Annotated in this window: 51 protein-coding genes and 1 pseudogene (1 of these 52 cut by a window edge); 28 read left to right on the top strand and 24 right to left on the bottom strand. The window is 70.1% G+C overall.

Annotation, left to right across the window (positions count from 1 at the left end):
- The first annotated feature begins 11 nt into the window (after nucleotides 1–11).
- Nucleotides 12–806 (top strand): SDR family NAD(P)-dependent oxidoreductase, encoded by a 795-nt coding sequence (locus tag WDZ95_RS18950; RefSeq protein WP_425780764.1) that lies wholly within the window; start codon nucleotides 12–14, stop codon nucleotides 804–806.
- Between the two features lie 71 nt (nucleotides 807–877).
- On the opposite strand, the gene WDZ95_RS18945 is transcribed toward WDZ95_RS18950, so the two are convergent.
- The 11 genes and pseudogenes from WDZ95_RS18945 to WDZ95_RS18895 all read right to left on the bottom strand — a co-directional run bounded on the left by WDZ95_RS18945 (nucleotide 878) and on the right by WDZ95_RS18895 (nucleotide 10,921).
- Nucleotides 878–1,300 (bottom strand): type II toxin-antitoxin system VapC family toxin, encoded by a 423-nt coding sequence (locus WDZ95_RS18945; RefSeq protein ID WP_425780743.1) that lies wholly within the window; start codon nucleotides 1,298–1,300, stop codon nucleotides 878–880.
- Entirely contained in the window at nucleotides 1,297–1,551 is a 255-nt protein-coding gene (locus tag WDZ95_RS18940; protein ID WP_425780762.1) for a FitA-like ribbon-helix-helix domain-containing protein, read from the bottom strand. Before WDZ95_RS18940 ends, WDZ95_RS18945 begins: the two co-directional genes overlap by 4 nt.
- Before the next feature lie 92 nt (nucleotides 1,552–1,643).
- Nucleotides 1,644–3,080 (bottom strand): HlyD family type I secretion periplasmic adaptor subunit, encoded by a 1,437-nt coding sequence (locus tag WDZ95_RS18935; protein ID WP_425780741.1) that lies wholly within the window; start codon nucleotides 3,078–3,080, stop codon nucleotides 1,644–1,646.
- Between the two features lie 5 nt (nucleotides 3,081–3,085).
- Nucleotides 3,086–4,276, bottom strand: a pseudogene (locus tag WDZ95_RS18930) (ATP-binding cassette domain-containing protein); the annotation flags it as partial.
- 1,101 nt (nucleotides 4,277–5,377) lie between these two features.
- Entirely contained in the window at nucleotides 5,378–6,310 is a 933-nt protein-coding gene (locus WDZ95_RS18925; RefSeq protein WP_425780739.1) for a hypothetical protein, read from the bottom strand.
- Nucleotides 6,311–6,318: 8 nt separating this feature from the next.
- Nucleotides 6,319–6,480: a hypothetical protein gene (locus tag WDZ95_RS18920; RefSeq protein WP_425780737.1), complete on the bottom strand. Its 162-nt coding sequence runs from the start codon at nucleotides 6,478–6,480 to the stop codon at nucleotides 6,319–6,321.
- Nucleotides 6,481–6,604: 124 nt separating this feature from the next.
- Complete coding sequence (locus WDZ95_RS18915; protein WP_166224734.1) at nucleotides 6,605–6,904, bottom strand: hypothetical protein; 300 nt, start codon at nucleotides 6,902–6,904, stop codon at nucleotides 6,605–6,607.
- Between the two features lie 25 nt (nucleotides 6,905–6,929).
- The gene (gene thiS, locus WDZ95_RS18910; RefSeq protein ID WP_166224731.1) at nucleotides 6,930–7,184 is read right to left on the bottom strand and encodes a sulfur carrier protein ThiS; all 255 of its coding nucleotides are present in this window, start codon (nucleotides 7,182–7,184) and stop codon (nucleotides 6,930–6,932) included.
- A 100-nt stretch (nucleotides 7,185–7,284) separates the two neighbouring features.
- Nucleotides 7,285–8,565 carry an NAD(P)/FAD-dependent oxidoreductase gene (locus WDZ95_RS18905; protein WP_287467958.1) on the bottom strand — a complete coding sequence of 427 codons (1,281 nt, stop codon included), beginning with the start codon at nucleotides 8,563–8,565 and terminating at the stop codon, nucleotides 7,285–7,287.
- Between the two features lie 6 nt (nucleotides 8,566–8,571).
- Nucleotides 8,572–10,419, bottom strand: a complete 1,848-nt coding sequence (locus WDZ95_RS18900) for an aldehyde ferredoxin oxidoreductase family protein (RefSeq protein WP_425780734.1) — start codon at nucleotides 10,417–10,419, stop codon at nucleotides 8,572–8,574.
- 25 nt (nucleotides 10,420–10,444) lie between these two features.
- Nucleotides 10,445–10,921 carry a 4Fe-4S dicluster domain-containing protein gene (locus WDZ95_RS18895; RefSeq protein WP_166224722.1) on the bottom strand — a complete coding sequence of 159 codons (477 nt, stop codon included), beginning with the start codon at nucleotides 10,919–10,921 and terminating at the stop codon, nucleotides 10,445–10,447.
- Nucleotides 10,922–11,231: 310 nt separating this feature from the next.
- Between WDZ95_RS18895 and WDZ95_RS18890 the strand changes: the two genes are divergently transcribed.
- From WDZ95_RS18890 to WDZ95_RS18825, 14 genes are all read left to right on the top strand, one after another.
- Nucleotides 11,232–11,696, top strand: coding sequence for a (2Fe-2S)-binding protein (locus WDZ95_RS18890; RefSeq protein ID WP_425780732.1), 465 nt, complete (start codon nucleotides 11,232–11,234; stop codon nucleotides 11,694–11,696).
- 107 nt (nucleotides 11,697–11,803) lie between these two features.
- Nucleotides 11,804–14,185 carry a xanthine dehydrogenase family protein molybdopterin-binding subunit gene (locus tag WDZ95_RS18885; protein WP_425780730.1) on the top strand — a complete coding sequence of 794 codons (2,382 nt, stop codon included), beginning with the start codon at nucleotides 11,804–11,806 and terminating at the stop codon, nucleotides 14,183–14,185.
- Between the two features lie 11 nt (nucleotides 14,186–14,196).
- Nucleotides 14,197–14,988 (top strand): FAD binding domain-containing protein, encoded by a 792-nt coding sequence (locus tag WDZ95_RS18880; RefSeq protein WP_425780728.1) that lies wholly within the window; start codon nucleotides 14,197–14,199, stop codon nucleotides 14,986–14,988.
- Nucleotides 14,988–15,902, top strand: a complete 915-nt coding sequence (locus tag WDZ95_RS18875) for an AAA family ATPase (protein ID WP_425780726.1) — start codon at nucleotides 14,988–14,990, stop codon at nucleotides 15,900–15,902. Before WDZ95_RS18880 ends, WDZ95_RS18875 begins: the two co-directional genes overlap by 1 nt.
- A gap of 34 nt (nucleotides 15,903–15,936) precedes the next feature.
- Nucleotides 15,937–17,112 (top strand): vWA domain-containing protein, encoded by a 1,176-nt coding sequence (locus WDZ95_RS18870; protein WP_425780724.1) that lies wholly within the window; start codon nucleotides 15,937–15,939, stop codon nucleotides 17,110–17,112.
- A gap of 31 nt (nucleotides 17,113–17,143) precedes the next feature.
- The gene (locus WDZ95_RS18865; RefSeq protein WP_425780722.1) at nucleotides 17,144–17,743 is read left to right on the top strand and encodes a CoxG family protein; all 600 of its coding nucleotides are present in this window, start codon (nucleotides 17,144–17,146) and stop codon (nucleotides 17,741–17,743) included.
- Nucleotides 17,744–17,751: 8 nt separating this feature from the next.
- Nucleotides 17,752–18,786: an XdhC family protein gene (locus WDZ95_RS18860; protein WP_425780720.1), complete on the top strand. Its 1,035-nt coding sequence runs from the start codon at nucleotides 17,752–17,754 to the stop codon at nucleotides 18,784–18,786.
- A gap of 64 nt (nucleotides 18,787–18,850) precedes the next feature.
- Complete coding sequence (locus WDZ95_RS18855) at nucleotides 18,851–19,519, top strand: nucleotidyltransferase family protein (protein ID WP_425780718.1); 669 nt, start codon at nucleotides 18,851–18,853, stop codon at nucleotides 19,517–19,519.
- Between the two features lie 23 nt (nucleotides 19,520–19,542).
- Nucleotides 19,543–20,652, top strand: coding sequence for a helix-turn-helix domain-containing protein (locus tag WDZ95_RS18850; RefSeq protein ID WP_425780716.1), 1,110 nt, complete (start codon nucleotides 19,543–19,545; stop codon nucleotides 20,650–20,652).
- A 92-nt stretch (nucleotides 20,653–20,744) separates the two neighbouring features.
- Nucleotides 20,745–21,233, top strand: a complete 489-nt coding sequence (locus WDZ95_RS18845) for a type III secretion system chaperone (protein WP_425780714.1) — start codon at nucleotides 20,745–20,747, stop codon at nucleotides 21,231–21,233.
- A gap of 39 nt (nucleotides 21,234–21,272) precedes the next feature.
- On the top strand, nucleotides 21,273–23,288 hold the full coding sequence (locus WDZ95_RS18840; RefSeq protein WP_425780712.1) for a hypothetical protein: 2,016 nt from the start codon (nucleotides 21,273–21,275) through the stop codon (nucleotides 23,286–23,288).
- 9 nt (nucleotides 23,289–23,297) lie between these two features.
- Nucleotides 23,298–24,812 (top strand): hypothetical protein, encoded by a 1,515-nt coding sequence (locus WDZ95_RS18835; protein WP_425780710.1) that lies wholly within the window; start codon nucleotides 23,298–23,300, stop codon nucleotides 24,810–24,812.
- Nucleotides 24,813–24,880: 68 nt separating this feature from the next.
- Nucleotides 24,881–25,348, top strand: coding sequence for a type III secretion system chaperone (locus WDZ95_RS18830; RefSeq protein WP_425780708.1), 468 nt, complete (start codon nucleotides 24,881–24,883; stop codon nucleotides 25,346–25,348).
- A gap of 54 nt (nucleotides 25,349–25,402) precedes the next feature.
- Complete coding sequence (locus WDZ95_RS18825) at nucleotides 25,403–29,653, top strand: hypothetical protein (RefSeq protein WP_425780706.1); 4,251 nt, start codon at nucleotides 25,403–25,405, stop codon at nucleotides 29,651–29,653.
- Nucleotides 29,654–29,788: 135 nt separating this feature from the next.
- On the opposite strand, the gene WDZ95_RS18820 is transcribed toward WDZ95_RS18825, so the two are convergent.
- Nucleotides 29,789–30,655: a substrate-binding periplasmic protein gene (locus WDZ95_RS18820; protein ID WP_425780704.1), complete on the bottom strand. Its 867-nt coding sequence runs from the start codon at nucleotides 30,653–30,655 to the stop codon at nucleotides 29,789–29,791.
- Complete coding sequence (gene pedF, locus WDZ95_RS18815) at nucleotides 30,645–31,130, bottom strand: cytochrome c-550 PedF (RefSeq protein ID WP_166224693.1); 486 nt, start codon at nucleotides 31,128–31,130, stop codon at nucleotides 30,645–30,647. The genes WDZ95_RS18820 and pedF overlap by 11 nt, the downstream gene beginning before the upstream one ends.
- A 324-nt stretch (nucleotides 31,131–31,454) precedes the next feature.
- Between pedF and WDZ95_RS18810 the strand changes: the two genes are divergently transcribed.
- Nucleotides 31,455–33,458 (top strand): sigma-54-dependent Fis family transcriptional regulator, encoded by a 2,004-nt coding sequence (locus WDZ95_RS18810; RefSeq protein ID WP_425780702.1) that lies wholly within the window; start codon nucleotides 31,455–31,457, stop codon nucleotides 33,456–33,458.
- A gap of 15 nt (nucleotides 33,459–33,473) precedes the next feature.
- Here the strand turns inward: WDZ95_RS18810 and WDZ95_RS18805 are convergent, their stop codons facing one another.
- A complete protein-coding gene (locus tag WDZ95_RS18805; protein ID WP_425780700.1) occupies nucleotides 33,474–34,457 on the bottom strand; it encodes an MBL fold metallo-hydrolase in 984 nt (327 codons plus the stop codon).
- A complete protein-coding gene (locus tag WDZ95_RS18800) occupies nucleotides 34,454–35,509 on the bottom strand; it encodes an alpha/beta fold hydrolase (RefSeq protein ID WP_425780698.1) in 1,056 nt (351 codons plus the stop codon). Before WDZ95_RS18800 ends, WDZ95_RS18805 begins: the two co-directional genes overlap by 4 nt.
- A 96-nt stretch (nucleotides 35,510–35,605) precedes the next feature.
- Here WDZ95_RS18800 and pqqA point away from each other — a divergent pair, with 96 nt between their 5' ends.
- The 11 genes from pqqA (at nucleotide 35,606) to WDZ95_RS18745 (ending at nucleotide 43,973) form a co-directional block, all read left to right on the top strand.
- Complete coding sequence (gene pqqA / locus WDZ95_RS18795) at nucleotides 35,606–35,692, top strand: pyrroloquinoline quinone precursor peptide PqqA (protein WP_166230929.1); 87 nt, start codon at nucleotides 35,606–35,608, stop codon at nucleotides 35,690–35,692.
- Nucleotides 35,693–35,756: 64 nt separating this feature from the next.
- Nucleotides 35,757–36,674: a pyrroloquinoline quinone biosynthesis protein PqqB gene (gene pqqB / locus WDZ95_RS18790; protein ID WP_425780696.1), complete on the top strand. Its 918-nt coding sequence runs from the start codon at nucleotides 35,757–35,759 to the stop codon at nucleotides 36,672–36,674.
- A gap of 8 nt (nucleotides 36,675–36,682) precedes the next feature.
- On the top strand, nucleotides 36,683–37,381 hold the full coding sequence (pqqC, locus tag WDZ95_RS18785) for a pyrroloquinoline-quinone synthase PqqC (RefSeq protein ID WP_425780695.1): 699 nt from the start codon (nucleotides 36,683–36,685) through the stop codon (nucleotides 37,379–37,381).
- A gap of 13 nt (nucleotides 37,382–37,394) precedes the next feature.
- Nucleotides 37,395–37,664 (top strand): pyrroloquinoline quinone biosynthesis peptide chaperone PqqD, encoded by a 270-nt coding sequence (pqqD, locus tag WDZ95_RS18780; RefSeq protein ID WP_287467938.1) that lies wholly within the window; start codon nucleotides 37,395–37,397, stop codon nucleotides 37,662–37,664.
- The gene (gene pqqE / locus WDZ95_RS18775; RefSeq protein WP_425780692.1) at nucleotides 37,648–38,784 is read left to right on the top strand and encodes a pyrroloquinoline quinone biosynthesis protein PqqE; all 1,137 of its coding nucleotides are present in this window, start codon (nucleotides 37,648–37,650) and stop codon (nucleotides 38,782–38,784) included. The genes pqqD and pqqE overlap by 17 nt, the downstream gene beginning before the upstream one ends.
- Entirely contained in the window at nucleotides 38,781–39,533 is a 753-nt protein-coding gene (locus tag WDZ95_RS18770) for a hypothetical protein (protein ID WP_425780690.1), read from the top strand. The genes pqqE and WDZ95_RS18770 overlap by 4 nt, the downstream gene beginning before the upstream one ends.
- A complete protein-coding gene (locus tag WDZ95_RS18765; protein ID WP_166224675.1) occupies nucleotides 39,508–40,119 on the top strand; it encodes a hypothetical protein in 612 nt (203 codons plus the stop codon). Before WDZ95_RS18770 ends, WDZ95_RS18765 begins: the two co-directional genes overlap by 26 nt.
- 26 nt (nucleotides 40,120–40,145) lie before the next feature.
- Entirely contained in the window at nucleotides 40,146–40,670 is a 525-nt protein-coding gene (locus WDZ95_RS18760; protein ID WP_425780688.1) for a hypothetical protein, read from the top strand.
- Nucleotides 40,667–41,347, top strand: coding sequence for a hypothetical protein (locus WDZ95_RS18755; protein ID WP_425780686.1), 681 nt, complete (start codon nucleotides 40,667–40,669; stop codon nucleotides 41,345–41,347). Before WDZ95_RS18760 ends, WDZ95_RS18755 begins: the two co-directional genes overlap by 4 nt.
- Before the next feature lie 89 nt (nucleotides 41,348–41,436).
- Entirely contained in the window at nucleotides 41,437–43,158 is a 1,722-nt protein-coding gene (locus tag WDZ95_RS18750; protein WP_425780685.1) for an AMP-binding protein, read from the top strand.
- Between the two features lie 5 nt (nucleotides 43,159–43,163).
- Complete coding sequence (locus WDZ95_RS18745) at nucleotides 43,164–43,973, top strand: hypothetical protein (protein ID WP_425780683.1); 810 nt, start codon at nucleotides 43,164–43,166, stop codon at nucleotides 43,971–43,973.
- Between the two features lie 27 nt (nucleotides 43,974–44,000).
- Here the strand turns inward: WDZ95_RS18745 and WDZ95_RS18740 are convergent, their stop codons facing one another.
- From WDZ95_RS18740 to WDZ95_RS18700, 9 genes are all read right to left on the bottom strand, one after another.
- On the bottom strand, nucleotides 44,001–44,318 hold the full coding sequence (locus WDZ95_RS18740; RefSeq protein ID WP_287467932.1) for a c-type cytochrome: 318 nt from the start codon (nucleotides 44,316–44,318) through the stop codon (nucleotides 44,001–44,003).
- A gap of 89 nt (nucleotides 44,319–44,407) precedes the next feature.
- Nucleotides 44,408–46,129: a PQQ-dependent methanol/ethanol family dehydrogenase gene (locus tag WDZ95_RS18735; RefSeq protein ID WP_166224658.1), complete on the bottom strand. Its 1,722-nt coding sequence runs from the start codon at nucleotides 46,127–46,129 to the stop codon at nucleotides 44,408–44,410.
- Between the two features lie 267 nt (nucleotides 46,130–46,396).
- Entirely contained in the window at nucleotides 46,397–46,561 is a 165-nt protein-coding gene (locus tag WDZ95_RS18730; RefSeq protein ID WP_166224655.1) for a hypothetical protein, read from the bottom strand.
- Nucleotides 46,562–46,612: 51 nt separating this feature from the next.
- Nucleotides 46,613–46,930, bottom strand: a complete 318-nt coding sequence (locus tag WDZ95_RS18725; RefSeq protein ID WP_425780680.1) for a hypothetical protein — start codon at nucleotides 46,928–46,930, stop codon at nucleotides 46,613–46,615.
- A 67-nt stretch (nucleotides 46,931–46,997) separates the two neighbouring features.
- On the bottom strand, nucleotides 46,998–47,939 hold the full coding sequence (locus WDZ95_RS18720) for a quinoprotein relay system zinc metallohydrolase 1 (RefSeq protein ID WP_425780678.1): 942 nt from the start codon (nucleotides 47,937–47,939) through the stop codon (nucleotides 46,998–47,000).
- The gene (locus WDZ95_RS18715) at nucleotides 47,936–48,730 is read right to left on the bottom strand and encodes a quinoprotein dehydrogenase-associated SoxYZ-like carrier (RefSeq protein ID WP_240936505.1); all 795 of its coding nucleotides are present in this window, start codon (nucleotides 48,728–48,730) and stop codon (nucleotides 47,936–47,938) included. The genes WDZ95_RS18720 and WDZ95_RS18715 overlap by 4 nt, the downstream gene beginning before the upstream one ends.
- Nucleotides 48,731–48,732: 2 nt before the next feature.
- Nucleotides 48,733–49,593: an ABC transporter permease gene (locus WDZ95_RS18710; protein WP_425780676.1), complete on the bottom strand. Its 861-nt coding sequence runs from the start codon at nucleotides 49,591–49,593 to the stop codon at nucleotides 48,733–48,735.
- On the bottom strand, nucleotides 49,578–50,774 hold the full coding sequence (locus WDZ95_RS18705; RefSeq protein WP_425780674.1) for a branched-chain amino acid ABC transporter substrate-binding protein: 1,197 nt from the start codon (nucleotides 50,772–50,774) through the stop codon (nucleotides 49,578–49,580). Before WDZ95_RS18705 ends, WDZ95_RS18710 begins: the two co-directional genes overlap by 16 nt.
- A 1-nt stretch (nucleotide 50,775) precedes the next feature.
- Complete coding sequence (locus tag WDZ95_RS18700; protein WP_425780672.1) at nucleotides 50,776–51,732, bottom strand: PQQ-dependent catabolism-associated beta-propeller protein; 957 nt, start codon at nucleotides 51,730–51,732, stop codon at nucleotides 50,776–50,778.
- Between the two features lie 207 nt (nucleotides 51,733–51,939).
- Between WDZ95_RS18700 and WDZ95_RS18695 the strand changes: the two genes are divergently transcribed.
- On the top strand, nucleotides 51,940–52,758 hold the 5' portion of the coding sequence (locus WDZ95_RS18695) for a tripartite tricarboxylate transporter substrate binding protein (RefSeq protein ID WP_287467927.1). The gene runs 144 nt beyond the window's last position; the window shows 819 of its 963 coding nt (coding positions 1–819); the start codon lies at nucleotides 51,940–51,942; the stop codon falls past the right edge of the window.

The raw sequence follows: 52,758 nt of genomic DNA, 5'->3' as shown, positions 1-52,758 counted from the left end.
TGTCGCAGGCACTGCAGGCCACGCCCGAGCGCGTGGCGATCGTCACCGGCGCCGCGCGCGGCATCGGCCTGGCCAGCGCGCGCTGGTTCCTCGCACGCGGCTGGCGCGTGGCCGTGGTCGACAAGGACGCCCCGGCCCTCACCGCGGCCCACGCCGCGCTGGCGGCTGAAAGCCCGGGCCGCGCCATCGCCGTGCACGCCGACGTGTCCGACCCCGCGCAGGTGGCGGCACTGGTGGCGCAGGTGGACGCCGCGCTGGGTCGCATCGACGCGCTCGTGAACAACGCGGGCGTGGCCGTGTTCAAGCCGCTGGTGCAGACCAGCTTCGAAGAGTGGCGCCACGTGATGGCGACCAACCTCGACGGCGTGTTCCTGCTGAGCCAGGCCTGCGTGCCGGTGATGAGGCGAAACGGCGGCGGCGCGATCGTGAACATCGCGTCCATCTCGGGCCTGCGCGCGAGCACCTTGCGCGTGGCGTACGGCACGAGCAAGGCCGCGCTGATCCACCTCACCAAGCAACAGGCGGTGGAACTCGCGGGCCTGGGCATCCGCTGCAACGCGATCGCGCCCGGCCCGGTGGAAACCGCCATGGCCAAGCAGGTGCACACGCCCGCCATCCGCGCCGACTACCACGACACCGTGCCGCTCGCGCGCTACGGCACCGAAGAAGAGATCGCCAACGGCATCGGCTTTCTGTGCTCACCCGAGGCGAGCTACGTGACCGGCCAGGTGCTCGCGGTCGACGGCGGCTTCGACGCCGCGGGCGTGGGCTTGCCCACGCTGCGGCGGGACTTCGGGCACGTGTGAGGGCGGTGGGCGAGGCGCCAACGCCGATGAAAGCGCCGTCGTCGCAAACCGTGCTGCAGGCCGCGGGTGGATCAGTGCGCTTGCCAGGGGTCGATCACCGAGACACCCGCGGCCCTGAACGGGCTCGTGTCACGCGTCGCCACCGCGAAGCCGTTGGCCGCGGCGATGGCGGCGATGTAACCGTCGGCCGAGGCGATCGCCAGACCGCTGCTCCGCGCCTTGGTCATCAAATCGGCATAAGCCTGGGTACAAGCCAGGTCGAAGGGCAGTATCCGCCCCGCAAACAGAGGCAACACCCGCGTCTCCAGGTTGTCGCGCAAACCAGTGCGGCGTTTGCCCGCTGGCAGAAAGGCCACACCAGCACGCAGCTCGGCAACGGTGATGGCCGCGAGAAACAAGGTTTCCAGAGGCTGCGCGTCGATCCAGGCCACCACACCCGCATCGGGCGTCTGGCGCAAGGGCTCCGAAACCACATTGGTGTCCAGCAGGATCATTCGAAGCTCGGCGGTTGCGCAGGCGTCTTCTCGCGCACCTGATCGAAGACCGCGAACTCGTCGTCGGTCAAACGCGCCCGTCGACCGATATCGGCCAGCAAGCTGCCCAGTTTGACCCGTCCCTGCGGGCTGACAGCCGATTCCAGAATGTCCCGCACCTCAGCCTCCATGCTGTGCCCATGGCGCGCCGCGCGAGCACGCAAAGCCCGGTGTACCGCTTCCGGCAGATTTCGAACGGTCAACATTGCCATCGTGACCTCCATGTCAGATTGCATGCATTCTATTCTCATGCATGCGAATCAACGCTTTTCCGGCAAAAGGCACTGGATACCAATCCGCGCTCTCAGCGCTCGCGCAGGCTCTCCTGGCCGTGCTGCAGCAGCGGCGCCAGGAAATACTCGATCACGCGGCGCTGTCCCGTGCGGGCTTCCACGGTCACGGCCATGCCGGGCGAGAGCGTCACGCTGGCGCCGTCCACGTTCATGTCGCTGCGCGACAGGCGCACGCGCGCCGTGTAGATCAGGCCGCGGCGCTCGTCGCTGATCGCGTCGTGCGACACGCTCACGAGCTCGGCGCGCAGCGTGCCGTACTTCGTGAACGGGAAAGTCTCCACCTTCACCTCGGCCGGCTGGCCCGCGCGCAGGAAGCCGATGTCCTTGTTCTCGAACAGGGCCTCGACCTCCAGCGGCTGATCGATCGGCACCACCACCATGAGCGCCTGCGCGGGCGTGACCACCCCGCCCTCGGTGTGCATGGCCAGTTGCTGCACCGTGCCGTCCACGGGCGAGCGCAGGCGCGTGAGCCGCTCGCGCGCCTCGGCCTTGATGCGCTCCTGCGCCAGCGCGTCCAGCCGCTGCTGCGCCTGCTCGACGCTGTCGAGCGCGGTGCGGCGGGTCTGCGCGGTGAGCGCGTGCTGCTGGGCACGGGCTTCGTCGAGCGAGGCGTCGATTTCCTGCAGCCGCTGGCGCTGGGCCTCGAGATCGGCCGCCATCTCGACGCGCGCCTGCTCGTGTTCGAGGTAGCCGTGCTGCGACACGAAGGCCTCGTCCACCAGGCGGCGGTAGTCCTGCGCCCGCTGCGTGGCCATGGGCAGGGTCTGTTCGAGCTTGTGCACCAGCGCCTGCGTGGTGCGGCGTTCGGCCTCGCGCCGCGCCACATCGGCCGCGATGCGCTCGCGCTGGCTCTGGTACTCGGCGTATTCGCCCTGCAGCAGCCGTTCGGCTTCCCGCTGCCGCGCACCATCGACACCGGGCTGGCGCGGCAGGGCCGGGGCGCGGCCCGCCGCGAGCGCGGCCAGCAGCGCCTGGCCGCGGGCCCGCTGCAGCAGCGCGGCCGTGTGCTCCACCGCCACGCGAGCGGCATCGGCCTCGGGCGCGGTCGGGTCGAGCTCCATGAGCAGGTCGCCCGCGCGCACGAATTGGCCGTCGCGCACGTGGATGGACTTCACCGTGGCCGCCTCCAGCGGCTGGATGGTTTTGCTGCGTCCGCCCGGCACCACCTTGCCCTGCCCCACGGCCACCACGTCGATGCGCCCGAAGCCGGCCCAGAGCAACGCCAGCAGCAGGAACAGCACGAGCAGGCCCATGGCCACGCGGGGCGCGGGCGACACCGGCGTTTCCTGCAAGGCCAGCGCCGCGGGCAGGAATGCGGCTTCGTGCGCCTCGCGGTGGGGCGCGTCGAACAGCGCGCGCTGGGCCCAGGCCCGCTGCCACACGCGGCGGTGGTGGCCCAGCAACTGGCACAGCGCCTGCCAGCGCCACTTCAGGTGGGCGGCGAACATGCGGCTCAGGCCTGCTGCAGCCGCCACAGCTGCGCATAGGCGCCGCCGCTGCCTTCGAGCAGCTGCTGGTGCGCGCCCGACTCCACGATGCGGCCGCGCTCCATCACCACGATGCGGTCGGCGTCGCGCACCGCGCTGAGCCGGTGGGCCACGATGATCACCGTGCGGCCGCGGGCGATGCGCTTCATGTTCTGCTGCACCATGCGTTCGCTTTCGTAGTCGAGCGCGCTGGTGGCTTCGTCGAGGATGAGGATGCGCGGATCGCCCATGAGCGCGCGCGCGATGGCGATGCGCTGGCGCTGCCCGCCCGAGAGCGAGGCGCCGTGCTCACCCACCAGCGTGTCGTAGCCCTCGGGCAGCTCGCAGATGAAGCCGTGCGCGCCAGCCATGTGCGCCGCGCCCATCACCCGTTCGAGCGAGGCGCCCGGGTCGGCCAGCGCGATGTTGTCGCGCACGCTGCGCGCGAAAAGCACGTTGTCTTGCAGCACCACGCCGATCTGGCGGCGCAGCGAGCCAGGCTCTACCGTGGCCAGGTCCACGCCGTCCACCAGCACGCGGCCGCGCTGCGGGGCTTGCAGGCGCTGCACCAGCTGGGTCAGTGTGCTCTTGCCCGAACCCGACCGGCCCACCACGCCGATGACCTGGCCCGCGGGAATCTCGAGCGTGAGGCCCTGCAGCACCTCGGGGCCTTCGGGCCGGTAGCGGAAGTGAACGCCTTCGAACGCGATGCGCCCGGACAAGGGCGGCAAGGCCGCCTTGCGCCCCGCGGCTTCGGGGGGCGTGTTCAGGATGTCGCCGAGCCGCTGCACGGAGATGCCGGTCTGCTGGAAATCGGTCCAGAGGTTGGCCAGCCGCATCACGGGCTGGGCCACCTGGCCCGCGAGCATGTTGAACGCGATCAGTTGCCCGACAGACAGATCACCTTCAATGACGAAGCGCGCGCCAAAGTACAAGGTGAACACCGTGACGAGCTTGGACACCAGCGTGACCGCGCTGTTGGCCATCGTGCCCACGGTGGCGGTCTTGAAACCCGCGGCCACGTAGCCCGCGAGCTGCTGGTCCCACTGGCGGCGCCACTGCGGCTCCACCGCCATGGCCTTGACGGTGTGGATGGCTGATGCCGTCCTGGTTCGCATCGCGCCAGACCTGCAACTGCGCCCAGGCCGCGTCGGCGCTGGTGATCTGGCCGTCGCCGTTGACATCGAGATCGGCCAGGGCCTCGAAGCCCTGGCTGGCGAACTGGCCGTTGCGCTTGAGGGTGTCCACGCCAAAGAGCTCGCGGCCCGAATCAATACGGCCATTGCCGTTCAGATCGCGCACAAGAAAACCGTCGTCGGCGCGCGCCCAGCCGGTGCCGGTCCTGATGCCGTCGGCGTTGTGGTCGAAGAGGACGTTGCCGGAGGCGCCGGTCAATTCGAGGCCGTCGCCATCGAGGTCGAGGACCAAGGGGTCGCGTTGCAGGATGAAGGCGCGGGCGGCGTTGAAGGATATGTTGGTGAGGGGATTGGCCAGGAAGAACGGATCGCTGTCGATCACCCGGTGGATGGCGTTCAACATGCGCCCCGCTTCCGTGTGCTGCAGCCATTCCATCAAGGTCTTGGCGCTGCGTCCAATGGCGTCCCAGTTCGCGAAGCCGGGAACTTGCTCAATCCAATCCAGCGCCGCATCGCGAATGGCAGGGTCTTCAGAAAAACTCAGCCGGCCAACCGTGTTGTAAAGCTTGACGCTCGCCAAGGTGCCATCCAGGCCATCTCCGCCGGTGTCGCGAATTTCTCGCCAGAGGGCTTCGACGGCCTCATCGCCTTGGGTCTGGCGCACCAATTCCATCGGGGTGTTGAGCGTCCAGTTGTCGAGGGAGAGGTTGTTGTTGGTGAAGACAGTTTGGTGGAATCGACGTACTTCTTCGTAGTTGACGTCCTCGGAAATCTGACCACCTTGTCGGGTGCTGCGAACCCGAAGAGCCTCAACGTAGCGTCGAGCCATATCCATCCGGATGTTATCGAGGGAGGCCTCAGAAAGGTTTCGACACTGCGATCCACCCCAGCCCATCATGGCAGTGCCGGTCAGAAAGTTCACCGCCGACACGCCGGCAATCGTGCTTTCACTGGCAACACCACCTGCCCAGCCGGCATAGTTGTAGCCCTGTTCATACAACTCGGCATACACCTGTTCTGCATCGGCCACAGTTCCGCTGGCCAACCGATCGGAATAGGCTTTCAATTGGGCGGTCGTGAGTACTTGTGCTTGAGACATGCATTTCTTCCTAAAGGCTGATAGGTGAAGTGACAGGTGATCGTTCAGCGCGGAATGATTGGTCCGGCTTCAGGTTGACTGGGGTTGTGCCGAAACCCCAGCACGATGTGAGTGACCATGAGTTGGATCTCTCCCCAGTGCTGCAGCAGAGGACGGCGGTACTGCGCTGTGAGTTGAATGCGAAGCGCTTTGTCTTCCAAAGACCAGACCTGATCGCAGGTAGATCGATTGATATCAACCCGTACTGACGTGCATCGAATCGTGACTAGCAATTGACCCGACGCATCGCGACCGAAATACTCGTCGTCAATGATCAGCTTCATCGGGTCAGGCCCTTCGGGCGGGGGGGCCAGCTTGTAGACCTCAAGCCCAAATTCCTTTTCGGGCTGGCGGCGGTACCGAAACAGCGCAGACTTGTGATTCATGTCGTTGTAAATCGATTGCTCGTAACGACTTAGAAATCCGTCGCCAGGGTAGTGCTTGCTGCTCGCAACGCCGACATCAATCCACCGATCCTCCCAAGGCGGCGTCAGCCGTTTCTCCTCCCGCCGCGCCCACGAATCGAGCGTCTGGCCATCCGGGTAACGCACGTAAAACCCGAAGCTGTTGATCTTCGATTCGAAGGTCCGCACCGGCGGCCGCCAATTGGGCGCAGGGGCCCACCCGGGGTCGCCGTCGTACTCCAGCAGCTCGGCCATGTATCGCGGCACCTTCACCGGCATGCCGCCGAGGTCGCCAATGGCAAACCCCGGATACGGCTGCGAAGCCACGTGGGCCTCGATGCGTTCGGTGATGCGCCTTGCCTTGTGCAGCCACACGGCCCCCACGGCCGCCACCACGAGCAGGCCGATGAGCAGCAGCCCGAGCAGCCAGCGGCGCCAGGGCCGGCGCGGCTGGGGGGCGGGCACGAGTTCAAGGCTGTAGCACTCGCCTTCGGCCCAGCCGGACCGGGGCTTGTTCGGGTTGGGTGTGCTCACGGGTGTGCTCACAGGCGGGCCCCCTGGAAGCCCAGGCCCCAGAGCACGATCGCCAGACCGATGCCGAGCAGCACGCACAGGCGGCGCAACCAGCGCTTGCGCCGCATCTTGGCGGCGTACACCGGGTTGCTGAATTCGCTGTCGTGCTCGATGTTGCGTTTCGCGCTCACGGGGCGCCCTCCTTGGAAACGCCCGCGAGGTTAGGAGGGGCCTGTCTCTGCGGCACTACCGCGAGCGCACTAATTGGCGCCCGCGTCACCGTTTGCAAAGCGCCGCGATACGCCTGTGCAAGCCTCAGCCGCCGCCGCGCTGCATGTACAGGTCGAAGCGACGCATGAAGGCCAGGCGCTGCGCGTCGTTCAGGCCTTCGAAGCGGAAGGCCACGCGCAGCACGGGCAGGCGCACCAGCGCGATGGTGCGCGGCGGCATGAGCTGCCAGCGCAGTTCGAGGCGGCCCGGAGGCAGCTCGACCTGCGCGCGATCCGGCCCGAGCTGCCACGCCGCGGCACCGATGGCATCGGGCAGCCAACGCAGCCAGTCGGCCTCGGTGCAGCCCATGTCGCGCTCGAAGCGCTCGGGGTAGTGGCTTTGCACGGTGCGGGCGGCGCAGGTCGCCGCTTCAGCCGCCCGCGATGGGCGGCCACACGGCGAGCACGTCGCCGTCGGCGAGCGCCGTGCCCGCGCGCTGCTCGGGCGGCACGAAGCGCCCGTTCACCAGCACCAGGTGGACGAGCTTGGGCGGCATGCCGTAGGGGTCGATCACCTGCTGCACGGTGGTGCCGGGCGCCACGTCGAGATCGACCTGGTTGGCGCGGCGCGCCTCGTGCGGCAGGTAGTCGGTGAGGGTGGCGAAGAGCTTGAAGGTGATCTTCATGGAGGTCCGTGAGGGCGCCCCGCCGCCGGGCCGCCCCAAGGCGGGGCAGCCCCCTCGGGGGGCAGCGACCCGCGCAGCGGCGGAGCGTGGGGGCTCATGTTCAGCGTCGGCGCGTGTCGCCGGCACCGGCCCAGTGGCCTTGCGCCTGCGCGGACGCCAGGTAGGCGTCCATCAGGCGCGTCGGGTCGGCCTTGAGCTTGTCCTTCCACTCGCCCAGCTTCACCTGGCCTTCGACCAGGCCGCGCATCACGCCCACGTGTTCGGTCCAGCCCACCGAGTTGCAGCCCACGAGCTGATCGCCCTTGAACTGCAGGCTCAGGTGGCGGCCGGCGTTCAGGTCGGTGAGCTCCACGTGTTCACCGCCGGGCACGCCTTCCCAGTTGCCGAAGCTCGCCGAGATCATGCCCAGCGTGTCGAGCACGTTGATCTGCGTGACGCCCTTGAGCTCGGCCACCTGCCCCACCATGTTGAGCGCGGCCACGCGCGCCTGCTCGGCGGCGTTGGGCTGGATCGCGCTCACGATCGTTTTGCCGCTGACCTTGTCGTAGGCCTCCGCGCAGTCGCCCGCGGCGTAGATGCCGGGCACGTTGGTCTGCAGGTGCTCGTCGGTGAGCACGCCCTGCAGGCAGGTGATGCCCGAGTCTTTCAGGAAGCCGATGGCCGGGCGCACGCCGGTGGCGCTGATCACGAGATCGGCCTCCACCGTGTCGCCGCCCGAGAGCTTCACGCGCAGCGCGCCGCCGGCCTGGGGCTCGATGGCTTCCACGCGCGTGCCGGTGTAGACCTTCACGCCCTGGGCTTCGCACCAGCGCTTGATCATGCCGCCCGCGGTGGGGCCCATCATGCGCGGCACCATGCGGTCGCCCATCTCCACCACGCTCAGCGCCACGCCGCGCTGCTTGAGCGCTTCCATGATGATGCAGCCGATGAAGCCGGCGCCCATCTGCAGCACGCGTGCGCCGGGCTTGGCGCGCGCCATGATGGCGCGCGCATCTTCCAGCGTCCAGCACGGGTGCACCCCGGGTGCGTCCATGCCCGGGATGGGCGGACGCACCGGGTGCGAGCCGGTGGCGATCAGCAGCTTGTCGAAGGCCAGGGTCTGGCCGTCATCGAGCGTGACGGTGCGGCGCGCGCTGTCGACCGCCGTGGCGCGCGCGCGCACCTGGCGCACGCGCAGCCCGTCGTAGTGCGACGCGCCCTTGCGCAGGTAGGTGCCGCGCTCGTCGATGTTGCCGATGAGCAGGTAGGGAATGGCCATGCGCGAGTACGGCGGCTCGGCCTCATCGCCCACGAGGGTGATGGTGTCGAGCGGCGCGTGCTTGCGAATGGTCTCGGCCGCGATCACGCCGGACGGGCCGGCGCCGAGGATGACGTGGTGCATGCGTTCTTACAGGCCGAGCCGCGCCTTGGTTTCCGCGGTGGGGCGGCCTTCGCTGTCCCAGCCGCGCACCGCGTAGTACTTGGGCAGCATCTCGGGCAGCTTGCTGACCATGCCCTTGGCGGGGCCGGTCTTGGCGGCCTCGGTGAGCAGGCGCTTGGGCAGCGAGTCGTCGGCCTTGGTGAAGCCCGCGGCGTTGTTGAACTCGCGCTCCATGTTCCAGATGCGCTCGCCGATCTTCTCGAGCTCCTCGGTGGTGTACTGCTCGTCGCAGGCGGCCTGCAGTTGCGGGGCCAGATCGGCCACGCCCCAGGCGAAGGTGGTGAACACGCACAGGCCCGACGAATCGAACGCGGCGGTGGCGTCCTGGAAGGCCTTCACGAGTTCGGGCTTGCCCTCGCTCTCCACCGGGTCGGTCTTGACCGGGATGCCCAGCACTTCCGAGGCGATGGTGTAGCCGCGCAGGTGGCACGCGCCGCGGTTGCTGGTGGCGTAGGCCAGGCCGATGCCCTGGATGGCGCGACCGTCGTAGGCGGGGAATTCCTGGCCCTTCACGCTCATCGAGAGGTCGGGGTGGCCGTACTTCTTCGTGAGGCGCGCCGAACCCAGGCCGATCTCCTTGCCGAAGCCCTCGCCCTTGCCGGTCATCTCGGCGAAGGCGGCGAGCGCGGCGGCCGAGCCGAAGGGCGCGTCCACGCCGATCTGCTCCTTGGTGAGCACGCCCATCTCGTAGAGCTCCATCACCGCGCCCACGGTGGCGCCGAAGCTGATGGGGTCCATGCCGTACTCGTTGCACAGCAGGTTGGCGTACTGCAGGGCCTCGAGGTCGTTCACGCCGTTGGCCGCGCCCAGCGCCCAGGCCGCTTCGTATTCGAGACCGCCGCTGGCGCCCCAGTACTGCGGCTTGTTCTGCACGGTGAAGTGGGTCTCGTCGATCTTGCTGATGCGACCGCACGCGATGGTGCAGCCGAAGCAGGCCTGGTTGGTCACCAGGTGCTTCTTGCCGTCGCTCTCGCGCGGCGTGGCCATGGCCTCGGCCGAGATGTCCTTGGCGCCTTCGAACTGCACGTCGCGGTGGTTGCGCGTGGGCAGCGCGCCCACTTCGTTGATCACGTTCATCAGCACCTGGGTGCCATAGGTGGGCAGGCCCTGACCGGTGACCGCGTTCTCCGCCAGGATCTTCTTCTTCTCCTTGGTGACCTGCATGAAGGCCTTGGGGTCGCGGATGTTGCCCACGCCCTTGGTGCCGCGCACCGCAATGGCCTTGAGGTTCTTGCTGCCCATCACCGCGCCCACGCCCGAGCGGCCGGCCGCGCGGTGCAGGTCGTTGACCACGGCGGCGTAGAGCACCTGGTTCTCACCGGCCTGGCCGATGCAGGAGACGCGCACCAGCGGGTCCTGGAGCTGGGTCTTGACCATCTCCTCGGTCTTCCACACCGTCTGGCCCCACAGGTGCGAGGCGTCGCGCAGCTCGGCCACGTCGTCGTTGATGTAGAGGAACACGGGCTTGGGGCTCTTGCCCTCGAAGATCACCATGTCCCAGCCCGCCATCTTGAGCTCGGCGCCCCAGTAGCCGCCCGAGTTCGAGCAGGCGATGGCGCCCGTGAGCGGGCCCTTGGTGATCACGGTGTAGCGGCCGCCGGTGGAGGCCATGGTGCCGGTCAGCGGGCCGGTGGCCCAGATGATCTTGTTGTCCGGCGAGAGCGGGTCGACCTTGGGGTCGACCTCGCTCGTGAGGTACTTGCTGCCGAGGCCGCGCGAGCCGATGTAGGCGCGGGCCCACTGCATGTTCAGCGGTTCGGAGGTGACGGTGCCCGCGCTCAGGTTGACGCGGAGGATTTTTCCAGCCCAGGACATGAGGGTCTCCTTGTGCGGCTACGGGTCAGGCGGCGCTCGGCTGGTTGCCCAGCTTGTCGGCCCACTGTTTCATGCGGTCGATGCCGGTCCAGTTGGCGTCGATGAAGGTGATCGCGCCGGTGGGGCAGGCGTCGGCGCAGGCCGGGTCGCCACCGCAGAGGTCGCACTTCTGCACCTTGCCGGTTTCCTGCACGTAGTTGATGGTGCCGAACGGGCAGGCGATGGTGCAGACCTTGCAGCCCACGCAGGTGGTCTCGTTGACCACCTTGGCGCCGGTGTCCTTGTCGACCTTGATGGCCTCCACCGGGCAGGCGTGCAGGCACCAGGCCTCGTCGCACTGCGTGCAGGTGTAGGGCACCTTCTTGCCCGTGTGGTGGAAGTCGAACACCTTGATGCGCGACTTCGACGTGGCGTAGATGCCGTAGTTCTCGAACGAACACGCCATCTCGCACTGCAGGCAACCCGTGCATTTGTCGGGGTTGATGTGAAGCACCTTCTGCATTCTTGTCTCCTGTGGGGCGACGCCTTGCAAAGCGGGACGTATGCAAGTGTCTGCATACGATTGTTTGAAGCCGACCGCACCGAATCGCCTAGGGTTAACCCCAGTGGGATGTTTGCCGGCCGCACAAAGTCTCAGATTGCGACATCGGTCCTATGCACCAGAGCCATATCCAGGCCCGCAAAAACGCCGAGTCTCATATTGAGAACAACTGGGGGCCGCGGCGCATTCCCAGGGTTAACCCACCCTCGTGGCCCAAGGGGCGGGTGCTCCACTGGCAACGCGTTTTTCCACGACCACCCAGGAGACAGACATGCCCGTAGAACTCAAGGTCAACGGCCGCGCCGTGACCGTGGATGCGGCACCGCACACGCTGCTGGTGCACGCGCTTCGCGAAAACCTCCGCCTCACCGGCACCCACGTGGGTTGCGACACGGCCCAGTGCGGCGCCTGCACGGTGCACGTGAACGGCAAGGCGGTGAAGTCGTGCAACGTGCTGCTGGCCCAGGTGGCCGGCGCCGAGGTGACGACCATCGAAGGCATGGCCGCGGCCGACGGCACCATGCACCCCATGCAGGCGGCCTTCAAGGAGTGCCACGGCCTGCAGTGCGGCTTCTGCACGCCGGGCATGGTGATGAGCGCGGTCGACCTGTGCCAGCGCCACCCGGGCGCGAGCGAAGCGCAGATCCGCGAAGGCCTCGAAGGCAACCTGTGCCGCTGCACGGGCTACCACAACATCGTCCGGGCCGTGCAGCAAGGCGCTGCGGCCATGAAATGAACCACCCCCGCCGCGCTTCGCGCGACCCCCTCAAGGGGGCGACACCAGCGGCCTGGCAAAGCCAGTTCCGCGGTGTCTCCCGATGAAAACCAATAGGAGACATTGCAATGGGTGCCATCGATTTCGCCAAGCTGCCCCACATCGGTGAGCCGCTGCGCCGCAAGGAGGACTACCGCTTCCTCACTGGCGCCGGCCAGTACACCGACGACATCCAGCTCGCCAACATGCGCCACGCGGTGTTCGTGCGCTCGCCGCACGCGCACGCCAACATCCGCTCGATCAACAAGGCCGCCGCGCTCGCCGCGCCCGGCGTGGTGGGCGTGTTCGACGGCGCCGACATCGCCGCCGACAAGATCGCCGGCCTGCCCTGCGGCTGGCTCATCACCGACACCAACGGCCAGCCCATGAAGGAGCCGCCGCACCCGGTGCTGGCCCAGGGCAAGGTGCGCTACGTGGGCGACCACGTGGCCATCGTCATCGCCGACACGGTCGAGAACGCGCGCAACGCGGCCGAACTCGTCGAGGTGGACTACGAGCCGCTGGCCGCCGTGGTCGATGTGCGCGACGCCATGAAGCCCGGCGCGCCCGCGCTGCACACCGAAGCGCCCGACAACCACTGCTACAAGTGGGCCATTGGCGACAAGGCCGCGGTGGACGCGACCTTCGCCAACGCCGCGCACATCACCAGGCTGGACCTCACCAACAACCGCCTTGCGCCCAACCCGATCGAGCCGCGCGCCTGCATCGGCAACTACAACCGCGCGAGCGACGAGTACACGCTCTACGTGGCCAACCAGAACCCGCACGTCGAGCGGCTGCTGATGACGGCCTTCGTGATGGGCCTGCCCGAGCACAAGGTGCGCGTGATCGCGCCCGACGTGGGCGGCGGCTTCGGCGCCAAGATCTACCTCTACGCCGAAGACGTGGCCGTGACCTGGGCCGCCAAGAAGCTCAACTGCGCGGTGAAGTGGACCTGCGAGCGCGGCGAGGCCTTCCTGTGCGACGCGCACGGCCGCGACCACGTGTCGCACGCCGAGCTCGCCATGGACAAGGACGGCAAGTTCCTGGGCCTGCGCGTGCACACCGACGCCAACCTCGGCGGCTACCTCTCGACCTTCTCCACCGCGGTGCCCACCATCCTGTACGCCACGCTGCTCGCGGGCCAGTACACCACGCCGCAGATCTACGTCGAGGTGGACGCCTGGTTCACCAACACCGCGCCGGTGGACGCCTACCGCGGCGCCGGTCGCCCCGAGGCCACCTACCTCATCGAGCGCATCGTGAGCCGCGCCGCCTGGGAGCTGGGTCTGAGCCAGGACGAGATCCGCCGCCGCAACTTCATCACCCAGTTCCCGTACCAGACGCCGGTGGCGCTGCAGTACGACACGGGCGATTTCCACGCCTGCCTGAACAAGGCCAACGAACTCGCCGACGTGGCCGGCTTCCCCGCACGCCGCGAGGCCAGCAAGGCCAAAGGCCTGCTGCGCGGTCTGGGCTACAGCAGCTACATCGAGGCCTGCGGCCTCGCGCCCTCGAACATCGCGGGCGCGCTCGGTGCGCGCGCCGGCCTGTTCGAGTGCGGCGAGGTGCGCGTGCACCCCACCGGCAGCGTCACCGTGTTCACCGGCTCGCACAGCCACGGCCAGGGCCACGAGACCACCTTCGCGCAAGTCGTGGCCTCGCGCCTCGGGCTCGACCCCTCGCAGGTCGACATCGTGCACGGCGACACCGGCCGCGTGCCCTTCGGCATGGGCACCTACGGCTCGCGCTCGATCAGCGTGGGTGGCGCGGCCATCATGCGCGCGCTCGACAAGATCGAGGCCAAGGCCAAGAAGATCGCCGCGCACCTGATGGAAGCGAGCGACGCCGACGTGGACTTCGCCAACGGCGAGTTCAGCGTCAAGGGCACCGACAAGAAGGTCACCTTCGGCCAGGTCGCGCTCACCGCCTACGTGCCGCACAACTACCCGCTCGACAAGCTCGAGCCGGGCCTGAACGAAACCGCGTTCTACGACCCCACCAACTTCACCTTCCCCGCAGGCACCTACATCTGCGAACTCGAGGTGGACCCGGCCACGGGCGTGGCGCGCGTGGACCGTTTCACCGCGGTGGACGACTTCGGCACCATCATCAATCCCATGATCGTGGAAGGCCAGGTGCACGGCGGCCTGGTGCAGGGCATCGGCCAGGCCATGCTCGAACACTGCGTGTACGACCGCGAGACCGGCCAGCTCGTCACCGGCTCGTTCATGGACTACACCATGCCGCGCGCCGACGACGTGCCCAGTTTCACCATCGGCCACGTGTGCACGCCCTGCACCACCAACCCGCTGGGCACCAAGGGCTGCGGCGAGGCCGGCGCCATCGGCTCGCCGCCCGCGGTCATCAACGCCCTGCTCGACGCCCTCGCGCCCCTGGGCGTGAAGGAGTTCGACATGCCCGCCACGCCCCACCGCGTGTGGCAGGCCATCCAGTCGGCGAAGCAGTAAGGAGACACACCATGTACGCCTTCACCCTCGAACAACCCAAGACCCTGGCCGATGCCAAGCGCATCGCCGCCTCCGGCGTGCAGGCGCTGGCCGGCGGCCAGACGCTGATCGCCTCGCTCAAGCAACGCCTGGCCCAGCCCGGCGCGCTGGTGGACCTCGGTGGCGTGGCCGAGCTGCGCGGCATCCGCCGCGAGGGCAACAGCCTGGTCATCGGCGCCATGACGCGCCACGAAGACGTGGCCATGAACGCCGACGTGAAAGCCGCCATCCCCGGCCTGGCCGCGCTGGCCGGCGGCATCGGCGACCGCCAGGTGCGCGCCATGGGCACGCTGGGCGGCTCGGTGGCCAACAACGACCCGGCCGCCTGCTACCCCAGCGCGGTGCTGGGCCTGGGCGCCACCGTCGTCACCGACCGGCGCGAGATCCAGGCCGACGATTTCTTCCAGGGTCTGTACGCCACCGCGCTCGACAGCGGCGAGCTGATCACCGCGATCCGCTTCCCGATCCCGAAGAAGGCGGCCTACGCCAAGTTCCGCCAGCCGGCCTCGCGCTTCGCGCTGGTGGGTGTGTTCGTGGCGCTCACCGACAGCGGCGCGCGCGTGGCGATCACGGGCGCGGGCAACGGCGTGTTCCGCCACGCCGGGCTCGAAGCGGCGTTGGGCAAGAGCTTCACGCCCGAGGCCGTGCAGGGTGTGGCGATCGACGCCGGTTCGCTCAACGCCGACCTGCACGCGAGCGCCGAGTACCGCGCCCAGCTGATCCGCGTGCAGACCCAGCGCGCGGTGGCCATGGCCAACGGCTGATGCCGCGCGACGGAGCCGCCTTGACCACCGAGCCGCACGACACCGACGCCCTGCTGGCCGCGCTGCGCGGCGTGGGCTACCACGCGCCGCGCTCGCTGGCCACGGCGGTCTTCCTGGCCATGAAGCTGCAGCGCCCGCTGTTGCTCGAAGGCGAGCCCGGCGTCGGCAAGACCGAGCTCGCCAAGGCCTTGTCGCGCGTGCTGCAGCGCCCGCTGCTGCGCCTGCAGTGCTACGACGGCATGGAGCAGCGCGAGGCGCTCTACGAGTGGAACCACACCGCGCAGCTGCTGCACATGCGGGCAGCGCAGAACACGGCCACCCCGGAACAGATCGAACGCGAGGTCTACCAGGAGCGCTACCTGATCCGCCGCCCGCTGCTGCAGGCGCTGCAAACGCCCGCGCCGGGCGCGGTGCTGCTGATCGACGAGGTGGACCGCGCCGACGAGCCCTTCGAGGCCTTTCTGCTCGAGTACCTGGGCGAATACCAGGTGAGCATTCCCGAGCTCGGCACCATCGCCGCCCTGGCGGCACCGCTGACCCTGCTCACGAGCAACCGCACGCGCGACCTCAACGACGCGGTGAAACGGCGCTGCCTGTACCAATGGCTCGACCACCCCGACCGCGAGCGCGAGCTCGCGATCGTGCGCGGCCAGGTGCCGCAGGCCGGCGAGCACCTGAGCGAGCAGATCGCGCGCTTCGTCGAGAAGCTGCGCGCGCAGCCCTTCGCCAACGCCTTCCAGCGCGCGCCGGGCATCGCCGAAAGCGTGGAATGGGCCAAGGCCCTGGTGGCGCTCGACACCCTCACCCTCGACCCCGAGGTGATCCAGGACACGGCGGGCATTCTGTTCAAGCAGCGCGAGGACGTGGCGGCGTTGCTGCCCATGATCGAGCAGCTGCTGGAACCGGAACTGTGAACCCGGGGCAGTGCGGCGCGGCGGAGGTGAGCGCATGAACCTCGGTGACGCCAGAAAGGGCAAGTTCCCCGACCAGATCACCGCCTTCGGCCGCGCCCTGCGCCGCGCCGGCGTGCCGGTGGACAGCGCGCGCATCGCCCACGCCATTGCCGCCACCGAACTCGTGGGCGTGCAGCGCCGCGACGACCTGCACGCCGCGCTCGGCGCGGTGCTGGTGAGCCGGCCGCAAGACCTCGAGGTCTTCGACGAGCTCTTTGCCGCCTTCTTCCGCAACCCCGAACTCGAAAAGCAGCTGCTCTCGCAGATGCTGCCCAAATCGCCCAACGCCAAAGCCCCTGCGCGCAAGGCCCGCTCGCAGGAAGCGCTGAGCGTGGCCGGCGCACTCGCGAAGCAGCGCCCGCCCGGCGAGACCGAGCTGCGCTTCGATGCCGCCATGACCGCGAGCGACCTGCAGCGCCTGCGCCACGCCGACTTCGCGGGCCTGTCGGCCAGCGAGTTCCGGCTCGTCGAGGGGCTCGCGCGCGACATCGCCCTGCCCCTGCCCACGGTGCGCAGCCGCCGCGACCGGCCCGGCGCGCGCGGCCACCGCATCCACTGGGGCCGCGCGCTGCAGCAGGCGCGGCGGCACGAGGGCGAGCTGCTGAACCCGCCGCGGCGCGTGCGCCGCCGCCAGCCGCTGCCGCTGCTGGTGCTGGTCGACATCTCGGGCTCGATGGAGCGTTATGCCCGGCTGCTGCTTGCCTTTCTGCACCAGGCCACGCGCGGCGCCCCACGCGCGGCCTTCGCCTTCGGCACCACCCTCAGCGACCTGCGCAGCGCCTGGCGCGAGCCCGATGCCGACACCATGCTCGCCCAGTGCAACGCCGCCATCGCCGATTTCGCGGGCGGCACGCGGCTGGGCGCCTCGCTTGCCCGGCTGCGCGAGCAGCACGCGCGCTGCCTGGTGGGCCGGCGCACCGTGGTGCTGCTGATCACCGACGGCCTGGACACCGGCGAGCCCGATGCGCTCGACGCCGAGCTGCAATGGCTCAAGCGGCACAGCCGCCAGCTGCTGTGGCTCAACCCGCTGCTGCGCTTCGACGGCTACCAGCCGCTGGCGCGCGGCGCCAGCGTGCTGCACCGGCACGCGCACGGCATGCTGGCCGTGCACAACCTCGAACGCCTGGAGCAGCTCGCCGGCGCCCTCGCCGCGCTGCTGCACACCCGCTGAACCCGCTTCATCGAACCCGGAGAATCCCCCCATGGACATGCAAGGCAACCGCCTCCTCCCCGTGACCCAGCAACAGGCCTGGGACGCGCTCAACGACCCGGCTATCCTCAAGGCCTGCGTGCCCGGCTGCGACAAGTTCGAGCCCCAGGGCGGCGACGCCTACGCCGTGGGCGCGGGCATCAAGGTGGGCCCGGTCTCGGCCAAATTCACCGGCCGGGTGCAACTCACCGACATCGTGGCCCCGCAAAGCTACAAGCTCAGCTTCGAGGCGCAGGGCGGCGTGGCCGGCTTCGGCAAGGGCGAATCGTCGGTGGCGCTCGCGCCCGCGCCGGGCGGCTGCGAGCTGAGCTACACCGTCAAGTCCACCGTGGGCGGCAAAATCGCCCAGCTCGGCCAACGCCTCATCGACGGTGCGGCCAAATCCATGGCCGACGACTTCTTCCGCCGCTTCGAGGAAGAATTGCTGCGACGCCACCCCGAAGCCGCGGCGGCGGCCAGCGCCGCGGCACCGGTGCCGGCCGCCGCCGCGGGCCCGTCGGGCCCCTGGCCCGTGTGGGCCTGGTGCGCGCTGGCCTTCGGGGGCGCCTTCGTCATCGCCGCCGCCTTTTTCTTCACCGCCGCCTGGCGGTGACACCGACCATGGAAAACCTCGATCTTTTCGTGCTTCGCACCCTGCTGGACTGGCGGCGCGCAGGCAAGGCCACGCTGCTGGCCACCGTCATGCGGACCTGGGGCAGCTCGCCGCGCCCGGTGGGCTCCATCATGGCCCTGTGCGAGGGCGGTGCGGTGGTGGGCTCGGTCTCGGGCGGCTGCATCGAGGACGACCTGATCCACCGCTACCGCGACGCCCTGCAGGACGGCCCGCCGCGCAAGGTGAAGTACGGCGTGAGCGCCGACGAGGCCCACCGCTTCGGCCTGCCCTGCGGCGGCACGCTGGAACTGCTGCTCGAGTTCAACCCCGACGCGGCCACGCTCGACGACCTGGTGGCGCGCCTGAGCGCGGGCCGCATGGCCCAGCGCAGCACCGAGATCGCCACCGGCCGCGTGGTACTCACCGAGATCGAGCAGCCCGAGGCGCTGCGCGAGCACGAGGGCTGGCTGCACAACGCGTTCGGCCCCGAGTACCGGCTGCTCATGATCGGCGCCGGCCAGCTCACCGAGTACCTGGCCACCATGGCGCTGTTCAGCGGCTTCTCGGTGACGGTGTGCGATCCGCGCGAGGAGTACCGCGGCGCCTGGCAGGTGCCGGGGGTGACGCTCTCGCACGAGATGCCCGACGACCTGGTGCGCGGCTTCCGCGCCGACCGGCGCACCGCCATCGTCGCCCTCACCCACGACCCCAAGCTCGACGACCTGGCGCTGCTCGAAGCGCTGGAGACCGAGGCCTTCTACATCGGCGCCATCGGCTCGCGCCGCAACCAGGCGCTGCGCCACGCGCGGCTCATCGAGCACTTCGACCAGACCGAAGAGAGCCTGGCGCGCCTGCGCGGGCCCATCGGCATCTACATCGGCAGCAAGACGCCGGCCGAGATCGCGGTGAGCGTGATGGCCGAACTGCTGGCCGTGAAGAACGGCGTGCCGCTGCCGCGCGACCTGGCGGTGGGCGAGGCCAAGGACCGGCTCGAGATCGACCCCAACGAGCCCGTGGCCTGCTTCGTGCGCGAAACCGACTGAACCCGCGCCGGGCACGCTTCGTGCAGGATACGGGGGTGCTGTTCCAAACCGAGACACCTGCCGCATGACCACCACCGCGCTGATACTGGCCGCCGGTGCGGGCCAGCGCCTGGGGAGCATTCCCAAATGCCTGGTGCGCCTCGGCGGCCGCACGCTGCTGCAGCGACTGCTCGAATCGCTGCAGGCGCTGCCCGCGGTGACCACCGTGCTGGTGGTCGGCGGCCCGCACGGCGCGGCCATCCTGCGCCACCTCAATACCCTGCCGCGCGCGCTCTGGCCCCTGGTGGTGCGAAACCCCCAGCCCGGTGACGACCCGTCCGACTCCCTGCACACCGGCCTGCGCCACCTCACCGCCATGCCCGACCGGCTCCTGGTGCTGCTGGCCGACCTGCCCCTGCTCGATGCGTCCGCGCTGCAAGCCGCGCTCGATGCCTTCGAGCGGCGCGAGCGCGGCCTGCATGCCCTGGTGCCCACGGTGAACGGCCAGCCCGGCCACCCGGTGGTGCTCGACGAGATCGCCTGCGCCACGCTGCGCGGCCGCGGCCACGGCGGCCTGCGCGCCTGGCGCCGCGATCAGCCGGACGCGGTGGCCGCCTGGCCCACCGACGACCCGCGGCATGTGCGCGACCTCGACACGCCCGACGACCTCGAGCGGCTGGCGCAAGACACCGGCCTGCCCGTCAGCCTGCCCAGCGCCGAGGCCCCGCCCCCCAGCGGCGCGGTCATCGGTTGATCCTCCCCGAACGGACTGCTCCAATGGCCTCCATGCCGCTCAGCCCCCCCTCTCCCGCCCACGACCGCCTGGCCCTGATCGAACAGGCCCGCCGCGCCGTGCTCGACGGCCGCAACCCCGAGGCCGGTCCGCGCCTGGCGCCCTGGGTGGCGCGCTCGTGGCGGCGCTGCCTGCAGCAGGGCCTGGACCCTCGGCACAGCGTGAACTTCGACCCGGTGAGCGCGGCCCAGGTGCGCCGCGCCATGGAAGCCAGCCAGCCGCTGCTGCAGGCCGCCACGCCGGTGATCCGCTCGCTCTCGCGCGCCATGGCCCACACGCGCTACTTCGCCATCCTCACCGACGCGCAAGGCGTGGTGATCGACGTCAATGGCCCGGTGGACCTGCACGAGCCCAGCGTCAGCCGCATCGCCCGGCTCGGCGTGGACCTGTCCGAGCGCGCGGTGGGCACGACCGCCATCGGCATGGCGCTGACCGACCTGCAGCCCGTGTGGCTGCACCGCGGCGAGCACTTCTTCGACGCCACCAGCATCTACAGCTGCGCGGGCGCGCCCATCTGGGACCCGGACGGCCGCTGCGTGGGCATGCTCGACCTCACGGGCGTGAACGTGACCGAGCAGCCCGCGCTCAAGCACCTGGTGTCGCAGTCGGCGCGCAGCATCGAGAACGCGCTGGCCCTGGCGCGGCCGCACCACCTGCTGCTGCGCATGAACTGGCCCGGCCGCGTGCTCGGCGACGACAGCGACGGCCTGGTCTGCCTCGACGCCGACGGCGCCATCACCGGCCTCAACCGCCCCGCGGCCGACATGCTGTGCGTGCCCACGGGCCAGGAGGCCGGCCACGCCAGCCTGTACTTCGCGGCCCCGGTCGAGAGCCTGTTCGACGCCGCCACCGCCCACCTGGGCGCGCAGGAGGTGCCGCTGTGGTCGGGCCTGCGCCTGCAGGTGCTGGCCCAGCCCGAACGCCGCGCCGCGCGCAGCGCGCCCGCGCCCCAGGGCGTGCCGCTCAAGGACTTCGAGACCTCGATGATCCGCAAGGCGGTGGACGACGCGCGAGGCAACGTGATGGAAGCCGCGCGCGCGCTCGGCATCAGCCGCGCCACCATTTACCGCAAGCTGGGCGCCAAGCGGCGCTGAGGCCGGTCTTTTGACCGAGTCGTGAGGGCTTAAGCCCGGATCGGGGTGGGGCCTGGTGGCACCCACACGCATTCCACCGCCCGGAGTGCCCCATGCCCCTGCTCAGCCCCCATGACATCGACGTCGCGCTCGATCAGGCGGCCCAGGCGGTGCCCGAACTGGGCCTGGTGACGCGGCTGGATTCGAGCGCCTGGGTGCTGGCGCTGGCCAGTGGCCACGAACTGCTGGCCGAATGGGCCGACGAGCCGCCGCGATTGGTGCTCACCGCCCCCCTGGGCCAACCCGAGCCCGAGCACGAACTGGCGGCCTGCCGGGCCGCCCTGCTGCACAACGCCCAGTGGCCCGAGCACGGCCCGCTGCGCGTGGGCCGCGACGACGAGGGCGAGTGGCTCTTGATGACCGATCTGCCGGCCTCGGCGCTGCTGGGGCCCGAGCTGCCCGATCAACTGCTTCGCTTTGGCGCGGAGCAGGCGCTGTGGACGCTGGCGCTGCAGCGCATCGGGCAGGCGGCGAGCCCGGACACCGCCTCGACCCCAACGGCAGCGCCGCCCATGGGGTCGGCCTCGGCGCTGCGCGCCTGAGCCCGCGCCGCCATCGATCCAACGCACCCTGCACGCGCCATGTTCAAGAACACCCTCCCCTCCCTCCGCAAAGGCCCTTCGCTGCCCCGAAGCCAGGTCAGCGACAAGACCAGCCCGAACATCAAGGCCATGGCCGAGCCTGCGGCCGCCGCCCGGCACACCGAGGCGCGCCCGGCCCCAACGCTGTTCCAGCGCTTGCGGGCCCGCTGGCGCGCCCGCATGGAGGAGCCGGCGAAAGGCCCGGTTTACCTGGCGATTACAAGCCTCGCGCGGGAGGCCAAAGCCCGTATCCCAGCGAACGACATCCTCCCGCACCGCGCCGCCGACCAACTGACCCAGTGGCTCCACAACGCCCCGGATGCCAAGCTCCATCCGAAGGACGTGGGGAGGCTCATGCAAGCGGTCAACCGCGCGCTGGCGACCCTGGAATCGGATGCCGCCCAAACGGCCTGCAAGTGGGCCGAGCAAGCCCGCAGCGCGCTCGAACAGGTCGTGCTGACCCCGCCGCAAGCCCTCGCAGTCGCCGCGCTGGGCAAGCGCGACGACACGCCTGAGCTGCAGGCGTTCAGGCAGGCCCATGCAGCGCTGAAAAGCAGTCTCGATCGCGAACCGCTTGTGGTCACGGACAAAGCCGGCCGCCGGGAAGAACGCCGCCAGGAAAGACTCCACACCTACCGGGTGAACCGCTACTTCGACGCCATCGGCGAAAGACGCCTCTTCCAGGCGGCGACCACGCCCGAGGAAAAGACCCGCTTGTTCGCAGAGCAGCGGCGGGCCACCCGGCATCCGCACCGCAACAACGAGTTCCGGGATGCGGGCATCGCCTTGCACGGAGAGATGCTGGAGAAGCCCATGGTGGCTCTCAACAACCTGCGCTCACTCGCCCAGCAGTTCGACAAGGCCGTCGCCACGGGCAACCCCCAGCTGCTGGAAGGGGCTTCAGCAGCGCTGATCGACGCGCACAAGACCGCCATCGACAAGCTGACCGAACACGCCAGAACATGGATGTGCACGCATGAGCTGTCCATGAGTTTGCTGCCCAGCGAACGGCGGGTGCTTCGCGAGTACGGCCAGAGCATCCTCAAAGGCCTGATTCCCTACCTCACCTCACCCGACACCCACATCGGCATTCGCTACCGCTTGGCGAACATGGCCTGCAGTGGCAACTCGAAACTGCAGGAAGCAGCCATGAACCTGCTGCCCAAAGCCCGGGACCTCAAACTCGGCAAAAAGTCGGCACCACGCCGTGTCGAGACAAGCGAAACGTCCAGCGAAGAGACGAGCGTGGAGGCGAGCGAGTCCGAGGGCAGCGGTTCGGTGGACCAGGCCAGGATCGATCCCGAGTCGTTCGAGGTGAGACCGCTGGCCCACGACGAAAGCCCTGCCGAAGTGCAGCCCGACGATTCCGATACCCGCATCGATCGGAGCGACGACCCATCGCCACAGGTGCCTGCGCCCAGCCTGCCGCCCATCGTTTTCAAAGTTCGCCCCACACTGGCGCAAGTGCAGCAACGCATCGCCGAAGCCAAGATCCAGGCGCTGGAGGCACATCTGGAGACACTTCAAGCCTCGCAGAACCCCGGCGATGCGCCCGGCAAATCCGAGGCCAAGCGCACCCGCACTTTCGGCGGGCCGTTGTCACGCCAGGCAGACAAGGCCAATGCCGGCAGAGACCCGGTCCACGAGGCGCAATCGCTTCCGGTGCAGCAGGTGCTGGACAGGTTGAAGCTGGCTTTGGCACGGTCACGTGCGCAACCGGCCCAAGACGAGGAGCCAGCCACCGTGGCGTCGATCTTGGCCGAGTACCGAAACGCTGAGCGTTCGGCCATGGAAGACCTCCAGAGGACGGGCGAGATCTGGTCCAACACGCTGCAGGGCGATGACCTTCCACAAGACAAGCTTGTCGAAGCGCGCCGGGCCGAATCGATCGCTTTGTCCAAGGCGCGCATCCACGCCGCCCTCAGGAAGCTTTGGCAAGAAGCGCAAATGCAATACAGGCAACCCACCTCAGACCTGAAGCCGATGCCCCCCAGCGAACCATCCCCCAGGCACTGAAGCGCCCCCATGCCCGCGCACAACACCCTCTCACGCCCTTTCCCTACGAGCCTGGTTCCGCAGCTGCTCACCTGGAGCCATTCCGACAAGAACCACGGCAAGATCTTCGACGTTCGGGTCCGCGGCCAGCGGGCCGAGCTGAAGCTGCGCAAGGTCGGTCTGGGCGACTTCATGGCGCGGCGCTTGAGCAAGACCTTTCACCGCGCCTACACGCAGCGCAACCACGTGCTGGCCCAGCGGATCAAGGCCGACATCGAAAGCGATTACGGCTTGGTATCGCCCGAGCATGCAGCGAACCCGGCCATACAGGACGCCTACACCGCACTCGTGCAGGAGCTGGACCCCTACATTTCAAAGACCAGGGCGCGCCACTTCAAGCTGGAAGCAGTGGCCGCACTGCTGCAGCGGCTCGATGCCCTGGTGCGCCGGGCCCGCCTGGAGCAACAACTGGCCGCCACACAGGCCCGGCGTGAACGGATGTCCGGCGAGCCGCCCCAGCGGGCCGCCATGGCGCATCAGGCACGGTCCTTGTTCTGGGCCCCGCCGCCCGACTTGCTCTGCCTGGAGGCGCCTGCAGCACCAGTGCCCAAAGTGGACTTGTTGACCCTGCAGATAAACCGCCATTTCCCCTCGGCCCCCGGCCAGAGCCGGCACCTGGCCCGGCTCGATGACCCCGCCGATCAGCAAGCCAACGAAAAGGCCAGGGCCGAGCAGCAGGAATCCGAGCACGCCGCCCGGGTGGCGGCCGCGTCGGCCGTTCACGCCCTGCAGGAAGGCGATCCTGCGTGTGCGCGGCTGCTCGGCGTACTGCAGCGCATGGGTGAACTGGTGGGGCATCTCAATGCCCAGGCGGACCAGGCCGTTCATGCGCCCCGGGCGCCGGTTGGCAGCGCGCATCGCCAGGGCCATCTGCAACGGCAGCAAGAGAAAGCCATGCGCCGTTTGCTCGGCGTGATGGGCCAGTGGAACGACGTGTCCTTCCTGGGCCCGAGGTACCGGCACATCACCACCGCACAAAGCCCCTGGGGACTGGCCGTTGACCGCGGACGGGCCGTGGCCACGACCCTGTCGGTCGAGGCCGCGATCGGGCTGCAGCAATTGAAGATGGCGCAGGCGGAAATGTTTCATCGTGCGGCGTTGTGCGAGCCGACGCGACGCCCTGGTGAACCGCGCCTGGCGTTCGGGCGTCGAATGGGCCAGGCGCACAAGGCGTTCGTGCTGTGCTGTGCCGAGCTGATGCGGACCACCGAACGCTGCCTCGGCACGTTCTTGTCCATCGCCGAAGGCCTCTCCGCCGCCGCCCAGGCCGCGGACCTGCACCCGCAAGACCGCCTGGTGCTCACCCGCCTGGCCGAGGGGTTTCTGGTGTTGGCCGATGGCGTCATGCAGGAAGACCTGCCCTATGCCCAGGCCTATGGGTTGGCCAGGCAGGGGAACGCTCAGGTGGCCAAAGCATTGCGGTCGGCCGCTGCAATAAGCCCCGTCCGTTTGGCCAAGCATCACAACCCGTTGACCGAGCCATGAAGGGTTAAGCCCGGATCGGCAACAGCCAGCGCGACACCCATGCGCATCCCACCCGCTGGAGTGCGCCCATGCCCACGCTGACTGCCCACGACATCGACGTTGCGCTCAACGATGCCGTTCAAACCGTGCCCGAACTGGGTTCGGTGACGCGGCTTGACGACGCCGGCTGGTTGCTGGAACTGGCCAGCGGCGAAGAGCTGCTGGCCGAATGGACCAGCGATCCGCCGCGCTTGGTGCTCACGGCATCGCTGGGCCAGCCAGATGCCGCGCACGAGTTGTTCGTCTACAAGACGGCACTCGCCTACAACGCGCACTGGCAACGGAACGGTTCGCTGCGCGTGGCGCGCGATCCTGCCGCCGGTGATCTGTCGCTGCTGGCCGATCTGCCAGCGTCCGAACTGCAAACGACGTCACTGCCCACCTGCCTGCTGCGTTTTGAGGCTGCACGGGCGCTCTGGCTGCTGGCCGTTCACCACATGGAAGCCATGGACGCCTCGCCAGCGGGCGCCCTTCGCTCGCACGCAGCCCTGGTTTGATCGCGCCCCAGCTTGCGCCCGTCCCTTCTCTCCGTTCCGCCGCCGAGGTTTCACATGCCCGTTTTTTCGCGCTCGCAAAAAGCCCCCCGCTTCTCGCTGACAGCAGACACCCCGATTTCCGGGCCGCCTTCCAAGCCGAGAGCTCCCCTCGTTGAAATCGCCCCGCGAGCGCCGGAATCGAAGGCCTTTAGCCACATCAACAAATTCCTCGGACTGTTCGGCAAGAAGATCCGCCGCCAACCCAGCCTGAGAGAACGCCGGCAAGCCACGGCCAACGCGGTCATGGCCGATCAGCAGGCGGGACTGACTCGGCAGCCTGATGAGATCAAGCAGGCGTATGCCGGTCTTGTGGCGCTGATGGCGAAGGAAAAGCTGTCCGCGCAAGACTGGCAGCAGATCCGCGCGGACAAAACCCTTTTGGCCAAGGCCCATCTGACCGACAAGTTCCGGCAGGCGGACGATGCGCTCGGCGCGGTCAACGAGGCGTTCCAGGGCCTTCACCACATGGCCGCGGCAGACAACCCGTCGACCGATCTCGACGATGATTTCGGCCTGCCGCAACCGCCAGAGACCCTGGGCGGCTTCATGGATGCGAGCCACCTGGTGAGGGCAAACTGGGTACACAGCATCCAGCAGGCCGGTGAGACGCTCCGGCGCGATGAAACGGAAAGCGTGCACGACTTTCGCCAGCGCCAGAAAGCCCAAAAGGGGGAACGGCGATTCCTCAAGAACGCGGGCACCTTGCCTTGGAACAAATTGGCATGGTCGCCGCGAAACGCCCACGCCTCCAGCCTCAAGCGCGGGCTGCTGAGCAAACCCGACGCTGCGCACATCGGTGCACAAGGTCTCATGGCGCTGATGGACGAGCCCCGGGCGATCATCGAAGAACTCGACGGCGCTTGGGCAACCATGCTCTCCACCGCGCAAGACATGCCGGCGAAGTCCGGCCCCAAAGACTTCGATCGCGTCAAGGACAGCTGCGCCGAGGCGGCCGCCACATTCGAGAAAGCTGTGCGTCGGCTTCGCGACATGGGCAGCGTTCTGACACACGACACCTGGGCCACCGAAAAGCTGTCTTTGGGCCGGATGGAAGGCCTGCACCGCTTCGGCCTGGCCTTGCTCGGGCTGTCGAAACAACTCGCAGCGCCCGATGGGGTGAACGTGCAGAGCTATTTGTTCGCACGCCGGGCAGCCAGCGGCGATCAAGACGCCATCGAGCAACTGCGCAACCTCAGGGTCATCGATCTCGAGCTCGATTTTTCATCGGTCAGCAGCGAAGACGACGAAGCGCAGGACACGGATCTGGAATCGAGCCAATCCAGCCGTGCAGAGATCGCCCACGACGAACTGCCGGCCATCGACCGCATCGAGAACAGCAGCGAGGCATCGGATTCCGGCAACTGGGTTGCAACGATCAGCCCCCCCTTGCGGCGCCCCAGCTCGGACACGCTGGCCGAAGTGTTCGCCGATCGCTTGGCCGAAAGCACGAAGGCGCTGTACCCGGCGCGCGAATGGAGCGAACCTGCGAGGCGCAACCGCCCGCTGAACCCATCGCCATCACGCCGGGTGGAGATCGATGTGCAGGCGGTGGCCCGCCAGGAAGCGCAAAGGGCACTTCAAATCAGAGCCGAGCTTCGCCACGCCGAGGTCATGGCCGATGTGCTCGAGACCACGCTCAAAGAACTTCGGGGTCAGCAGGGATCGGAAGTCGACAACGTCAACGTGGGCGCCAAGCTGCTCCCGGTCATACCGCTGCGCGTGCAAGGCAAGCGGATCAAAAAAGCCGAGGCCCGCTATCAGGCCTTTCAAGCGAAGGTGAAGCGAATCAGCGAGGCGCTCGAGACTGCCCGGGCACAACAGGCCCAGCTGTCGGCCAGTCTTTCGGCAATCGGTGACCTTGCCGACCCGGATGGAAGCGAAAGCGTGCTCAAGGCCGCCGCCGTCGCGGCAGCGCATGCCCAGGAAGCCGCGAAAGACGAGGCAGAGAGAGCCGCTGCAACGGCTCGCACGGCCAAGCTCGACGCGCAGGGTGATGCGTCGAAGGCCAGCGCAGCCGCTGAAGCCGAAGCGATCACACAGGTCATGGCCAAGGTCTACGTCCGCCTCGTGGAAGCGCACCGTGAAGCCGAAGGGGCCTACCACCGGTTCCTTCGAGATCAGCCATCGGCCCAACACCCTGCGCCGATCGACCAGGATCCCGCCGCCGTGCCGACGGTGGGTGATGGCGCCCCGAATCGCGCCTACGCGCCCCGCCGCCTCGCGCGGCAGCAGCGGGCACAGGAACGTCGGTCTTCCGGGCCCGAGGCACCCAGCAGGTCACCGCTGGATGCAGACGACGTCAAGACATTGCTGACCGACCTCCAGAGCGATCTGGAGCGGCTGGGAACGTCGCCGACCGCACTGGCTGCCGTCTACGACAGCCCGTTCTCTCCGAGGCCGGATGCGCTCGACGCATTGGTGCAGGACTCGTTCGAGGCCAGCCAGGCGGCAGAGCACCGGTACGCACTTCGCCATACCGAGGCAACGCTGGTGGCGCTCGACAAAGTGATGGCCGAGTTGCAGCGTACGAACTCGCTCAATGGACGCCGGCTGACGCCTGAAGAGGCCAAAGCGCAGCTCGAGCGCATCGAGGCGGACAGGCAAAGTGCCTTGGCCCTCGAGAGCGACCAAATGGCGCGTGAGGCGGCCATGGCCAAACCGCCCCGGACGGACACGCAGGCGGCGCTGAGGGCCGACCTGGCGGCGGCCGCGCGCGCGCTGGCCCAGGCGAAGGCAGACGCCGAAGCGGCCGCTCAAGACGCGCAAAGGGCGCAGGCGCTGGCGGCCCAGAGCGCTGGCGATCGCCACTTGGCCATCGCGTTCGAGGTCTCGGCCCAGGTGAAGGCACACATCTGCGCAGGCATGGCGGATTTGCACCGCCGGGCCGAGCAGGCCCTGCGCGAGGTGCCGCCCTCGCCCACTGCACGGCTGGACGATCTGGCGCAGGCGATCCGCGACGATGGGCAACGGCACCGAGAGAAGATCACCCAGCGTTCGAAAACCCAGCAGCCGCGTGCGATGCGATCCCGGTCCGAGCCGCTGCAGCCCGCCACCGAGAAACTCGTTCAGCCCGCACAGGCGCTGCTGGTGCTCCCCGAGCTCGATGAAGCGGCCGTGCTGCCTCAGGCGGACCAGGCGCTTGCCGACGCCGAGCAGGTGCTGGCGCAGGCGCGGTCGACGCGCGATGAACTGGCGCTGCTGAGGGAAGTGAGGTCCGCGTCTTCGAAACTGATCGAGGCCACGGCCTTGGCGTGGGCGACGGAACATCAGGAAACCAGCGTCCCGCTGCGCAACCGGGCGAATGAAGCCACGGCGCTCTTCGACAAGACCCGGCAAGCACTGTCGGAACAGGAATACGCCGTGCGCAACGCCGAGGCGGCCTTGAAAGAGGTCCGCAAGACGTTCGGCGCCGACATGCCCGATGCGACGCGTGCAACGCCCATCACCATGGCCCTGGTCGACGCCGAGGTCGAAGCGGCGGTGCAGGAACTTGACGCGCTCCGTGTGGCTTTGGGCCAGGCCAAGAACCAGCTCGAAGCGGCCCGGCTCTATGACAAGACGCTGGTGCGTCCGAGCGCCTCGACCCGCCAGGCCTCACTCAAGGCGGTCAGGGCCGCCGAGCAGGACGTCCAGGCACACGAGCTGCTCGTGGACTGGGCGCTCAACCGCTTGAACATGGCCCAGGCGGCTCAGAAAGAGGCGCTGGTGCGCTCAGAACCCGAGGCATTGCGCACCGAAACGAATGTCGACCGCACGCCGTGGGTCGCACCCCAGATGCCGGCACCCCAAGTCGCCCGTTCGCTCACGGAGCGACTGGCGCAAGCCATGGAGCAGGAGGTCGATGCCCAGGCCCGCATCGACCAACTGCCATCGAACCGGTTCGCGCGTCTTGTTTTCGGCAAGCAGGAGGAATACCGCTTGGCCGTGGAGAAACTGAAGATTGCAAGGGGCGTGGTTCAAGGCCTGCAGAGCACACTGGCGGAGCAGTCCGTGGCCGAGCGCCGCAATCCCGCCTTGACGGCACCGTCGAGCCTGGTTCCCCAACTCGAGGCCGACCTGAATGCCGCACAAAGGGCCGTGATCGAGGCGCGAAACCAGGTCAAGGAGGCCAGCGCAAAACAGTTCGATGCCCTCAAAGAGGGCCGCGAGGCGGAGGTCAAGCACGCGATCACCGAGGAAAACACCGCGCGGGCGCGCTTGAACGCGCATGAGGCCCAGGTCCGGGCGCTCAGCGAACAGTTGCGGCGGGCACAGGCGGCCCAGTGAGCCGGCGAGGCCACCCGCCATGACCTCTGCCTCAAGGGGAATATCCTGCAGGGCCGGCGCGCCCGGCACATGGCCTCAGCGCGCGTTCACCCCGGAGTCAAACCCTGCGGCGCAAGGGCAGCCGACCGCCCCCGCTCAGGGCGCGGTCAGCGTGAGGCCGTTGGCCTTGAACAAGGCAAGCAGCTCGCCGCTTTCGCGCAACTGCCCCATCGCGGTTTCGATTGCCTGGCCCAGGGCCTTGTGTTCGGCCTTGATCGCCATGCCCACCGGCCAGCCGTTGACGGCCATGCCCGGGAAGGCCAGCGGCGTCAGCCGCACGCGCGCGCCCGCAGCGCCCGCGCGCGCCAGCACCGCCTCGGCCTGCGCACGCAGCACGTAGGCGCCCGCGGCCTTGCCGTCCAGCACCGCCTGCACGGCCTCGGTGCCGCTGGGCAGGATGGCCACCTGGTTGCGCAGCAGCCCGCCGCCGTGGCCCATGAGCACGCTCGCCGCGGCCGCGCCGCGCTCGGCCGCCAGCGGCTGGCCCTTGAGGTCTTCGGGCGTGTTCACCTCGGCGATGCGTTGCGTGTCGTGCGCCAGCACGAGCTGCTGGCGCATGTAGGGCGCAAAGATCAGCACCTGCCGGTTCTTCTGCATCAGGGTGCGGTCGACCGGCACCTGCAGCAGCACGTCGGCCGGGCCATAGCCCAGGTAGTGGCCGCGCCAGACCATGTTGCGCAGGTCGTCGTTCATGTTCTCGCCAGCGTCGAAAGGCAGCAGCGCGAGCTTGAGACCAAGCTGCCTGGCGAGCGCGCCCGCCAGGGCGACGTCCAGGCCCTGCATGTCGTTGGCGGGGCCATCGGAGAACGGCGCGTTGTCCTTGTACACGGCCACCTTGAGCGCCCCGCTGGCGCGTATCTTCGCCAGGTCGCTGAGCTCTTGAGCGTGCAGCACGGGCAGGCCCGCGCACAGCGCCGCGGTCAGCAGCGTGCGCCGTTTCAGGCGGGCCGCATCACTTTTCACGGCGCGTCTCCAGGTAGGTCTTGATCGCCCAGATCGCTTCCTGGTTCATGGTGCCCTCGAAGGGCGGCATGTAGACGCGGCCGTCGCGCACGCGGCCGCGGCGCACGGTGGCCAGGTAGTAGTCGTCCATCTCCTTGTAGCAGGCGGCCTTCTTGGCCGGGTCGGCCAGGCCGGTGCAGTCGGCGTCGAACTTGCGCAGGTCGGGCGAGATGCCGCCCGAGATCGCCTCCAGGCCGTGGCAGCGCGCGCAGTTCTGGTTGTAGGCCGAGGTGCCGATGCGCAGCGCCTCTTTGTGCGCGGGGCCGCTGCTGTAGGGGTTGGCGTCCAGCCACTTGGCGCCGAGCGGCGGCAGCGTGCTGGTGTCCACCGCTTGCGGCGTCACGTCGCCATGGGCGAAGGCGCTGGCCAGCGCAGCGGCGAGACCGAGCGCGGTGAGCGCGCGCAACAGGGTTCGGGGGCGGGTCGGGGTCTTCATGCGTTGTCTCCAGGGTTCGAAACGGTCCTGACCCCGGTCTGCAAAAAGCGGGCCCGTGGGGCTGCCACGGGCGCATTGCTCCAAATCGGAACAGTGTCCACGTGGCCGGCTTCTTGCAGGGAACAACACCGGAGACACCGTGTGTCAGCCGGAAGCATTGCGGGAAAGTTCCGTGTTGTCGCGCGCCACCGATATGAAGAGAATTTCATGACCGACAAGAGCGATCGCCCCGACAGAGGACGGCCCGCCGAACCCGGTGAGGACCCCCGATGGGCGGCGGACTACTGGGGTGGTCTGCCGCCGGCGCCCGGTGCAGGAGACAACATGAACGCAGCCATGCCCACACGGCCGCACAGCCCCGCAGCGGGCGCCCAGGCGGTGTCCGCCGGCAGTGCGGACCTGATCGACGCATCGCACCGGCGATCGTTGAAGTACGGCATCGCCGCGGCCGATGAACCGGACTTCAGCAGCCCGGCGCGCCATGTGCTGCACGAGGCCATCGAAGAAAACCGCTTCCTGTTCCAGCACGCCGCGCCCGTGATGGAAACGCTGTACGACCAGATCGTGAACACGCACAGCATGGTGCTGCTCACGTCCGCGCGCGGCATGGTGCTGCACTCGCTGGGCGATCCCGACTTCCTCGAGAAGGCGTCGCGCGTGGCGCTCACGCCGGGCATGGACTGGTCCGAGCGCGGCAAGGGCACCAACGCCATCGGCACCGCGCTCACCGAAGAAGAAGCGCTCACGGTGCACGGCAACCAGCACTACCTCGACGCGAACAAGTTCCTCACCTGCTCGTGCTCGCCCATCTTCGATCCCTACGGCCAGGTGATCGGCGCGCTCGACGTCACGGGCGACCACCGCAGCTACCACCAGCACACGCTGGCGCTGGTGCGCATGTCGGCACAGATGATCGAGAACCACATGTTCGCCGACATCTTTCCCAAGGCGATCCGGCTTCACTTCCACAGCCGCTCGGAGTTCCTGGGCACGCTGGTCGAGGGCATCGCGGTGTTCTCGCCCGAGGGGCGCTTCCTGTCGGCCAACCGCAGCGCGCAGTTCCAGTTCGGCCTGTCGTTCGCGGCGCTCAAGACGCACACCTTCCAGTCGCTGTTCGGCATGCCCATTGGCGCGCTGATCGACCTGTTCGCGGGCGCGCTGCCCGCGCCCAAGCAGCTGGTGATGCACAACGGCGTGTCGGTGTGGTGCCGCGTGAAGATCAAGAACCCGAGCGCGTGGACGCCGCCCGTGGTGAGCCCCGCCGTGGCCGCACCGGCGCCCGCCCCCGCCTTCTCGCGCAAGCCGCACTTCTCCAGCCTGCAGTACCTCAACACCGGCGACCCGCAGGTGGCCGCGGTGATCCACAAGGTGCGCATGGTGGCGGGCAAGGACATCCCGGTGATGATCCTGGGTGAGACCGGCACCGGCAAAGACCTGCTGGCCCAGGCCATCCACGGCGACTCGCCGCGCGCGGGCCAGCCCTTCGTGTCGGTGAACTGCGCGAGCATCCCCGAGACGCTGATCGAGAGCGAGCTGTTCGGCTACGAAGAAGGCGCCTTCACCGGCGCGCGCAAGAAGGGCGCGATCGGCAAGATCGCGCAGGCCCACGGCGGCACGCTGTTCCTCGACGAGATCGGCGACATGCCCAAGCACCTGCAGGCGCGGCTGCTGCGCGTGCTGCAGGAACGCAAGGTGAGCCCGCTGGGTGCCGGCAAGGAGGTCGACGTCGATGTGGCCGTGGTCTGCGCCACGCACAAGAACCTCAAGGACATGATCGCGCGCGGCGATTTCCGTGAAGACCTCTACTACCGGCTCAACGGCCTGGTGGTGCGCCTGCCCGCGCTGCGCGAACGCACCGACTTCGAGACCGTGGTGCAGAAGATCCTGCAGACCCTGTGCACCCAGGGCCAGAACATCCAGATCGCGCCCGAGGTGATGGCGCTGTTCAAGCGCTACGCCTGGCCCGGCAACTTCCGCCAGCTGCACAACCTGCTGCGCACGGCGGTGGTGATGGTGGGCTGCGAAGGCAGCATCACCACCGAACACCTGCCCGACGACTTCGTGGAAGAGCTCAAGCTCGATCGGCAGGCGGCCCCCACGGCCCCGCTGCCAGGGCCTGCGGCCCCCACGGCCGCGGGGCCCGACGCGCCCGCCGCCACCGAGTCACGCGGCGAAGCCTTCCGCCTGCAGGACGTGGCCCTGGCCGCCATGGCCGAGGCGCTGCGCCAGCACAAGGGCAATGTGTCGGCCGCCGCCAAGGCCCTGGGGGTGTCGCGCAACACCATCTACCGCAAGAAGGACCAGCTGCCGGCGGATCTGTTGCGCTGACCCGGGCGCAGCCGGTCAACGCGGCGGCGCCGCGCCGGCCGGCGCCTGCATCCACACCGCCTCCAGCTCCCGCCACGCGCGCTGCACGTTGAAGCCCTGCCGCTCGGCGTGGCCGGCCCAATGGCGCCAGTCGTCCATGGGCACCAGGCCGCGCTCGCCCGCGAGCCGGCCGGCGTCCATGGCCGCGAGCACCTCGCGCCGCAAGGTGGTCAGGTAGCGCTGGGTCTGCGCGATGCCGTGCGCGTCGGTCACGCGGCTGCCCACCACCACGCGCGGCTGCAGCGCCGCCAGCCGCTGCAACGCGGCCAGCCAGCCGTCGAGCGAGCCCTGGGCGAGCTCGGGCAGGCGGCCGTCGCAGACCAGCCCCCCGGCGATCAGCACGCCGGCCTCGGGCCACCAGAGCACCAGGTCGCCTTCGGTGTGGCCCTGTTCCACGCGCAGCGCGCGCAGACGCACCCCGCCCAGCGCGAGCGCCTCGCCCTCGGCCAGGGTGTCGGTGGGCAGCACGATGGCCGTGCCCGCCATGGCCTCGGCGCCCACGCGCTCGGTGAGGCTCTTGAGGCAGGCCGGGCAGCGCTGCTGCATCGCCTGGCGCGTGGCGGCGCTGGCCCACACGCGCACGCGGCCGGCGCCGATGCCGTCGGCGAAGGCCGCATTGCCCAGCACGTTCTCGGCGTGCGCGTGGGTGTTCACGATGGCCACCACCTCGGCACCGAAACGCGCGCGCAGCGAGGCGCGCACGCGCTGCGCGTGGCGGGCGCTCGGGCCGGGGTCGATGAGCAGCGCCTGCGGCCCGCGCACCAGCGCCACCGTGGGCGCCACGTGGCCGGCGTTGTGCGCGTCGATTTCGGCGTTGGCGCCGTCCCAGGCCCACAGGCCATCGGCCAGGGCGCGCCACGGCGGTTCGCGCTCACCGGACCCGGGGCGCGTGGCGCTGCCGCAGCCCGCGCCCAGGCCGCTGCAGGCCAGGGCCATGGCCAGCGCACGCCGCCGGTTCACGCGGCCTCCGCAGAGGCCGCGTCGGGCGTGCGCACCGCCGCGCGCAAGGCCCGCGCCATCGCCGGTTCGTGGGCCAGGTGGCCGCTGTGCACCCGCGTGTGCCGCACGGGGCCGCCGTGCGCGCGGCCCAGCGCGGCCCCGCGCGCGCTGTTGGCCGGTGGGCACACGGCGTCGAAATCCCCATGCAGCCAGTGCACGGCCACCCCCGCGCGCGCGCAGGCGATCACCGCGCGTGGCAAGGCGCCCGGGCGCAGGCCGGCGCGGCGGCGCAGCAGCCGGGCCTGCACGCGCAGGCGGCGCCAGACCTGGCGGTCGCGCCGGTCGGCCCGCGCGGCGCAAGCCCGGGCCTGTGCGCGCCGCAGCCCACGCTGCGTGACGGCCCACTGGCGACGCAGCGCGGCGCTTCGCGGCGCGCCCGTGGGCGCGTGGCGCAGCGCGCGGCGCTGACCGTGCGCGGCCAGCAAGGCCTCCATCAGCGCCCAGGCGCGGCCGGCGCGCAGCGATGCAACACCCGGTGTGCCAGATTGCAGCAACTGCACCCGCCGCTTGAGCACCGCGGGCAGCGACAGGCGACCGCCCGCGGGCAGGGGATGGGCCAAGGGCCCCAGGGTTTTCCCCCAGCGCGGCGCGGGCAGGAGCACGCCCGCGATCTCGGCCGCGCGCAGCGCGAAGGCCCCACGCAACACCACCTGCCCCACGTGTCCGGGGTGCGCCTGCGCGTAGAGCAGTGCCAGCACCGCGCCCCACGATCCCCCCAGCAGGTTCCAGCGCGCGATGCCCAGGTGACCGCGCAGGGCCTCGGCATCGGCCACGAGCTGGGCCGCGGTCTGCCCGCGCAGGCCGCCGCGCGGCGCGCTGGCGCCGCTGCCGCGCTGGTCGGGCATCACGGCGCGCTGCGAGGCCGGCGACAGCGCCGCCCACAGGCCCGGGTTGCCGCCGCTGCCGGGGCCGCCGTGCAGCACCAGCCAGGCTTCACCCTCGCGCGCGCCGCGCTCGCGCCAGGCCATGCGCTGGGCGCGTGGCAGGGGCAGCGTGAACGGGCGTGGCGACATGGCATCGATTTTGCAGTTGGGTGGGGGCGAGCGGTCGGTGTGACACGCCAGCCCGCCGCAGTCACGTTCCATGCCAACCCCACAGGAGACAACGCCATGCAAACCCCTTCGCCATGGACCGCCCCGGCCTTCACCGACCTGCGCTTCGGCTTCGAGATCACCATGTACATCGCCAACCGCTGACCCGCGGTGAAGCGTCCGGGCGCACGTGTGATCCACGCGTGCGCCTTTTTCTTGGTGGGCTGACATGCACATCCGCGTCCTGGGCTCTGCCGCCGGTGGCGGCTTTCCGCAGTGGAACTGCAACTGCGCCAACTGCCAGGGCCTGCGCGCCGGCACGGTGAAGGCGCGCGCGCGCACGCAGAGCTCGATCGCGGTGAGCGCCAACGGCCAGGACTGGCTGCTGGTGAATGCCTCGCCCGACGTGCTGCAGCAGGTGCGTGAACACCCGCCCCTGCAGCCCGCGCGCGCCGTGCGCGACAGCGGCATCGCCGCCGTGCTGCTGATGGACGCGCAGATCGACCACGTGACCGGCCTGCTCATGCTGCGCGAGCGCAGCACGCCGCTGCCGCTGCTGGCCACGCCCGAGGTGCTCTCGGACATCGGCAACGCATTGCCGCTCACGCGCGTGCTCTCGCACTACTGCGGCGTGGCGGAGCACCCGCTGCCGGTGGACGGCCGCGCCATCGAGCCGCCGGGCGTGCCCGGCCTGCAGGTGGTGGCCGTGGCGCTCGATTCGCAGCCGCCGCCGTATTCGCCGTTCCGCGGCCGGCCGCGGCCGGGCGACAACATCGGCCTGCTGCTGAAGAACCCGCAGAGCGGCGCACAGGTGTTCTACGCGCCCGGCCTGGGCGCGCTCACGCCCGCGCTGCGCGCGCTCATGGCGGGCTGCCACACCGTGCTGGTCGACGGCACCTTCTGGACCGAGGACGAAATGATCCGGCTGGGCCTGTCGAAGAAGCGCGCGGCCGAGATGGGCCACCTGCCGCAAAGCGGCCCGGGCGGCATGCTGAGCGAGCTCTCGCGCCTGCCGGCCTCGGTGCGCAAGGTGCTCATCCACATCAACAACACCAACCCCATCCTGATCGAGGACTCGCCCGAGCGGGCCGAGCTCGTGCGCCACGGCGTCGAGGTCGCGCACGACGGCATGGTGATTCACTTCTGAGGCCCGCCGTGGACGCCTGGACCCCCACCGAATTCGAAGCGCAGCTGCGCGCCAAGGGCCGCGCGTACCACATCCACCACCCGTTCAATGTGCGCATGAACGCGGGCGGCTGCACGCCCGACGAGATCCGCTGCTGGGTGGCCAACCGCTTCTATTACCAGGTCTGCATCCCGCGCAAGGACGCCGCCATCCTCGCCAACATGCCCGACCGCGAGCACCGCCGTCTGTGGGTGGAGCGCATCCTCGACCACGACGGCCAGGGCGATCACCAGGGCCCGAACGCCGGCGGCATCGAGGCCTGGACGCGGCTGGGCGAAGCGGTGGGCATCCCGCGCGCCGAGCTGCTCTCGCTGCAGCGCGTGGTGCCCGGCGTGCGCTTCGCGTGCGACGCCTACGTGAACTTCGCGGTGCGCGCGCCCTGGCAGGAGGCCGTCTGCTCTTCGCTCACCGAGATGTTCGCGCCGCAGATCCACAAGGACCGGCTCGCCAGCTGGCCGCAGCACTACCCCTGGATCGAGGCCGAGGGCCTGGGCTATTTCCGCAGCCGCATTCCCCTGGCCAGCCGCGACGTCGAACACGGCCTGCGCGTGACGCTGGCGCACTTCACCACGCGCGAGCAGCAGCTGCGCGCGCTGGAGATCCTGCAGTTCAAGCTCGACATCCTCTGGACCATGCTCGACGCGATCGAGAAGGCCTCTTGCGAATGAAGGGACCGCTCCCATGACCGACACCCCCCTGCCCGATCTGCCGCGCCTGTCGCGGCGTTTCCGCCTGCAGTACGAGGACGCCCAGCAGGCCTGGGTGCTGCTCTACCCCGAGGGCATGGTCCAGCTCAACCACAGCGCGGCCGAGATCCTCAAGCGCTGCGACGGCGCGCACAGCCTCGACGGCATCGTGGCCGACCTCGAGACCGCCTTCAGCGTGCAGGGCATCGGCGGGCAGGTGCGCGCCTTGCTCGAAGAAGGAAGCCGCCGTGGCTGGCTGGACTGAACCCGCCCACCGCACGGGCCCGCCGCTGTGGCTGCTGGCCGAGCTCACCTACCGCTGCCCGCTGCACTGCGTGTTTTGCTACAACCCCACGCGCCACGCCAGCATCACAAACGAGCTGAGCACCGCCGAGTGGGTGAACGTGATGCAGCAGGCGCGCGCCCTGGGCGCGGCGCAACTGGGGTTCTCGGGCGGCGAGCCGCTGCTGCGCGAGGACCTCGAAGAACTGGTGGCCGAGGCGCGCCGGCTGGGCTTCTACACCAACCTCATCACCTCGGGCGTGGGCCTCACGCCCGCGCGCGCCCAGCGCCTGCACGACGCCGGTCTGGACCACGTGCAGCTCTCGTTCCAGGACAGCACGCGCGAGCTCAATGATTTCCTGAGCCACACGCGCACCTTCGAGCTCAAGCAGCGCGTGGCGCGCACCATCAAGGACCAGGGCTGGCCGATGGTGATGAACTGCGTGCTGCACCGGCACAACCTGCCGCACGTGGACAAGATCATCGAGATGGCGCTGGACCTGGGCGCCGAGTACCTCGAACTCGCGAACACGCAGTACTACGGCTGGGCCTGGGTCAACCGCGACCACCTCATGCCCACGCGCGAGCAGCTGCTGCACGCCGAAGCCGTGGTGAACCGGTACCGCGAACGCATCGGCAACCGCTGCCGCCTGCTGTTCGTGGTGCCCGACTACTTCGAGGACCGGCCCAAGGCCTGCATGAACGGTTGGGGCTCGGTGTTCCTGTCGGTCGCGCCCGACGGCCTGGCCATGCCCTGCCACAACGCGCGCGAGCTGCCCGGCCTGGCGCTGCCCAGCGTGCGCGAGCACACGCTGGCCGAGATCTGGCTGCGCAGCGGCGCCTTCAACGCCTTCCGCGGCGACGACTGGATGCGCGAGCCCTGCCGCAGCTGCCACGAGCGCCACAAGGATTTCGGCGGCTGCCGCTGCCAGGCCTTCCAGATCACGGGCGATGCGGCCAACACCGACCCGGTGTGCAGCAAGAGCCCGCAGCACGAACGGGTGCTGCGCCTGGTGCGCGAGGCACCGGCGCGCCGCCACATCCCCATCGTGTTCCGCAGCGACGCCGAATCGCGCCTGCTGCACCCCGAGCCTGCGCCATGAGCAGCGCCGCACCGCACCAGCGCATGCTCGGCGCCGCCGTGGTGGGCCGCCTGCCCGGCCTGGGCTGCGCGCCGCTCGCGCTCGAGCGCGGCGAACGCGGCCTGTTCCTGCTGTGGTGCGCCTACGCGGGCCTGCTGGCCTTTGGCGCGCTGCTGCTGTGGCGCGCCGGGGCCTGGCACCGCCTGCTCGACGCCGACCCCACCGGCCTCACGCTGGTGATCGCGCTGCTGTTCATCGGCTGCACCGCCTGGGCCGGCCGGCGCGCCTGGGTGCTGGGCGAACAGCGGCTGGCGCTGGACCGCTGGATCGCCACCCGCACACCCGGCGCCAGCGGCGACTGGTCGCACGAATACCGCAGCGGCTGCGCCCCGGCCGGCGCCGACCGCGCCACCTGGCTGCAGGTGCTGGGCGAGCGCGCGCACGGCCCGCACGAGATGGCGTGGTGGCTCAACGGCATCCAGCTCAAGCTCGGCCTGCTGGGCAAGGTCATCGGCTTTTCCATCCTCGCGCTGCAGCTGGGCCAGGTGCAGACCTTCGACGCCTCGATGTCGGGCCAGCTGCTCAAGAGCCTCACCGGCGGCCTGGGCATCGCCCTGCTCACCACCGTCACCGGCCTCACGGGCAACATCCTGCTCGGCCTGCAACTGATGCGGCTCGACCGCTTCGCCGACGCGCTGATCGCCGACGCCATCGCGTCGGCCGCGCCCCCCCAGGAGACGCCCGATGGCGATCGGCCGCACGGCGCGTGACACCGAGGCCGACCCGTTCTACGACATGTTGTTCAACATGTTGATCGCCTTCGTCTTCTGCTTCGTGATCGCGCTGCTGGCCTTCAACCCCAAGAGCCGCAAGGCCGGCGACATCCCGGCCAAGGCCGAGTTCATCGTCACCGTGAGCTGGCCCGACAACAACCCCAACGACATCGACGCCTGGGTGCTCGAACCCAGCGGGCAGACCCTGTGGTTCCGCCAGCGCGACGCCGGCCTGCTGCACCTGGACCGCGACGACCGCGGCGAGAAGAACAGCAGCGTGCTGGTGAACGGCCGTGTGGTCAGCAGTCCGGTGCGCCAGGAGATCGTCACGCTGCGCGGCCTCGCGCCGGGCGAGTACGTGGTGAACGCGCACTACTACGACAGCCGCGACCAGCAACCGGTGGACGTGTCGGTGAGCGTGGTGAAGGTGAACCCGCAGGCCGAGATCGTGTTCACCGGCACCCAGCAGATCCCGCGCAAGGGCGACGAGCGCACCCTGGTGCGCTTCACGCTCGACGACACGGGCCGCGTGCTCGACATCAACACCCGGCCGCGCACCCTCGTGCAGCGGGCCGGCCTCTAGCCGCCTTGCAGACGGCCCCGACCGCCATGATCCCCGCCACCTCCACCGCCCTGCTCTGGCTCGTCATCGTCTACGCGCTGCTCGCGGCGCTGCTGCTCGTGCTCTGCCTGGCCACGCGCTGGCACTGGGCCGTCAAGCTCGGCGGCGTGCTGCTGGTGAGCGCCTTCTACGCGGTCGCGCACGGCACGCTCATGGGCGTGTCGGGCTGGCCCAGCGACGCGCCGCTGCCCGAGAAATTCGTGCTGCTCTCGGCCGTGTTCGACGAACCCAGCCCCACGCGCGGCCACGCGGGCGCGATCTACATCTGGGTCAACCCCATGAAGGACAACGCACCGCTGGAGATGCCGCGCGTGCACCGCGTGCCCTACGAGAAAGACCTGCACCGCCTGCTCGGCGACGGCCTGCGCAAGGCGCGCGAGGGCAACACCCAGATGGGCAGCACCGAGCCGCGCCGCGGCCCCGGCGGCTTCTCGTGGCTGCGGCCGCCCGGCAGCGACCCGCTGCAGATCAAGCTCAGCGACCTGCCGCGCGCGCAGCTGCCCGAAAAATGAAAGCGCTGCTGCTGCTCGCCGCCTGGCCGCTGGCCGCCTGCACGCCCTCGGGCGGCGAGGCCTGGTTCCCCCTGCACCCGGGCTTCAGCCAGACCTATGCGGTGCGCGTGGACAGCGAAGAGCGCCGGCCCGACGAACGCTGGACCCTGCGCGTGACCAGCCCCGCCACGCTCGACGGCCAGCCCGTGGCCGTGCGCCACCACTCCGAGGGCGTGTCCTACTGGCTGCGCGAAGACGCGCAAGGCATCCGGCGCGTCGCCATCCGGCTCGACATCGACGCCGAGCCCACGCCCGAGAAAGAGCCCCTGTGGGTGCTCAAGGCGCCCTACACCGTGGGCACCGAATGGACCACGCCCACCGTGCCCTACCTGATCCTGCGCCGCAACGAACACCCGCGCGAACTCAAGCTGAGCCACCGCGTGCCCATGGGCTGGCGCATCGAGGCCGACGACGACCAGGTGAGCACGCCCGCGGGCCGCTTCGGGCCCTGCCTGCGTGTGGTCGGCCGCGCGGTGCTCAACCTCTACACCGACCCGGTGAACGGCTTCACCAACGTGCCGCTCACCAGCCGCGAGTGGTACTGCAAGGGCCACGGCCTGGTGAAGTTCGAGCGCGAGGAGCCGGTGCCGCCGGGCTTCATGATCGGTGGCCGGCTGGTGGCCGAGCTGGTGGACTGATACCCCCCACCGGGGAAAACCCGCTTGGGCGGGGCGGGCCGGCGCACCCAAGATGCGGCGCGAACGACCCCCCGCCCGAGCGAGCCCGCATGACCACCGCCCACCCCGCCTTCGAATCCGCCCGCCAACAGCTGCTGCGCCTGCGCGACCACCCCGACCAGGCCCGGCGCGAGTTCCGCTGGCCGGTGCTCGAGCACTTCAACTGGGCGCTCGACCACTTCGACGCCCTGGCACAAGACCACCACGGCCCCGCGCTCTGGATCACCGAGGCCGATGGCAGCGAGCAGCGCCTGGGCTTTGCCGAGATGCGCGCGCGCTCCAACCGCATGGCCAACTACCTGCGCGGCCTGGGCGTGCGGCGCGGCGAGCGCGTGCTGCTCATGCTGGGCAACGAGGTGGCCTTGTGGGACACCATGCTCGCGTGCATCAAGCTCGGCGCGGTGCTGATCCCCGCCACCCACCTGCTCACGCCCGACGACCTGCGCGACCGCCTCGCGCGCGGCGAGGTCCGACACGTGGTGGCCGGCGCCGCGCAGGCCCCCAAGTTCGCGGCCCTGGGCAGCGGCTTCACGCGCGTGGCCGTGGCCAGTGCCGACGCGCCCGTGCCCGAGGGCTGGCACGACATCGCGGCCGCGGCCTCGCACAGCGACACCTTCACGCCCGACGGCCCCACGCGCGCCACCGACCCGCTGCTGCTGTACTTCACCTCGGGCACCACGGCCCAGCCCAAGCTCGTGCTGCACACCCACCAGAGCTACCCCGTGGGCCACCTGTCCACCATGTACTGGCTCGGCCTGCGCCCGGGCGACGTGCACCTGAACATCTCGTCGCCCGGCTGGGCCAAGCACGCCTGGAGCTGCTTCTTCGCGCCCTGGAACGCGGGCGCCTGCGTGTTCATCCACAACACGCCGCGCTTTTCGGCGCCCGCGCTGCTGGCCACGCTCGCGCGCTGCGGCGTCACCAGCCTGTGCGCCCCGCCCACGGTGTGGCGCATGCTGATCCAGGAAGACCTGGCCGCGTGGAAAGACCGGCTCGCGCTGCGCGAGCTCATCGGCGCGGGCGAGCCGCTCAACCCCGAGATCATCGGGCAGGTGCACGCGGCCTGGGGCCTGTGGCTGCGCGACGGCTACGGCCAGACCGAGACCACCGCGCAGATCGGCAACGTGAGCGGGCAGCCGATCAAGCCCGGCGCCATGGGCCGGCCGCTGCCGGGCTACACCATCCGCCTGCTCGACGCCGACGGCCACGAGGCCGACGAAGGCGAGGTCTGCATCGACCTCTCGCAGCGTCCGCTCGGCCTCATGGTGGGCTACCTGGACAGCCCCGAGAAAACCGCCGAGGTCATGCGCGACGGCCACTACCACACGGGCGACACCGCGGTGCGCGACGCCGATGGCTGCCTCACCTTCGTGGGCCGCGCCGATGACGTCTTCAAGGCCTCGGGCTACCGCATCAGCCCCTTCGAGCTCGAAAGCGCGCTGATCGAACACGAGGCCGTGGTCGAGGTGGCGGTGGTGCCCGCGCCCGACCCCATCCGCGGCCTGGTGCCCAAGGCCTACCTGCTGCTCGCGGCCGGCGCCGCGCCCGGCCCCGCACTGGCGCAGGACATCCTGGGCTTCGCGCGCGAGCAGCTCGCGGCCTACAAGCGCGTGCGGCGCATCGAGTTCGTGGACGAACTGCCCAAGACCATCTCGGGCAAGATCCGCCGCGTGCAATTGCGCAAGCAGGAACTCGACCGCGGTGCGCGCGGCGCGCGCGGCGAACGCGAGTACCGCGACGAAGACTTCCCCGCGCTGCGCCAGGCCGGCTGACCCCCATGCAATACCCCATGCTGCTGCCCCTGTTCGCCGCGGCCCTGCTCGCCGGCTGCGAAACCGCGCCACGCGCGGGCGCCGACACGCGCGCGCAGGTGGTCGAGGTGCTGCGCGAGCGCCAGGCGCTGCGCGACGGCCATCCCGAGCTCCACCCCGCGCTGCGCGCCGGCGTGACGGCGCAGGAGATGGAGGCCGGCCGCCTCGTGCAGGGCGAATGCGCCGAGCCCGACGCCACCCGCCCCCTGGGCCTGCGCTGGACCGGCGTGACCGCGCTGCTGCCCGCGGGCACCGCGGCCGCCTCGCTGGCGCCGGGCAGCGTGATCGAGGTGCGCGATCCGCGTCCCGCCTGGCCCGTGCGGCCCGGTGACCCGCCGCCCGCCCACCGGCACGGCGGCTTCGCGGGCAGCGCCGCGGGCACGGCCGACGCGGCGCGCACGCCCACGCTGTGCCACGCCGCCGGTCTGCCGGGCAGCGTCTGGCGCGTTCGGCTGCGCGGCGCCGTGCCCGGCTGGATGCACCCCTTCGCCCAGGCCGGCCTGCAGCGCCTGGAGGCCTTCAGCGACGACGACTTCCGCGCCGGCCGCGTGCTGCGCCTGGCCTGCCAGCTCAAGGTGGTGGACGGCGGCGACTGGTACGCGCCGGTGTGGATCGCGCGCGCGCCCGAGGGCCTGCCGCTGCGCGTGGGTGACGTGGTGCGCCTGCGCGCCGGGGCCGAGGCGCAATCGAAAGACGCCGGGCCCGCGGCCGAGGTGCTGGCGCGCGACAGCAGCACCAGCGCGCCGGGCGGCAACGCCGTGGTGCGCTGCCGCTGAACGCCGGCTGGCCGGCGCCGTGGGCCCTCAGGGCTTGACCGTGAGCACCCAGGCCGACAGCGTCTTGAGGTCGGCCGCGCTCAGGCTGGGGTGCGCGGGCATGGGAATGCGGCCCCACTTGCCCTTGGAGCCGTTCTGGATCGATTGCGCGAGCGACGCGGCGGCGTCCTTCTCGTCCTTGTACTTGTCGGCAATGGCCGAGAACGCCGGGCCCACCACCTTCTCGGCGTTGGCGTGGCACGAGTAGCAGCCGCTGGCCTTCGCGAGGTCCACGGCGGCGTTGAGGTCGGCGGCCTGCGCCAGGCCCGCGGCCGCGGTCAGGCCGATGAAGATCAGATGTCGCATGGAACGGAGCGGAGAAAAAAGCGGGTGGCCCACCCCCGAGGCGGGCCACCCGTGAACACCACGAAAAAACCAGGAGTCGCTGGCGGGGCTTACTTCATCAGCTTGAAGGTCCAGACCGAGCCGCCCTGTTCGAGGAAGTTGACCTTCTTGGCCACTTCACCGCCCCACAGCGGCACGGCGCCACCCCAGCCGCTCACCACGCTCAGGTACTGCTCGCCGCCCTCGGTCCAGGTGATGGGCGGGGCCACGATGCCCGAGCCGGTCTGGAACTGCCACACGACCTTGCCGGTCTTGGCATCGGCGGCCTTCAGGAAGCCCTCGGGCGTGCCCCAGAACACCAGGTCGCCCGCGGTCAGCACACCGCCCCACAGCGGCGCGCTGTTCTTGACCTCCCAGGCCACCTTGCCGGTCTTGGGATCGATCGCGCGCAGCGAACCGATGTGGTCGTCGAACAGCGGCTTGATGGTGAAGCCCGCGCCCAGGAAGGCCGCGCCCTTCTTGTAGGTGATGGGCTCGTTCCAGATCTCCATGCCCCATTCGTTGGTGGGCACGTAGAACAGGCCGGTCTTGGGGCTGTAGGCCATGGGCATCTGGTTCTTGCCGCCCAGGAAGCCCGGGGCCGAGAACACCGCCTTGCCCTTGGCGCCGTCACCACCCGCGCCCGTGGGGTCACCCGGGCGGTTGTCGTCGACGAAGTTCGGGCGGCCGGTCTTGAGGTCGATGCCCGTGGCCCAGGTGACCTTCTTGACGAAGGGGAAGGCGTTGAGCAGCTTGCCCGTGGCGGCGTCGTTCACGTAGAAGAAGCCGTTGCGGTCGGCCTTGGCGCCCACGCGCTTGCCGTCCATGTCGAAGGTCACGAACTCGTTCACGCCGTCGTAGTCCCAGCCGTCGTTGGGCGTGTTCTGGTAGTGCCACTTGATCTGGCCGGTCTTGACCTCGATCGCCACGGTCGAGGCCGAGTACAGGTTGTCGCCCTTGCGCACGTGGCTGTTCCAGGGGCCGGGGTTGCCGGTGCCGAAGTAGGCCAGGCCGGTCTTGGGGTCGTAGGTGCCGCCGAGCCAGGTGGCTGCGCCACCGGTCTTCCAGGTCTCACCGGGCCACGACGCGTTGGTGGTGCCGGAGATGCCGTTCTCCTTGCCGTCCTTGTAGCCCATGTGGCCTTCGACCACGGGGCGCGTCCACACCATCTTGCCGGTCTTGGGGTCGCGCGCTTCGACGCGGCCGATCACGCCGAATTCGCCGCCCGACACGCCGGTGAGCAGCAGGCCCTCGGCGATCAGGGGCGCGGCGGTGTAGCTGTAGCCCGCGCTGTAGTCGTCGATTTTCTCGCGCCACACCACCTTGCCGGTGTCCTGGTCGAGCGCCACGAGCTGCGCGTCGAGCGTGCCGAAGATCACCAGGTTGTCGTAGAGCGCGGCGCCGCGGTTGATCACGTCGCAGCAGGGCATGATGCCCTCGGGCAGGCGGTGCTCGTACTTCCAGAGCTTGTTGCCCGTCTTGGCATCGAGCGCGAAGATGCGCGAGTACGAGGCCGTGACGAACATCTTGCCGTTGTGCACCAGCGGCTGGCTCTGCTGGCCGCGCTGCTTCTCGCCGCCGAACGACATCGACCACGCCGGCGTGAGGCGGTTGATGTTCTTGGCATTGATGCCGGTGAGTGGCGAGTGGCGCTGCCCCTGGGTACCCAGGCCCCAGCTCAACACGTTGTTGGTCGACTTCGCGTCGTCGGCAATCATCGCGTCCGTCACGCCCTGCGCGCCCACGTGGGCGGTGGCGGCCAGGACCAAGAGGCTCAATAGGCTGCGTTTCACGGTTTGTCTCCTGCTGTCGTGGGTGGTTGTTCGGCGCCCGCGCACCCGCGCGATCGCCCGTGGCCTGGCCTCGCCCCCTCGGCATGGGCCCGGCACACGACAGAAATGGCAACAACCGTGCCAGCGGTCTTTGAGACAGATCGGGCCGCCTGAGGCCCCCGCCACTGCGCCACGCCGCAGCGCCACCACGGTCGCGGCTGTGACAGTGTTCAAAAACGAAGCACCGGCACAGCGGTCGCGCGTGGGGCGCGCGGGGCGTTGGCGACCTCAGAGCAGCAGTTCGTACGAACCCACGATGGCGGCGCTGAGTGCGGCGAGCGTGCCGAGCAGGCGCGCGTCCGGGGTGTTGCGGCTGCGGCGTTCGCGCCAGGCCATCCAGAGCAGCAGAACGGGCAGCGCATAGGCGGCCCACATGATGTCCATGTTGTCCATGAAGAAAGATCCGGTTGTTGCGGGAACAGCGCACCGGGGGTGCGTGCGACGTCAGGCCGCGGGGAGCGGCGGCGCGCGCGCGAGATAGCCGGCGGGCAGCGGCGCGGGCAGCGGGTGCTGCGCGGTCGGGGCCGGGCCGGCATCGGCCCAAGCCGCCAGCACGAGCGGGGTCGCACCGGCGGGCAGGGCGTCGTCGATCTTCTTCGCCGTGGCCTTCTTGGCCGCACGGCGCTCGGCGCCGAAGGGCTTGAGGTCGCCGCTGCGCAGGCTGGCGCTGCGCAGCGGCAGCTCCGCGCTCGCGCCCCAGGCGGCGGTGTCCCCGGACGGGACGGACACCACCGGGCCGCCGAGCACGGTGCTCAGCAGCATCACAAGGCACAGGGCGAAAGCGTTCAGCGCCGGGAAAGACATGGGCGCCCGCATTCTAGAAGCCGCTTCAGCGCCCCCCGCCCAGCGCGCGCCGCTCGTACACCGGGTACCACTGCGCGAGCGTGCGGTGCCACTCGGCCGGCTGCGCGGCCCAGGCCGCGAAGCGCGCGGGCACCGGCTCGCGCAGCAGCTCGCTCAGGTCCACGCCGCGCTCGGCGCGCTCGCGCATGAGGCCGGTGATCCAGCGCAGCCAGTCGCGCGTCTGCTCGATGCCGCGCAGGCCCTCGTGCACCGGGCCGTGCGAGGGCACGACCACGCGCCACTGGCCTTCGGCGTGCCAGCGCTGCAAGGTGTCGAGCGCGGCCAGCCAGGCCTCGAAGTCGGCGTGCGGCGTGGTGGGCACGCGCTCGCTGAACACCAGGCCGCCCGCGTACAGCACACCGGCCGCGCGGTCGATCACCACCAGGTCGTCGGCGGTGTGGCCGCTCAGGCGGCGCAGCTCGAGGCGCCGCGTGGCCGTGGCCAGGGCCTGCGGCGCGATGGCCTCGCGCGCGGGCGTGGCCTCGGTGTCGCGCATCCAGTCGCCGCAGAGGCGGTAGAGGTTGTCGGCGTAGGCCGGGCCTTCGGCGCGCATGCCGGCCACCGTGCCCGCGAGGGCCTGCGTGGGCACGTCCGCCCAGGCCTGGTGGCCGAAGAAGTAGTCGGGGTGCAGGTTCAGGCTCAGCACGCGCTGCACCGGCTCGCGCGTGGTGGCGGCCACGGCCTCGCGCTGGGCCTGGCCGTAGCGCTTCGACGGCCCGGTGTTGATCACCACCACGCCCTCGCCCGTGCTCACGAAGGCGGTGTTGATGATGTTGCAGCCGTTGGCGCGCGAGAAGTCCTCGACCGCGCCCTCGATCACCCAGTGGCCGTCGGCGATGCGCCGCGGCTGGAGCTCGTAGCGCAAGGGCTGCGCCGCCGCGGCCCCGGCCACCGCCAGCAGCCACAGCGCCAGCGCGGCGCGCTTCATGCCGCCACCTCGGCCTCGATGCGGTTGCCGTTGTTGTCGCGCCCGCGCAGCAGCATCACGCCGCGCGCGCGGGCCGGCAGCTCGAAGGTGAGCAGCGGGTTCTCGCTCACCGGCTCGTGCAGCGCCACGCGCCACCAGGGCTGGCCGGCGCTGTCGGCGAGCTCCAGCCGCTCGATGTAGAACGCCGGGATGCCCGCCACCAGCCCCGTGTCCATGGGGTGCATCACGCGCAGGCGCAAGCGCCGGCTGCCTTCGATGAGGTCGTCGAACACCCGTGCCTGCACCTGGTTGAGGGTGCGGCTCCACGAACCGTCGGCGCGCGTGGCGCCGGGCACGGTGCAGCCGCCGCCCGCGGCCTGCACCCAGCTGCCGCCCACGTGCCACTGGCCGTCGCGGGTTTTCACGAAGGCCCGCACCGGCGAGGCCTGCTCCATGCGGATGCGGAACGCCAGCATGGGCAGCGCGCGCAGCGGCTCGTAGGTGAGCACCTCGCGCACCGGATTGCGGTCCACCACCACCTGGATGCGCTCCACGCCCAACGGCGCGAGCGCGCGCGCGTCGACCTGGATCGGCACGTTCATGGCGTCGTCGGCGAAGCGCGGGCCCTGCACCTTCACCGCCTCGCTGAAGCGCAGCGGCGCGCCGGCCAGGTACTGCTGACGCAGCCCGGGCCATTGCATGGAGCCCAGCGGGTCGCCGCCGGTGGGATCGTCGGCCGCGCGCACGCCGGCGGCGGCCAGTGCGGCCGCGCCCAGCACGGCGCGGCGTTGCATCGAGACACGAAGCACCACGGTCAGCCTCCGCCCTTGGTTTTGATGAAGCCGCGCTGCGGGTCGTAGCCGCGCAGCGCGAGCACGAAGAACACCGCGCCGCAACCCAGCACCACGGCCCAGGCCGTGGCGTTGAACTGCCCGACGCTCGCGAAGCGCATGGCCTCGACCGCGTGGGTGAAGGGGTTCCAGCGCGCCAGCATCAGCAGCCACCAGGCGCCCGCTTCCTCCAGCTTCCACAGCGGGTACAGCGCGGGGCTGATGAAGAACATGGGGAAGATCACGAAGTTCATGGTGCCGGCGAAGTTTTCGAGCTGCTTCACGTACACCGAGAGCATCAGCCCGAGCGCGGCCAGCATGGTGGCCGCGCAGGCCATGGCCAGCAGCAGGCCGGGCAGATCGCCCCAGGCGAGGTCGATGCCGAACGCCACGGCGATCAGCAGGAACACCGCCATCTGCAGCACCGACAGCACCGTGCTGCCCAGCAGCTTGAAGCCCAGCAGCCAGCCGCGCGGCAGCGGCGCGGTGAGCAGCAGGCGCATCACGCCCATCTCGCGGTCGTAGACCATGGACAGCGAGCTCTGCATGCCGTTGAACAGCGCCACCATGCCGAGCAGGCCCGGCACCATGTAGACCTTGTATTCGATGTAGGTCTGGTACGGCGGCACGATGGCCACGCCGAACACGTTGTGAAAGCCCGCCGCGAACACCACGAACCACAGCAGCGGGCGCACCAGCGCCGAGCCCAGGCGCGAGGGCTGGCGCAGGAAGCGGCTGAGCTCGCGGCCGACCACGGCGCGCAGCGCGCGCAGGCGGTGCGCGAGCGGCGACGGCGCGGGGTCGGCTGCCACGCCGTCGGCGGGCGGGTTCAGCGGGCCTTGCATGCGCTCTCCGCCTCGTCCACGCCCAGGGTGTCGAGCACCTCGCGCGGGTGCAGCACGCCATCGAGCGGCGCCAGGCCCACCACGCCGTCGCCGTGCGCGAGGAACAGCGGCTGGCGCAACTGGCCGTCCCAGGCCCGGAAGCTCAGACGCTGGCCCTTGAAGCCGTCGATGGTGACCACGCCCTTGCGCAGCGCCTGCAGTTGCTGCGCCACGCCGGCCTTGGGGTCGTGCACCAGCACCGCGGCCACGGCCTTGGCCGCGGCCCAGGCGGCCCAGTCGTGCGCGTCCATGGGCCGCTGCTGCGCGCGCGCGAAGCGCCGCGTGAGCTGCGGGCCGCCGTTGCGCTCCCAGTGCGGGTGCCAGGCCTGCGCGGTGAGGCCGGCCGCGCCCAGCACCGGCCGCGGCCACTGCGTGGCATAGGGCACAGTGCGCGCGAACTCGCCGTCGGCGTCCATCACGGCCACCACCTCGTGGCTGCGCTCGCCGGTGAGCAGCCGCGTGTTGGCGAGGTCGCGCTCGCGCGGGTCGCCGCTGAGCTTGAAGGGCTTGCGCTCGACGATCTGCACGCCGTAGCGCTTGGCGGCGCGCTCGAAGGCGCGGGTCTGCGCCGCGTCGGCCGGCGTCGGACCGTTGAGCAGCAGGGCCTTGCGCCAGTTGCGCGCGGCCAGGTACTGGGCCAGGGCGTCGGCGCGCATGGCCGCGCTCGGGGTGGTGTGCAGCAGCGCGGCGGCGCAGTGTTCGGCGCGCAGGCCGTCGTCGTCCTGCCCGGTGTTGAACACGATCGCGCCGCCCAGCGCCGCGGGCGCGGCCTGCACCAGCGCGCGCAGTTCGGGCACCGGCAGGTCGGCCACCACATGCTGCACGCGCGCGGCCTTGAGCTCGGCGAGCAGCTTGGGCAGCGCAGCCGCGTCGGCCAGTTCGAAGGCCTTGGCCTGCAGCGCGAGGCCGCGCGTGTCGAGCTCCACCTGCGCCTCGTCCACGGCCAGCGCCACGCCCGCCAGCGCGGTGCCCGTGGGGTGGCCGGGGTAGGCCTTCTCCATGCGGCGCGGCGCGTGGCGCGGGTCGTCGGCCAGCGTGACCACGCCCAGCGTCACGTGGACCGGTCGGGCGGCCTGCGCGTGCGCGAAGGCCGCGCACAGCGCGAGGACAACGGCGAGGGCGGCGGCGGCGAGGCGCTTCACGTCACTTCACGAGAACGGAGTGCGGCACGCGGCCCACGGCCACGGTGCGAACGGCCTTGGCGCTCGCGGTGTCCACCAGCGTCATGTCGTCGGACAGGCCGTTGCTCACGTACAAGGTCTTGCCATCGGGGTGCAGCGTGAGGCCCCAGGCGCGCTTGCCCACCAGCACCTGGCGGCCCGGCGTCTTGCTCGCCACGTCCACCTCGACCACGCGGTTGGCGCGGCCCAGCCCCACCCACAGGGTCTTGCCGTCGCCGCTGAGCGCCATGCCCACGGGCGTGATGTCGGCCTCGCGCAGGCCCTGCACCGCGAACTTCACCGTGGCCTTCACCGTGTGCGTCGCGGTGTCCACCACGCTCACGCTGGCGTCGAGCTCGTTGGTCACCCACAGCTCGCTGCCGTCGGCCGAGAGCACGAAGCGGCGCGGGCGCTTGCCCACGGTGATGTTCCTGACCACCTTCTTCTGGCCCAGGTCGATCACGTGGACCACGTTGGCCACCTCGGAGGTGACGTAGGCGGTCTTGCCGTCGCGCGTGACCCGCACGCCCTCGGGCTCGCCGCCGGTCTTCACCTGGAACAGCGGCTTCTTCGTGGCCAGGTCGTAGGCGGCCATCACGTTCTCGTCCTCGATCGAGACGTACACCGTCTTGCCATCGGGGCTGAGGTCGAAGATCTCGGGGCTGTCGCCGAGCGCGAGCTTGCCGGTCATCTTCTGCGTGGCCACGTCGACGATGCCGAGCTGGTTGCTGTCGCCGCAGCACACATAGATCTGGCTCTTGTCGGCGTTGAACATCAGGTGGCGCGGCCGCTTGCACACGTCGATGGCGCCGGTGCGCTCGCCCTGGGCGTCGAACACATAGAGCTTGTTGTCCTTCTCGCTCGACACGAACACCTGGGCAAAGGCCGGGGCGGCGGCGAGCAGGGCAAGGCCCAGCAGCGGGCGCAGGCAACGGGGCATGGGGTGTCTCCTGAAGGTCGTTGTGGTGGGCTTCGGGGTGCAAGTTCGGTGCCACGCGCGCACCGTGGCGTGGAACTTGCCGATCACCGCGCACCGGGGCCGCCACACGCCGTTGCGGCTCCGGACAAACCCTGGTTTTGTGCCGTGCCACCCCCGCTCCTGCCCCCACCCACTGCGCCACACTGCTCCAGCCTGCAACAACCGGGTGTGACACGCCGTGCCATGCTGGGCCTGGGCATGGCGGCCCTGGCGGGGCGCGCGGGCGCTTCGCGCGCGGCGGCCTATCCCTCGCGGCCGATCGAGCTGATCGTGCCCTGGCCCGCGGGCGGCGCCACCGATCTCACGCTGCGCATCCTGTGCGAAGAGGCCGCGCCGCTGCTGGGCCAGCCGCTGGTGGTGATCAACCGGCCCGGCGCGGGCGGCAGCCAGGTCGCACCGCTGCTCAAGGCCGCGCACGCCGACGGCCACACCATCGGCCAGGTGCCCATCACCGTGTACCGGCACGCGCTCATGAACGCCGTGCCCTGGAACCCGCTGACCGACCTCAGCCCCATCGTGCAGGTCTCGGGCACCACCTTCGGCGTGCTGGTGCCCGCGGCCTCGCCGTTCCAGCGCTTTGCCGACCTGCTGGACTGGGGGCGTGCGAACCCGGGCCGCCTCATCGTCGGTTCGACCGGCGTGGGCACCACGGCGCACCTCGCCATGGAAGAGGTGCTGCAGCAACAGGGCGTGCGTTACGTGCACGTGCCCTACCGCGGCACGGCCGACCAGATGCTCGACCTGGCCAGCGGCCAGGTGATGGCGGGCGTGAACTCCACCGGCTTCGCGCCCTGGGTCGACCAGGGCAAGGTGCGGCTGCTCGCCACCTTCGGCGCGCAGCGCAGCCCGCGCTGGCCCGAGGTGCCCACGCTGCGCGAGCTCGGCCACCCGTATGCGGTGCACAGCTCGCCCTGGGGCCTGGCCGCGCCCGCGGGCACGCCCGAGGCCGCGGTGCAGGTGCTGCACGAGGCCTTCCACAAGGCCATG

The organism is Hydrogenophaga sp. T2 (genome assembly GCF_049843535.1).
GTDB lineage: Bacteria > Pseudomonadota > Gammaproteobacteria > Burkholderiales > Burkholderiaceae_C > Hydrogenophaga > Hydrogenophaga crocea.
Note: the sequence above shows the minus strand (reverse complement) of the source record. Positions and strands in the feature narration are given on the sequence as shown.

Excerpts from the sequence above, each read along its gene's own strand:
- WDZ95_RS18945 (WP_425780743.1), bottom strand. The coding sequence starts at position 1,300 with ATGATCCTGCTGGACACCAATGTGGTTTCGGAGCCCTTGCGCCAGACG.
- WDZ95_RS18940 (WP_425780762.1), bottom strand. The coding sequence starts at position 1,551 with ATGGCAATGTTGACCGTTCGAAATCTGCCGGAAGCGGTACACCGGGCT.
- WDZ95_RS18935 (WP_425780741.1), bottom strand. The coding sequence starts at position 3,080 with ATGTTCGCCGCCCACCTGAAGTGGCGCTGGCAGGCGCTGTGCCAGTTG.
- thiS (WP_166224731.1), bottom strand. The coding sequence starts at position 7,184 with ATGAAGATCACCTTCAAGCTCTTCGCCACCCTCACCGACTACCTGCCG.
- WDZ95_RS18905 (WP_287467958.1), bottom strand. The coding sequence starts at position 8,565 with ATGCACCACGTCATCCTCGGCGCCGGCCCGTCCGGCGTGATCGCGGCC.
- WDZ95_RS18900 (WP_425780734.1), bottom strand. The coding sequence starts at position 10,419 with ATGTCCTGGGCTGGAAAAATCCTCCGCGTCAACCTGAGCGCGGGCACC.
- WDZ95_RS18895 (WP_166224722.1), bottom strand. The coding sequence starts at position 10,921 with ATGCAGAAGGTGCTTCACATCAACCCCGACAAATGCACGGGTTGCCTG.
- WDZ95_RS18890 (WP_425780732.1), top strand. The coding sequence starts at position 11,232 with ATGCCCGTAGAACTCAAGGTCAACGGCCGCGCCGTGACCGTGGATGCG.
- WDZ95_RS18885 (WP_425780730.1), top strand. The coding sequence starts at position 11,804 with ATGGGTGCCATCGATTTCGCCAAGCTGCCCCACATCGGTGAGCCGCTG.
- WDZ95_RS18880 (WP_425780728.1), top strand. The coding sequence starts at position 14,197 with ATGTACGCCTTCACCCTCGAACAACCCAAGACCCTGGCCGATGCCAAG.
- WDZ95_RS18875 (WP_425780726.1), top strand. The coding sequence starts at position 14,988 with ATGCCGCGCGACGGAGCCGCCTTGACCACCGAGCCGCACGACACCGAC.
- WDZ95_RS18870 (WP_425780724.1), top strand. The coding sequence starts at position 15,937 with ATGAACCTCGGTGACGCCAGAAAGGGCAAGTTCCCCGACCAGATCACC.
- WDZ95_RS18865 (WP_425780722.1), top strand. The coding sequence starts at position 17,144 with ATGGACATGCAAGGCAACCGCCTCCTCCCCGTGACCCAGCAACAGGCC.
- WDZ95_RS18860 (WP_425780720.1), top strand. The coding sequence starts at position 17,752 with ATGGAAAACCTCGATCTTTTCGTGCTTCGCACCCTGCTGGACTGGCGG.
- WDZ95_RS18855 (WP_425780718.1), top strand. The coding sequence starts at position 18,851 with ATGACCACCACCGCGCTGATACTGGCCGCCGGTGCGGGCCAGCGCCTG.
- WDZ95_RS18850 (WP_425780716.1), top strand. The coding sequence starts at position 19,543 with ATGGCCTCCATGCCGCTCAGCCCCCCCTCTCCCGCCCACGACCGCCTG.
- WDZ95_RS18845 (WP_425780714.1), top strand. The coding sequence starts at position 20,745 with ATGCCCCTGCTCAGCCCCCATGACATCGACGTCGCGCTCGATCAGGCG.
- WDZ95_RS18840 (WP_425780712.1), top strand. The coding sequence starts at position 21,273 with ATGTTCAAGAACACCCTCCCCTCCCTCCGCAAAGGCCCTTCGCTGCCC.
- WDZ95_RS18835 (WP_425780710.1), top strand. The coding sequence starts at position 23,298 with ATGCCCGCGCACAACACCCTCTCACGCCCTTTCCCTACGAGCCTGGTT.
- WDZ95_RS18830 (WP_425780708.1), top strand. The coding sequence starts at position 24,881 with ATGCCCACGCTGACTGCCCACGACATCGACGTTGCGCTCAACGATGCC.
- WDZ95_RS18825 (WP_425780706.1), top strand. The coding sequence starts at position 25,403 with ATGCCCGTTTTTTCGCGCTCGCAAAAAGCCCCCCGCTTCTCGCTGACA.
- pedF (WP_166224693.1), bottom strand. The coding sequence starts at position 31,130 with ATGAAGACCCCGACCCGCCCCCGAACCCTGTTGCGCGCGCTCACCGCG.
- WDZ95_RS18810 (WP_425780702.1), top strand. The coding sequence starts at position 31,455 with ATGAACGCAGCCATGCCCACACGGCCGCACAGCCCCGCAGCGGGCGCC.
- WDZ95_RS18800 (WP_425780698.1), bottom strand. The coding sequence starts at position 35,509 with ATGTCGCCACGCCCGTTCACGCTGCCCCTGCCACGCGCCCAGCGCATG.
- pqqA (WP_166230929.1), top strand. The coding sequence starts at position 35,606 with ATGCAAACCCCTTCGCCATGGACCGCCCCGGCCTTCACCGACCTGCGC.
- pqqB (WP_425780696.1), top strand. The coding sequence starts at position 35,757 with ATGCACATCCGCGTCCTGGGCTCTGCCGCCGGTGGCGGCTTTCCGCAG.
- pqqD (WP_287467938.1), top strand. The coding sequence starts at position 37,395 with ATGACCGACACCCCCCTGCCCGATCTGCCGCGCCTGTCGCGGCGTTTC.
- WDZ95_RS18770 (WP_425780690.1), top strand. The coding sequence starts at position 38,781 with ATGAGCAGCGCCGCACCGCACCAGCGCATGCTCGGCGCCGCCGTGGTG.
- WDZ95_RS18765 (WP_166224675.1), top strand. The coding sequence starts at position 39,508 with ATGGCGATCGGCCGCACGGCGCGTGACACCGAGGCCGACCCGTTCTAC.
- WDZ95_RS18760 (WP_425780688.1), top strand. The coding sequence starts at position 40,146 with ATGATCCCCGCCACCTCCACCGCCCTGCTCTGGCTCGTCATCGTCTAC.
- WDZ95_RS18755 (WP_425780686.1), top strand. The coding sequence starts at position 40,667 with ATGAAAGCGCTGCTGCTGCTCGCCGCCTGGCCGCTGGCCGCCTGCACG.
- WDZ95_RS18750 (WP_425780685.1), top strand. The coding sequence starts at position 41,437 with ATGACCACCGCCCACCCCGCCTTCGAATCCGCCCGCCAACAGCTGCTG.
- WDZ95_RS18745 (WP_425780683.1), top strand. The coding sequence starts at position 43,164 with ATGCAATACCCCATGCTGCTGCCCCTGTTCGCCGCGGCCCTGCTCGCC.
- WDZ95_RS18740 (WP_287467932.1), bottom strand. The coding sequence starts at position 44,318 with ATGCGACATCTGATCTTCATCGGCCTGACCGCGGCCGCGGGCCTGGCG.
- WDZ95_RS18730 (WP_166224655.1), bottom strand. The coding sequence starts at position 46,561 with ATGGACAACATGGACATCATGTGGGCCGCCTATGCGCTGCCCGTTCTG.
- WDZ95_RS18725 (WP_425780680.1), bottom strand. The coding sequence starts at position 46,930 with ATGCTGCTGAGCACCGTGCTCGGCGGCCCGGTGGTGTCCGTCCCGTCC.
- WDZ95_RS18720 (WP_425780678.1), bottom strand. The coding sequence starts at position 47,939 with ATGAAGCGCGCCGCGCTGGCGCTGTGGCTGCTGGCGGTGGCCGGGGCC.
- WDZ95_RS18710 (WP_425780676.1), bottom strand. The coding sequence starts at position 49,593 with ATGCAAGGCCCGCTGAACCCGCCCGCCGACGGCGTGGCAGCCGACCCC.
- WDZ95_RS18700 (WP_425780672.1), bottom strand. The coding sequence starts at position 51,732 with ATGCCCCGTTGCCTGCGCCCGCTGCTGGGCCTTGCCCTGCTCGCCGCC.